This is a genomic window from Halomonas salinarum (genome assembly GCF_012062845.1).
Taxonomy (GTDB): domain Bacteria; phylum Pseudomonadota; class Gammaproteobacteria; order Pseudomonadales; family Halomonadaceae; genus Onishia; species Onishia salinarum.
Genome location: NZ_WWNB01000018.1, coordinates 1 through 57671 on the forward strand (window position 1 = coordinate 1; position 57671 = coordinate 57671).

Here is a 57671-nt window from a genome sequence, read left to right on the forward strand (position 1 = left end):
GCCGGCAACGACAGGCCGGGCTGAAACTGGATAGGATTGCGTGCCATGACGCCACCTCCTTTACTGGACATAACATCAGTATAGGAGAGGCTGGCGGGATTGTGGCTGATCAACATGAGTAATCAGGAAAACCTAAGACTGTTACATAGGAGATTAGCCGTTTAAATCAATATATCATGTTGTCCTAACATGGTGCGGATTGCGGTAATCAAGTGGGGGCAATAGCCAGGATCTGCTTTCCTTGCAAACAGCTTCAAGGCCATGGCGGGCCATGCCTGCATAGACCACTGCCTAGGTGCTGACTTTCCAGACAGAACATGGTGTCACTCTCGCGCAGCAACCGATGAGATCACGGTTCGCCCAGTACATCGGCCGACCAGACACGCTCGAATTTGGCGTCGGCCTCGCGCTGCACTGACTTCACGCTTGCGGCGTCTGGCGCTTCATATTCGCAGATCATCCGCCGCCTGTCGGCCGACCAGTAGCTGCGAATCCATCGGACTCGGTAAAGATCGAGACACGGCACCATGCGCGCCTCGGTCGCCTTCAAGTCCTCTTCGGTCAGGGGTGTGTCGAAGTTTCGTTCGACCATGATATGTGGCATGTGTTACCTCCCCGCTCAGCGTTACTGCTCCTTCGTGGGCAGCGCCGGCGCCATGGTGGGGGCGGCAGGGACGACGGCCGCCGCTTCGTCGATGGCCGCCTGCGCCCGTGCATTGAGCCGATCGCGGTTGGCGACTTGCTTGAATAGGCGCCTGACCGCCCTGTCCGAAGCGCCCACATGAGACCGCCCGCCAAGTCGCGCCAGCGTCGCCTCGGCGATGGCGACTTCGCCATGCCGTTGCATGGCAGTCGCCGCGAGCCGCGCTTCCTGGGCAAAAGCCTGTGCTACATCGGGTTGCTCTCGGTGAAGGCAGAGCGACGCGGCCGTATTCAGGGCATAGGCGAGATAACTTTTGTCATCCACGACCCGTAGCCGTGATAACGCCGCTTCCAGCCGGTCAAACGCTTGCACGCTGCTCTCGGCGAGTTCGGTGAGAGCCTCCAGCGTGTCGGCGACAGGGGCCTCGTTCTCGCCTAACGAAGCAGCAACCACCCGCAGCTGCTGGCATCGCTCCATTGTGTTGGCGTATCGACCGCGCTCGAATTCGATCACGGCGAGCCAGGTCAGGCATTGGTACTCCCGCCATCGATCCTGCGCATCACGGGCAAGGTCGAGCGCGCGCTCGATTCGCGCTGCTGCGTGTTCGGTGTTTCCCTCCCAGCGCTCGAGCAGGCCACAACCCCATTGTAGTTCGCAGACGGTAAGACCGGCGAGGCCAAGGAGGGCTTCGGCTTCTCCAAGCAGGTCTCGCGCCCGGGGAATCTCGGTCTCCAGTTCGATCAGGCAGCGAGCGGTGTTGGCAAGTTGGCGGGCGAACGTCTCCTGATGCGCCCCGCGTCCGACCTCGGTGGCGCGCTCTGTGCTTTGCTGGGCGCGGAGGGGGTCGCCGCGTTCCTAGTACAGAACCGAGAGCAGATAGTGACCGGTCGCCGCCGCCGAGTGCAAACCCGCCGCTTCGGCATCGCTGACCGCCTTCGCCAGTTCTTTCACCATCTCCGGAGGTGAGCGCATGGCAGGCCCTGCAGTAGCCAAAAGCTCGACCTTGAAGAGGTGAATCAGTCGCTCGCGACGAAGCGGTTCGTCCGGCAGTTGGTCGAGATGAGCCCGGCCGCGTCTGGCAAGTGCCGCCGCCTCGACATTGGCGAAGAGCCGCAGGCTCCGCTCGCCGGCGATCACGCAGGCGCGAGCCGCGAATGCATGATCGCCGGCCAGTTCTGCATGGCGAGCTAGGTCGGTCGCCACGTCATCCTCGCTCTCGACCTTCTCGCTGAGGGCCTGCGCGACCTGCCGATGCATCAGCTTGCGACGCGGCTGCGAGATCTGCTGATACGCGACTCGGCGCACGAGGTCATGGACGAAATCATACGTGTCTGGATTGACCGCCCGAACGATGCCACGCCGTTCCAGCCCCTCCAGGGCGGCGAGGAGCACCGGCATCTCAAGGCCGGCTAGCCGAACCAACAGGTCGAGGCCGAAGGTGCGCCCCATCGCCGCGGCCCAGGCGACCAGGCCACGGCCGGGGTCGTACAGCATGTCGAACTGTTGCGCGATCACCGCTTGCAGCGGGCGTCCCGGCCGATGCTGCCCTTCGTGGTATGTTCGGGCGAGTTCCAGGGCGAAGAGAGGATGGCCTTCGCTCTCGCCGAAGATGGCCACAGCGTCGATGGCCGGGTCGACTGCCCGCACCAGTTCGGCGGTGTCCGCCGCACTCAACACCTCCAGAGGGAGCCGAAGCACGCATTCGTCACGTTCGAGGGCTCCTAGCGCACGCGACACGGCGGGATTGTCGACGACTTCACCCGGCCGGACGGCACAGGCGAATAGCACGGCATCCGAGGGATGCAGGGTCCTAGCCACATAGTGGAAGAGCGCCGAGGAGGCTTCGTCGAGCCACTGCAGGTCATCCAGCACCACCACTAGGGGCGCCTGCCGGGACAGGTGTCTCAATAGCGAGAGAACCGCTTCGAAAAGCCGGGCACGGTCTGTCGGCACCGCCGGCGGTGGCCCCCAGTCGGGTCGGAGCAGCACCAGGCTCTGTCGTGCCTCCTCGGGAACTGCATCGGCAGGGACCGCGCGCAAGGCATCACTCCAGACGCCATAGGGACGCGTCGCTTCTGCCTCGAAGGCACGCCCTTCGAGGCAGCAACCACTGGTCATCGTCATGCGTTCGACGAGATGCTCGAGTAGCCGGCTCTTGCCGATACCGGGTTCGCCGGTGATGAGCAGGAGTGGCGTTGACCGGCCGTTGGTGGCTGCCAACACCAGTCGCTCGATCTGGGCACGCTCGGCAAGACGGCCGACGAAGGGAATGACGCGACGGGACCAGCGCCTGGTCGTGACTTCTCCTTCGATCTTCTCCACTTGCGGTTGCAGTGGTAGAGGAGCGAATGATTTCGGCAGGATGGCTCGCCGGGCCCGATCCAACGCACCGCACGGTGGCACCCCCAACTCTCGTTCGAGCAGCTTGTGAGCCTGCTCGTACTCCGCGAGGGCCTCGCGTCGGCGCCCCAGCCGACCAAGCAGCCGCACGACATGCGCATGACCGTCTTCCGATAAGGGATCTATCGTCACCAGAGCACGCGCCTGGACGAGCGCCTCTTCGGGACTGTCGCTCAGCCGGTCGACGAGGGCAGTGTGGGCAGTGAGCCGTAGCTCACTGAGTGCCGCTCGCTCGGCCAGGCACCATGCCTGGAAACGATAACAGGCCGGCAGGTCAAGCCCGTCCAGGAACTCACCGCGGAACAGCGCAATGGCGGCTTTGAGCGTCGTCAGGGGCGCATTGGGGATATCGTCGAGCAGCTCGCGAACCGTGTAGAGATCGACCTCCGCCTCAGGCACGAAAGCAACCCGCAACCGATTCGTCTCCAGGCGGGGTGTGCCGCCAGTGTTGAGCAAGGGCCGAATCTTGGCCAGGCTCCACCGCAGCTCTCCGCGCGGATCGTTTGGCCCCTCCCACAGCAGGTCACACAGCCACTGGCGCCCATGCGGCCCACCGGTGGCGACAAGGTAGGCGAGCAACGCGCGAGTCTTCTTCGAAGCCGGTAGGGCGACCTCCACGCCATCGGCGATGAGTTGCAATTCGCCCAGCAAACGAAATTCGAGAGGGCGATGGCCTCCCATAGGCGTCTCCTGTCCGGCCGGGCGCTATTCCCATGGTGATTCCCACGGACATTCCCACGCCTGCCTATCAGTCTAGCGATGTGGACACGCCGACGTCGCTCCGACACTACACTTGGGAGGTTGCCATGAAGACTCTGCTTATTCTTGCATCGCTGTTGCTGTTCTCCACCGACGCCCTGTCGACGGAGGATAGCGCAACGCCGGTCGGGCCCATGGGGGTCAAGATCACACCCATCCTTGAGGCGAGAGAGACGATCACCGGCCAGGCGATCCGCTTCCCTCAGGGCGACAACCAGCTCGTGGCCGTTCTGGCGGAAGTCGAGCCCGGCGGTCAAGTGGGGCGTCACCTGCATCCGGTGCCTCTCTTCGTCTACATGCTCGAAGGCACACTCTCCATCGAGATCGAGGGGCACGGAACGGAGACGTTCGGTGCGGGCCAAGGGTTCGCCGAAGTGGTCAATACCTGGCACAACGGCCGCAATCTTGGCGACGTGCCAGCGCGCTTCTTGATCGTGTTCTCAGGTCAGCAGGGTACGCCCAACCTGATTCGTCCCTGAGCAGGCGAGCCACATTCTTACCATTGCCACGAGCACGATCACGTGAAAGCACAGATACTCAAATGGAAGGCCCCCACCATGGTTAACGACAGCATTTATGACAGTACTCATGACCGCACTCACGAAAACACCTACACGGGCAGGTGCTTCTGTGGCGCCGTGGAGCTCGCCGTGACGGGCGAGCCGGTAGCAATGGGCTATTGCCATTGTGACGCCTGCCGCGCGTGGTCGGCCGGCCCGGTGAATGCCTTCACCCTGTGGAAGCCAGGGAGCGTGAAACTCACCAAGGGGGCCGATAATCTCGCCAGTTTCCAGAAGACCGAGCAAAGCATCCGCAAATGGTGTCAGTGCTGCGGCGGACATCTTCTCACCGAACATCCCCTCTGGGGGCTAGTTGACGTCTATGCAGCCGTGCTGCCCGGGCTGACATTCACGCCGTCCTTGCACGTCAACTATCAGGAGGCGGTCCTGCCTATGCGGGACGGTCTCCCGAAACAACAGGATATTCCCACCGACATGGGTGGGACCGGCATTCTGCTGGTGGAATGAGAAGCATGAAAAAGGAGAAATATCGCCATGAACACGAGAGTCGCAGTGATTCAAAACCCTCCGGTACTGCTCAAGCGGGACGAGACCATCGAGCAGATGCTGACATTGATCGACGAGGCGGTCGCCGCCGGGGCGACCCTGCTGGTCTTTCCCGAGGCCTACCTGCCCGGCTATCCCACCTGGATCTGGCGCCTCAGGCCGGGTGGTGACATGGGCCTTTCCGGCGAGATCCATGCTCGACTGCGCGAGAATGCCATCGACCTGGATCGGGATGACCTGCGCCCTCTTCAGAAGGCTGCGGCCCGCAATGCCGTGACACTGGTGGTGGGCCTGCATGAGCGCGACAGCCGCTACAGTGGCACCACCTTGTTCAATACCGTGGTGGTGATCGGTTCGGACGGTGCCTTGCTCAACCGCCACCGCAAGATGATGCCGACCAATCCGGAGCGCATGGTCTGGGGCCAGGGCGATGCCAGTGGCCTGAGGGTCGTGGATACCCCGGCGGGGCGCCTCGGCAGCCTGATCTGTTGGGAATGCTATATGCCGCTGGCACGTTTCGCGCTCTATGCTCAGGACCTGGAGATCCTCATCAACCCGACCTGGGATACCGGCGAGATACGCCTGGCCAGCCTGCGGCATATCGCCAGGGAGGGCGGCTGCTGGGTCATTGCCACCGCGACCGCCATGGAAGGGCGTGACGTCCCCGAAGACTTCCCCGAGCGCGACCGGCTGTTCAGCGCCGACGAATGGATCAATCCCGGGGACGCCACCGTGGTCGCCCCCAGCGGTGAGGTGGTCGCCGGTCCGCTGCACCAGCAGAAGGGTATTCTCTATGCCGACATCGATATCCAGGCGGCTCGGCGGGCGCGGCGCACCCTCGACGTGGGAGGCCACTACGGCCGGCCGGACATCTTCTCGCTGTCGGTGAATCGCGAGCCCCTGCCCCCCGTCGTGTTCTCGGATGACTACCCCCCTCAACGCCACCTGGACAGAGAGTTCTAGAAGTGGGCTGGCCACGGCAGCGAAGCGTGGCAGATCGGACATGGCAGGCCAAACGTCCTGAGTTGTTTATCAAACGGGTGGTCAATCCTCCGGAACCCGACAAATAACCACCCTGAAAGCAAAAGCCTATTCAGGGAAGGTCGGTCACTTCCCGAAAGCAGCGTCAGCGAGCCTTAACCTTACCGATCATTCCTGCCTCGGCATGACCCGGCACCTCGCAGCGGAAGGAGTAGACGCCGGCCTCGCCGACTGTGAAGCTCACCATGCTGGTTTCTTCACCGGTGATGATTGAGGTCGCCACGTCCAGCGCCGGGATGCTCAGGTCATGGCCCATGACGGCGGCGTTCTCCAGGGTTAGCTTCACCTCGGTGCCAACCGGCACCTCGATCTGGCTGGGCTCGAACTGGAACCCCGATTGGGCCGTCACACGTACTTCAACGGTATCCTGCTGGGCGGCAGCGGGGGAGGCGAGCCCGCCGAGCGTGACCGCCATGAGCAGCATCAGGGCTAGCGGGCGCCCGTGAGTAAACAAAGATGGGATCGTCATGCCAAGGTCCTCCTGCATTGGTTAGGGGGAGGTAGCCGCCCGCTCCCACGGCCTCGGCTGTCACGCGGGCATCCGAGGCCGTGGGAGAGTAACGCTCAGTCGCCGCCCAGCTCCCATTCCACGATGTGGTCCTCTTCGAACATCATGTGAATGAAGGGTTGGGTCTGGCCGTTGGGGAGTTCGAAGGCGGTCTTCACCGGCTCGAAGACCGGTCCCTGCGGCGTGGGCTTGATCGGCATCACGATCAGGTGCGTATGGTGCTCCTGGCTGGGGATGTGGCGTTCACCGGGTGACAGAGGCATCTCTTCATCCAGTGCCAGCGAGTAGTCTCGCTTGCGCACGACCTCGGTGGTCATCAGGTGAGCCACCTTGGTGTCCACCTGCTCACCGTTGATGTAGAGATGCACGATGCCCCACCAGGCGCCATGGGTATACTCTTTGGGCATCAGTGGGGAACCGGTACCGGTGGTGCCGTGCAGCCAGCCGTCGGTGAAAACCCCGCCCTGGGTGTCGTAGCCGGGGAACGGTGGCTGGACCACATGATCGAATTCCAGCCGGTAACGGTTGCCCGCAGGGTCGTGGAACCAGGTCTCCAGCTCGACTTCGTCAGGCGTGTTACCCGGTTTACCGGGTTGGTCCTCGGCCACGCGGTCGAGCAGGGTGGTGCGGAAGTAGCCGCTCTGGTCCGGGGGCAGGGGCCTGGCCTTGTCGCTGAAGGGCGTGGGCTGCTGGAAGGCCGTGTAGGCGGTGCCCGCCGCGTTGGTGCCGCGAGCCGCCTCCGGCGCCGCGACCAGGATCGGCAGTGTCTCGAGCAGGGAGCGGATCGGCGGCTTGTCGACCTCTTCCAAGACCTGGGCCAGAGTCCGCTTGGGATCATCCGGGGTGCCGAATACTGCCTCGCTCAGCCGGCGGGGGCCGGGCAGCACCCAGTAGACCGTCTTGCCGGCCTCCTGCTCGATCACCGCCTTGTTGATCAGGGGACCGCTCTTGTCGGCGCCGGCCGCTACCGTGCCACTGGCGTATAGTATGGCGGCGGCCAGTACCGTTATCTTGGGAATCTGGAACTGCATCGTCATCTTCCCGGCGGCAGACCTGGCTTCCGCTCTGCCTGCTGCCTATGGTGAAATGTCTGACTCAACATGCCACTCCCGCCTGGGCGGCACCGGAGAGGGTGCCTGTACCGAACGGCAGGGCATTCACTCCTTGTGTCGTGGAGTGGATGCATTCCTTACAGGCGAGAATGCATTTCTTACTACAGGTGAAGGCAGGCGGTTGATTGACTCCGTGAAGGCGTTGGTGATCGGGGTGTCGGTCTCGAATTAGGTCAGCACCTCCTCACGCCAGCCGTTGACAGCGCTGACGAGATCCTTCCTGAAGCCCTTGCGGACCTTGCCCGGGGCATGGCATGCGAACGACTTGGAATTTATCGACCACGAGGCGGGCGACCTGCTCGGGGCAGCAACTCGTCCTGGTCGGCGTGGCCGAAGTAGACGCGTACCTCGATGCTTTCGACCAGGTGCACGGCGCTGCTCGCGTCGTCGGCGTCCGCCAGCCGGGCCGAGTGAACCCCGGCCGCGTTGGACCACCACCCGCGGCGCCTCCCCGGATCCCGCGACCTGAGACTTCCTCGGGCCTGCCCCCTCGAACCCGTCCCGCTCGTACGGCCGCCTCGGTCGACGGGCGCGGCTAGTCACCTGCTGGGCTTCCTCGTCACTCCTGAGCCGTATTCGACAAAAGTCGTTTTGAGTAAACGTTTACTCTATCAGCGTAAACGTTTACTTTTCTCTCCATGTCGCGGCGAATGGCGGCGACTCCATGCCCGCCAGGGCACGATCACGAGGAGACAGCCATGACGATCAAGGTCACGGTCTGGGGCGAGAACGTCCATGAGCAGACCAACGAGGTGGTAGCGCGCATCTATCCGGAGGGCATGCACCAGTGCATCGCCGAGGGGCTCAACGAGGACCCGGAGATCGTGGCCCGTGCGGTCACCCTGCAGGATCCCGAGCACGGCCTGAGCGAGGAGGTGCTGGAGAACACCGACGTGCTGCTGTGGTGGGGGCATGCGGCCCACGGCGACGTGCGCGACGAGATCGTCGACCGCGTCCAGGCGCGGGTGCTGCAGGGCATGGGCTTGCTGGTGCTGCATTCCGCCCACTATGCCAAGATCTTCAAGCGCTTGATGGGCACCACCTGCTCGCTGAAGTGGCGCGAGGCGGGGGAGCGCGAGCGCCTCTGGGTGGTCAACCCTGGCCATCCCATCGTCCAGGGCGTCGGCGACTACATCGAACTGCCGCATACCGAGATGTATGGCGAGCCCTTCGCCGTGCCCAACCCGGATGAAGTGGTCTTCATCAGCGCCTTCGAGGGCGGCGAGGTGTTCCGCTCCGGCCTCACCTACAAGCGGGGCAACGGCCGGATCTTCTATTTCCGCCCGGGCCACGAGACCTACCCGATCTACTACGACGACCAGGTGCGTCGCGTGCTGAAGAACGGCGTGAAGTGGGCGCGTCCCGAGGGCTCGCGGTGGATCGACAGCTGCCCCAACGTGCCGCCCGAGCAGGCGCCCAATCCCGTGGAAGTCAAAGGCGAAGGGCTGCACAAGCCCGGTGAGGAGGGCTTCAAGTGATGCGACTGGCGATCATCGGTGCCGGCAGCATGGCCGGCGAACATGCCAAGCACTTCGGGCGGCTGCCCGGCGTCGAGGTGGTGGCCGTGTGCGACATGGACGGCGACAGGGCGCACGCCTTCGCCGAACGGCATGGCATCCCCGAGGCCTATGCCGACCTCGGCGCCATGCTGGCACGGGACGACATCCAGGCGGTGAGCAACGCCACTCCGGATGGGGTACACAAGGCCACCTCCCTGGCCGCCATCGCGGCAGGCAAGCACATCCTCTGCGAGAAGCCGCTGGCGACCAACGAGGCCGATGCCCGGGAGATGGCGGTGGCGGCGCAGCAGGCCGGGGTGATCAACATGATCAACTTAAGCTACCGCGATGCCCCGGCCATCCAGCACGCGCGCGAGCTGGTCGCCTCCGGCGCCCTCGGCCGGGTGATGCACGTGGATGCCAGCTACCGGCAGAGCTGGCTGGTCAGCCACGCCTGGGGACGCTGGGACCAGGACAGCCAGTGGTTATGGCGGCTCTCGGAAGGCCACGGCAGCAAGGGCGTGCTGGGGGATGTGGGCGTGCACATCCTCGATTTCGCCAGCTTCCCGGTGGGCGACATCACAAAGGTGAACTGTCGCCTCAAGTGCTTCGACAAGGCGCCGGGCAATCGCATCGACGATTACGTGCTGGACGCCAACGACAGCGCCCTGATGCAGGTGGAATTCGCCGGCGGCGCGCTGGGCACGGTGCAGGCCACCCGCTGGGCCACCGGCCATCACAACGCCCTGACCCTCAGCGTACACGGTGACCAGGGGGCGCTGCGCGTCGACCTGGATGCCGCCAGGGACAAGCTCCAGGTGTGCCTGGGCGAGGATGTCCACCCGGCGCGCTGGACCACGCTGGAGGCCCCGGCTACTCCGAGCATCTACCAACGCTTCGTCGACAGCATCGCCAGTGGCCACAACGACCAGCCGGATTTCGCCCGTGGCGCGGCGCTGCAGAAGGTGCTGGATGCGTGCTTCCTCTCGCATGCCGAGGACCGCAGCCAGGCCCTGGCCGGCGGCGAGGTGGCCGAGCCCGTGACGGCCTGACGCGGTCGCCGGCGGTGGGTCGGCCTCTCTGTCTCGTTGGGCCTGCCGCCCTCTGTCGCCTCGTTGCGCAATTTCCGGCACAATCTCTCGCCGGCAAGGGCGGCGAGAGGGACGGCTAGCCACACCGGCCACCACCCGGGCGACGAGGCAGGGACATGAGCAGAGATCCGTCGAAGACGGCGACCATACGGGAAATCGCGCGGCAGGCCGAGGTGTCCATCGCCTCGGTCAGCCGCGCGCTCAATGGCAAGCCGGGCCTCAGCGAGGCGCTGCGTGACCATATTCTGGCTATCAGCCGCGAGATCGAGTATCGCCCCAGTGCCGCCGCCCGTCAGCTGATCAGCGGCAAGGCGGCGGTGGTGGGAATCTCGCTGGGGCGTCGCGACTTCGAGCTGCGGCCCTACTACATCCTGCTCTACCAGCACCTGACCGTGGCGCTTCACCGCCAGGGCATGGTGCCCGTCTTCTTCGCCCATGATCAGACGGCGGCCCTGCCCGAGCAGGCCGGCGCCGCCATCCTGCTCGGCGAGTTCGCCGATGACCCGCGCCCGGCACTGATGGCGGCAAGGGGCGTGTCCGTGGTGCGCATCGGCCCGGCCGGCGAGGGGTTCTCGGTGGCGCCGGAGGATCGCCATGGCATCTATCTGGCCACCCGCCACCTGATCGAGGGGGGGCGGCGTCGCATCGCCTTCTTCGGCGACGAGCTGGAGAGCCCGCACAGCCAGCATCGCCTGGGCGGCTATCGCCAGGCGCTCGAGGAGGCCGGCCTCGCGCCACACCTCATCGACATCCCCCCCAACTATGAGCCGGCGCTGACCGGCTATCGCTGGCTGAGCCGGCGCCTCGCGCTGGACCCGCATGCCTATGATGGCCTGGTCTGCGAGAACGATGAACTCGCCAGGGGCTGCCTGACGGCCCTGGAGGATCATGGCGTCGGCGTGCCGGATGAGGTCGCGGTCACCGGTTTCGACGACCTGCCGACTTTGGCCGAGTCCCTGACCACGGTGCGCCAGGACATCGCCGGCATCGCCGCCACGAGCGTCGAACTGCTGGGCGAGGCCTTGGCCGCCAAGCCGCCGCGCCACGTCTCCCTGCCGGTGACGCTGGTGGTGCGCGAGACCGGCTAGCGGCGCCTCCGGGCCGGAAGCCCGGGCGTTGCATTTGCGGATCAGGGCCGGCAGAGGAAGTAGTCGTTCTGGATATCGTGCTCCAGTTGATGGACGTGAATATCGCGGAAGCCGGCGTCCTCCAGGTAGGCCAGGGCGCGCTCGCGGCCCCACATGGTGCCCAGGCCCTCGCCGCCCTGAGCCAGCGAGACGGTCATGCAGTGGCTCACCGATAAGGCGTAGAGCAGCGTGCCCAGCGGGTGCTCGCGGTCCAGGTGATGATGGCTCGAGGCGTGGATGTCCTGCACCAGATAGAGGCCGTCGTCGGTCAGGCTGCGATGGATCCCCGCGAGCAGGCGGCGCGGCGCGGCCTGGTCGTGGATGCCGTCGAAGGTGGTGACCAGCTCGAAGGCCCCGGGCTCGGCGGTGGTGTCGAAGTCGCTGAGATCGCGGACCTCGAAGGTGAGATTACTCAGCCCTGCTCGCTGGGCCTGGTCGCGGGCCCAGCCGATGGCCTCCTCGGAGAGGTCGTAGCCGACGAAGCGGCTGGCCGGGAAGCGCTCTGCCATGGCCAGCAGCGCCCGGCCGCGGCCACAGGCGCAATCCAGTACCCGGATGCCCGCTTCCAGGCGCTCGGTGAGCCCTGGGGCGAGCGGCAGGATGGCGTCGAACAGCGCCGGCAGCACCGTCTGGCCGCTGTCGCTGGCCATCACCTCCTGGAAACGCGGATAGCGGGAGTAGGGCACCCCGCCACCGTCATGGAAGCAGCGCACCACCTCGTCCTCGACGCTTCCCAACAAGGGGATAAACTGGGTATAGACGGCCAGGTTCGCCTCGCCCTGGTCGGTGAGCAGCGCGGCGCGCGCGTCCGGCAGCCAGTAGGTAGCGGCGGCCGGGTCGGTCTCGACCACCTCGGCCGCCACCATGCCGCCGAGCCACTCGCGCACGTAGCGCTCCTGGAGCCCGGCGCGCTCGGCCAGGGCTTGGCTGGTGAGCGGCGGCTGGCCGGCCAGGGCCTCCAGCAGCCCGGTCCGGTAGCCGATCGAGGTCAGCAGCAGCAGGCCGCCGTGGTTGAGGGCCTGGACCAGCCGTGACTCGAAGTCGTCGCCGTGGGGCGTCTGGCGTGTGGGGATGGCGATATCGCACATGATTCGGTCCTCTTGTCGTTGTCGTTGTCGTTGTCTTGTCGGCGATGGGGCCAGGATCACGATACTGCCGGCGGGTCGGCGACACTCAGGCGCATCGCGCCGCAAACGAGGGTTTTCTGCCATGGTGGAATCCGAGACACGAGGCAAGGCGACCATCGCGCTGCTGGCCGGTCCCGACGTGACCGCCTCGACCCTTTTTGGTATGTACGACATCTTCGGCTCGGCGGGCCGCGACTGGGAACTGCTGATACATGGCCACCCGGGCGAGCCGCTGCTCGACCCGGTGATCGTCTCGCGTGACGGCCGGGGCTTTCGCACCGCCAATGGCGCCTGGATCGCCCCGGATGCGGCCCTGGCCGACTGCCCCAGGCCGCTGGCGGTGTGCGTGCCGGACCTGATGATCGCCCCCGGCGCCAGCCTGGCGGGCTACGTGCCCGAGATGGCCTGGCTGCGCGCCTGCGAGGCGGGCGGGGCGCTGATGGCGGCGGCCTGCACCGGTGCTCTGCTGTTCGCCGAGGCGGGGCTGCTCGACGACCAGGACGCCACCACCCACTGGGCCTATTGCGAGACCCTGGCGCAACGTTTCCCCCGGGTGCGGGTGTATGCCCATCGCAGCCTGGTGGTGAGTGGCGAGGGGCAGCGGCTGATCATGGCCGGCGGCGGGACCACCTGGCAGGACCTGGCGCTGTTTCTGGTCGCGCGGCTGGTGGGGGTGGACGAGGCCATGCACCTGGCGCGACTCAACCTGATCGACTGGCACAGCGAGGGTCAGCAGCCCTATGCCACCCTGACCAGTTCGTGCCAGGTGGAGGACGCCTGCATCGCTCGCTGCCAGGTGTGGGTGGCCGAGCACTACGACACGCCCTCGCCGGTGGCCGGCATGGTGGCGGTCAGCGGCCTGACCGAGCGCTCCTTCAAGCGGCGCTTCAAGGCGGCCACCGGCATGACGCCGATGGATTATGCGCACACCCTGCGCCTCGAGGAGGCCAAGCAGTGCCTGGAGAGCAGCGATGCGCCCATCGACGAGGTGGCCGAGGAGGTGGGCTATGCCGACCCGAGCTTCTTCCGGCGGCTGTTCGGCCGCCGGGTGGGCCTGACGCCCAGCCAGTATCGTCGGCGCTTTCGCAGCCTGCGGCTGCGCCTGCAGTAGGATCGCGCGTCAGCTCAGTCGCCGTCCTCGGCCTCACGGCCGGACGCCGTGCGCCTCTGATGGCAAGGGCACCGTCATTCTCGAGTACTGCCCGCCCTTGGAGATGGCTTGCTTGGTTGCCGCATAGTTGGCCAGGCATTCATCACGCACTAGCCTTCAGCGGATCTGGCTTCGATGGGTATTGCGTGGGATACGCATCCATATAAGCCGTACACGCGCGCAGTATGCGTACGTCGTCAAACTTCCCGCCTGCTAGTTGGAAGCCTACTGGCAGACCCTCATCGGTAAACCCACAGGGTGCCGAAGCAGCCGATTGCTCACTGAGACTGAACGGGTAGCTGAACGGCGGCCCTCTTCGTCGCCGACGATGCGTCACCCTGCAAGGACGCTGCGCGGCGTCTTGACGGTGGCCGCCGGCACGACCCTGATCAAGTCCGCGCAGCAGGTCTTCTGGGACGGCTATTCGGGCTAGTCTGCCGACCCCGATGGCCACTTGTGAGAAGTGGCCTTTAACCCTTCTGCTAGATCGGTACGAGCGATATTTTGCCTATGACCGTCGCCAGAGTACCGTCCGCCGATGAAGTGGGGGCGTGTGAATCAACGTGCAACCACGTTAATTAGGTGCTAGTGAAGCATTTTTCCCCGGGGGGAAGGGGAGTAGGCCCTTGAGGCTTGCGACTGCCAGGAAGGTGGTGCCTGTTATGGCCTCACCCGGCGGTAGCGTGGGGAAGCGTGCGGTGTAAAAGGAAATGTGCAGAGAGGGGGGGCTTGAATCGACCCAAAGCGATCATCCTGGCAAAGGCAGCATGCGCGTTTATTCTATGAAATCAGGCTTTAACCGTGAGTTGAGTCGCTTTTCTGCTGATGGTATCTCCACAACCGTCAGCATTGGAGTAGCGACAATGGTGCCTGAAGACTGCTCGTATGAAGACACCTTAAAGCGCGCCGATGATGCGTTGTACGAAGCGAAACGCAGCGGTAAAAATCGGGTTGTTGTGGGATGATTCGTCATTCCATCTACTTCGCAAAACGTAACGCCTGACACATTGCCTCTTGTCCCACCAAGGACGAATTCCTAGCGAAGCCTATAGGAAGGAGTCGGCTGAAAAAAACGCAGGTTACTCTACACGGTTACGGCCTGATTCCTTAGCCACATAAAGCCGTTGATCGGCCTCTCGCACCAGCTCCTCCCCGCCGGCCGTATTGCTGTCCGGTATATGGCTTGCGACACCGATGCTTGCCGTCAGGCGAAGAGACATGTTGTCGACCATCTCCGTGGTGGATAGCTCTTCCAGAATATCTCTTCCGACCTGTCTGGCTCCTTCTCGATCGGTGCCTGGCAGTAGAACGATAAATTCCTCGCCGCCATAGCGGGCGGCGGTATTTTGGGGGCGGCGCAGGTTATGGCGAATAACTGACGCCGTCTTTTGCAGGCATTTATCTCCAAATGGATGACCATAGGTATCGTTAATTGACTTGAAATGATCCAAGTCAATCATCAGTATGGCAATCGGTGACTGCTCGCGGAAAGCGCGCTTATATTCATTCTTGAACACCTCGCCGAAGGCTCGGCGATTGAGCATTTCCGTCAGGCTGTCTGTGGCGCTGATCTTCATCAGTTGCGCATTGGCCATTTCAAGCTCTTCCGTCCGCTGGCGCACTGTTTTATCCAGGTCTTCATTGGCTCGGACCTGGTGTTCCAGTAGCTCCTGTTGTGCACGAACTGACTCCTGTTGGGCAGCTTCTCTCATCCGCCGCTCGATATTCATACGATGCGCTAGGGCAAGAGATAAAAGCACCACCTCCAGACTGGCGCCGATATAAACAATATTCTCTGTAAACCAGTCCCTTGGAATCAGTCCACTCTTATTGAGTGCCAGGATGACGCCTGATGTCATCATGGATATCCAGGCAATATTCAGATATTTTGCTGCTTCAAAACCATCCAGCCAGCGTCTTATGCCTGACCATAATCCGACGGAAATGGCTGCGCATGCCAATAGGATGGTGCTAATTATCATCAGACGATACGAAAGGTGAAATCCACCGATTGCGGTTAATACGGAGAGCATGGCGAGAACGAACAATATCTTCGAAAGTACTGAGCGGGTCTGCGGCAACTGCAGGAAACTACGGAAGAACATTGATGGGAAAAAGACCATGCCACTCAGTGCCAGTACTATCATGGAATCGTTCAGGCCAATCTGGTTTGGCCAAAGGAATTGAAATGTCAGCCCATGGATGCCTGAAAAAAGCAGGGTAATCGATACGACATACATTACATAGTAGAAGTAGCTTATGTCGCGAGTGCCAGCCAGTATTAATGTATTGAAGGCTGCCATGATTATCATCGCGCCAACAAACATGGCCAGCCACATAGCTTCAAGATATTTATGTTCCAGTAGAGTGTCACTCTGGTACAGGCTAACCGGAATCTGAAGTGAAGAAGTGCTTTTTACCTGTAGATATACCTCACTTTTCTCGCCGGGGTTGAGTTTCACAGGAAATACGAAATTGTGGTGGGCGATGGGGCGGTTGTTGAACGGAGTACGGTCGCCCATTGTGTATTTGGTAACTAGTTCGCCTTCTTGGAAAATAAAAGCGTTAACCTTATCCAGTACTGGATAAGCAATTTCAATCATGCTGCGTGTAAATGAGGTGTTTTTATTTTCAAGAGCAAAGCGTACCCAATAAGTCGATCCACTATAGCCAAAGTTTAGCGTATCCTCATTTGAGCGTTGCCATGCTTCGGATGTGATACCAGATCTGACAGTATCGATGGAATATTTACTTTCCAGATCTTCTAGATACTCCAGGTGGTTCCCCAGCTTGACAGGTAGTGTGTCTTCGGAAACTGAAAGAGTATCGGCATGCAGGGCACCTGAAACTGATACGAAAAGTAGTATCAGCCAGCACAGGGAGTGGCGAAGAACCATGGGGTTTTCCTGCATTTTACCGGCGGCCCAAGAAGCGCCCATTGAGATAACCAGCGGAAAAGGAAATGAGAGCATAAGCCTATGGTAGCGTCAAACTCTCCATAAAAAATAGTGGGGTTAGAGTAATTTGCAGCTGCTACTTTTAGCTTATTTACGTCCATCGCTCTGAAAGCTGGACTTAGGCTTTCCATCCTGTTCGCTGGCCAGATACTGAAGCCGCGCCGGAAAGAGCCGTCTATTCTTGGAGTAGTCACGACGACGGCGACTCGCTGTTATGACTACCGTGCCTGGATAGGCTGGGGAAGTGTTTGCACACCATGGCACTCGTCCTTTTCGTCGCTGCCGGGACGTGACGTCTTGTTTGGAGGCATGGCTGATGGCAACGCTAATCGTGTTCCACGAAGTCGAGGATGGCGAGCACTGGGCGAAGGCCTGGCAGGAAGGGGCGGGTAGTCGGCATGAGTTATTCGCTCAGATAGGTGTTAGCGCGCGTACTTTCAAGGATGCAGAGAACCCAGACTCGGTGGGGTTGATTCTGGAAGTGCCTGACATGGCAAGTTTCCAGACCTTTATGGCGACTGACGAGGTCAGGCAGGGGATGGAGGAAGACCGGCTCAAGTTGGATTCCATGCGCATGCTGGGTGAGTTTACGCCCTGATTCTGTCAGTTGAGGGCTTTGAGGGTGTGACACAAGGGAACGTCAGCCGGGGGTGTTTGAATAAACCTCGGCGTTTGTGCCCGGGGTTGAAGAATCCACCCTCGACCATCATTACTGGGTATAGCGCTTCTTATGCACATAGACGCCTGACTTCGTTTCCCACAACACCCACTCGTACAGGAGCTAGCTCCAATGCCCTTTGCACCGTCTAGCATGCAGCTCACCAGTTCCGCTTTCGCCGCCCACGAGCCGATTCCTTCCAAGCACACCGGCGAAGGGGAGAACGTGTCGCCGGCCCTTGCCTGGAAGGATGCTCCCGAGGGCACGAAGGGCTTCGCGGTGATCTGTCACGACCCGGATGCCCCGCTGGTCAAGGACGGCAGCTACGGTTTCGTGCACTGGTTGCTCTACAACCTGCCGGCCGATATCACCTCGCTTGACGAGGCGACGACCCAAGGTACCAGCGGCGTCAACGATACCGGCAGCATCGGCTACGGTGGGCCCATGCCGCCGGAAGGCCATGGCGTGCACCTGTATTATTTCTGGGTGCTGGCGCTGGATGCGGTTACCGAGCTGCCGGAGGGGCTGACGCAGCCTGAGCTTCTGAGCAAGCTCGAGCCGCATATTCTTGGTATGAACCGCCTGGTGGGGACCTATCGCCGCGACTGATTCTTGAGTTTTTACAGCTGCCTGCGTCTTGCGGGCAGTGCCTTGTATTTCGCCCTCGTCATGTGGTGATCGCCAGAGCCGCCCAGTGGTGGCTGGCCCTGGCCGTTCGGGCGTGGCCGCAGCGCTTTGCTCACCAGAACCCTCTGTTTCAGCCTGCCATCCATAGTGAGGCTGCAGGCTGAACATCACGCCCGTCCCGGTCTGCCGGGCGGGCGTTTTTGTTGTGGTGTCCTGCTGGTGTCTGGGCGGTGTCGGCTCAGTGTGCGATAAGCCGAGTCGCTGGCTGGTTTACAGCGTGCGCTGTTGTGCGGCCAGCGTGTCTCCTGTCACCACGTCTACCTCATCAATATGCTCGCTTAAGAAATCCAGCAGCGCCCGCACCGAGGGCAGCAGTCCGCGCCGCGAGGGAAAAACCGCATGCAGGATACCGCCGCGGGGCGCCCATCCGGGTAGCACATCGATCAGCCGGCCGGCCTGCAGGTCTCGGCCTCCCACCAGCAGGCCCAGCTTGACCACGCCCAGCCCCGCCAGGGCGGCCTCATGCAGGGTCTCCGCGCTGTCTGTCACCAGGCGTGGCTGGTGATGGATCTGGGCGCTCATTCCCTCCGGGCCGGCCAGGTCCCAGAAATGCTGCTTGTCGTATTGCGTGAAATCCAGGCTTGGCCATTCGGCGAGATCGGCAGGTGTTTTGGGCATGGGACGATCCCCGAACAGGGCGGGAGCGGCCATCAGTCGCTGCGGGCTGTGCGACAGCACCTTCATGGTCAGCTCGCTGTCTTCAAGCGGCGGAAAGCGGATGCGGATCGCCATGTCGAGGCCTTCCCTCACCACGTCAACCCGTCGGCTGGTGGCCTCGACATGGACGTTGACCTCGGGATAACGAGTCATGAAGCGTGCCAGCAAGGGGGTGATCAGGTAGTGAAGCACGCTGGGGGAGCAGCTCAGTCTCACCGTGCCGCGGGGCTCGGCGCGGTTGTGTTCGATCAGCTCCTCGGCCGCCTCTGCCTCCACCAGCATCGCTACGCAGTGCCGGTAGTAGGCCCGGCCGACCTCGGTCATCGAGACATGCCTGGTCGAGCGGTTGAGCAGCCGGGTCGCCAGGCAGTCCTCTAGCTGAACGATACGTCGGCTCAGTTTCGACTTGGGGATGCCCAGGGCTCGGCCGGCCGGAGCGAAGCCGCCATGGTCCACCACCTGGACGAAGTAGTAGAGGTCATTGAGATCCCGCATCAGCTGTCCTATTTATGGAACGGTCTGTGCAAATTCTAGCATCTACTGCTGGCGGCGTTCCTCTCCTAGGCTTGTTGTATAGGGGCAAAGGTGCCCTACCTGCCAACAGGAGCCTGATATGAAGAAGATCCAGGGGATTTACGGCGCACCGCATGGCCATTGGGTCGGCGACGGTTTTCCCGTGCGCTCCCTGTTCAGCTATGACCGCATGGGGGCCGAGCACATCAGCCCCTTCCTGCTGCTCGACCATGCCGGTCCCCATACCTTCAAGCCGGCCGAACGGCCTCGAGGTGTAGGGCAGCATCCCCACCGGGGCTTCGAGACGGTGACGCTGGTCTATGCAGGGGAGCTTGAGCACCGCGACTCCTCTGGCAGCGGCGGCAAGATCGGTGAGGGAGACGTGCAGTGGATGACGGCCGGGGCCGGCATCGTCCATGAGGAGTTCCACTCACGGGCTTTCACCGAGCGGGGCGGCAGCCTTGAAATGGTGCAGCTGTGGGTCAACCTGCCAGCTCGTGACAAGGACGTGCCGGCGGCCTACCAGACGCTGCTCGATGCCGAGATTCCCCGCGTGCCGCTGGACGACGAAGCCGGCCAGGTGCGCGTGGTAGCCGGGAGCTATCTTGGACAGGAGGGCCCGGCACGAACCTTCACGCCGATCAATATGTGGGACATTCACCTGAGGGCGGGTCGAGATGCTGTGCTGTCCGTTCCGGAGGGTCATACCACCTTAATGGTGGTGCTGGAGGGCACTGTCCAGGTCAATGGCGAGACCATCGTGCGTGACGAGTCCGTGGTGAGCTTCGAGCATCGCGGCGAAGAAGTGCGTCTCGAGGCCAACAATGAGGCCAAGCTGCTGCTGCTCACCGGCGAGCCCATCGATGAGCCGGTGATAGGCCAAGGGCCCTTCGTGATGAACAGCGTGGAGGAGATCCACCAAGCGTTTGCCGACTTTCAGGGCGGGAAGTACGGCGCCCTTCACGACTAGCGGGAGCACCCGCTGGCGTGCACGCCCGACAGCTTGGCTGCCGGGTCTTTTCAACCTGACGAAAGGAGTACCACCATGTCCTTTACTTACAACCGCTTGGACAAGGATGACGTGGCCCTGCTGATGGTCGACCACCAGGCCGGCCTTCTGTCGCTGGTGCGTGACTTTAGCCCCGATGACTTCAAGAACAACGTGCTGGCGCTGGCGGATATCGCCAAGTTCTTCGATATCCCTACCATCCTCACCACCAGCTTCGAGACCGGCCCCAATGGGCCGATGGTGCCTGAGCTCAAGGAAACCTTCCCCGATGCGCCCTATGTCGCGCGACCGGGACAGATCAATGCCTGGGACAACGAAGAGTTCGTCGCCGCCATCAAGGCCACCGGCAAGAAGCAGCTGCTGATCGCCGGCGTGGTCACCGAGGTCTGCGTGGCCTTTCCGGCACTCTCTGCCCTGGAAGAGGGCTATGAGGTCTTCGTGGTCACCGATGCTTCGGGCACCTTCAATCAGACCACCCGGGACGCCGCCTGGGATCGCATGTCTCAGGCCGGCGCCCAGTTGATGACCTGGTTCGGTGCTGGCTGCGAACTGCATCGTGATTGGCGCAATGACATCGAGGGCTTCGGCGGCTTGCTGGCCGGCCATCTGCCTGCTTACGCTAATCTGATGCAGAGCTACACTCAGCAGAGCCAAGGGTGATCGCAACGGGCTCGGCCCCTCGGCCCCGGGAGCCTTCATTGCCCTATCTATTAACGCCCCGCGGGGTCGAGCCCAATCCATAATATTCAGAGGATATCGCCATGAGCACGCTCGTTGAAGATCGCGACCTGGCCTCGTCCCGCGACTGTCCGGTCGTCGAGGGCAAGCATCTGGTCCAGCGCGTCGTGCCCCGAACCGCCGATGTTGGGGGAATTCCCGTCAACCGTGTGCTGCCTTCGCGGCAGCGCCGCCTGGTGGGGGCCTGGTGCTTCCTCGACCATGCCGGGCCGGCCGTCTTCAAGGGCGACTCCCAAGGCCTGCGCGTCGGTCCCCACCCGCATATCGGCCTGCAGACCTTCACCTGGATGATCGAAGGCGAGGTGCTGCACCGTGACAGCCTGGGCAACGAGCAGGTGATCCGCCCCAGTCAGGTCAACCTGATGACCGCTGGGCGTGGCATCAGCCACACCGAGGAGTCGGTCTCCGGCGAGACGCATCTGCATGCCGCCCAGTTGTGGATCGCCCTGCCGGAGGTCGACCGCCGCACCGATCCGCGCTTCGATCATTATCCCGACTTGCCGTCCTGGGAAGAGCAGGGCGTCGCCTTCACCCTGCTGACCGGCGAGTTCGCCGGCCGGCGAGCGCCGACTCTGGCCTTCTCGCCGCTGGTGGGCTTGGACCTCGTCAGCCGAGAGGCCAGCACCCTGCGGCTTTCGCTGCAGGCAGACTTCGAGTACGGCGTGTTGCCTCTCGAAGGGGAACTTCACATCGAGGGCGATACCTTCCCACCCAACGAGCTGGCCTACCTGGGGCGCGGGCGCGAGGCCGTCACCCTGTCCCTCCCGGCGGGTGGCCGGGCCATCCTGGTCGGCGGCGAGCCGCTGGACGAGGAGATCCTCATCTGGTGGAACTTCGTCGGCCACAGCAAGGCCGAGATCGCCGAGGCGCAGCGGGACTGGGAAGCCGGCAGCGAGCGCTTCGGCAGCATTCCCGATTACGACGGCGAGCCCCTGACACCGCCGCCGTTGCCCTGGCAGGCATAGCGAACGCGCAAGGGTCCCTCACCGCGAAGGACAGCGCATGATCGCGCTTCACTCCGCACCGCCATCGTCGGGCGGCGAGGGCAAGGGCGACCTGTTCTTGAGTGAGACCCGGCGAGCATGTCAGTGGCCGATTGTTAGATAAATGCTGTTACACCTTACCCAGAGAGTTACCCAGAGAGCGCCATGACCGAACCGCCGTTCCTCAAGGTCTACTACGATGCCGTCTGCCCCATCTGTCGCCGCGAACGGAAGCGCTACGAGCGGCTGGCCGGCGGTGCGACGTCGGTGGAATGGGTCGATGTCACCAGCAACGCGGACAGGCTGCGCGAGCGGGGTATCGACCCGCAGGCGGCGCTGCTCTCGCTGCACGTGGAGGATCCCCAGGGCGGGCTCCACGACGGTATCGTTGCCTATATCCTGCTGATGCAGCGCGTGCCGCTGCTCAAACCCCTGGCTTGGTTGCTCGGCCTGCCCGGGCTCAAGGGCGTGCTGGCCTGGGGCTACCGCCATTGGGTCAGGCGGCGCCTGGCCCGGGAGGGGCGCGAGATATAGTCAGATATTGCCTATCGATGCAGACCGCTATCGGGGACATCGAGATCAAAGTGCCCCGGGTCCGAGACTGCAGGCCCCTCCCTCCCATCACCAGGCCAGCCCTTCGGTTTGCCCCCGGAGATCCAGTCGCATGGCGTTGGAAGCGGGCCTACGGGGCAGACCGGGCATCCGCATGACATTGCCGCAGATCACGACGACGAAGCCGGCGCCGGCAGCCAGCTCGGCCTCCCGGATCGGCAAGACATGGCCCGTGGCGAGGCCGGTCAGGCTAGGGTCGGCACCAAAGCTGTATTGGGTCTTGGCGATACACACCGGTAGATGGCCATAGCCAAGCGCCTCGAAATCGTCCAGCTGCCTGCGTGCCTTGGCCTCCAGGCTGATATCCAGGGCCCCGTACAGTTGAGTCGCGACGGCCCTGACCTTGTCTTCCAGGCGGTCATCATCGGCGTAACTCAGAGACAATTCCGCTGGGGCTTGATTGAACATGGCGACTACCTTCTCCGCCAGCGCTTGACTGCCCGCCGAGCCATCACGCCAATGGCTGCTGACGGCCATGTCGACCCCCAGGTGCTCACAGACGTCCCGCAGGACACGGTGCTCCTCGTCCGAATCCTGGTCGAAATGATTGACCGCGACCATCAAGGGCACCCCGAAGCTACGCATATTGTTGACGTGCCGACACAGGTTCTCCGCACCGCGATAGACGGCATCGGGATCCGGCTGGGTCAGCTTGTCCTGCTGGACACCGCCATGCATCTTCAGGGCCCGTATCGTCACCACCATGACCACCGCATCCGGCTTGAGGCCGGTCTGACGACATTTGATATTGAAGAACTTCTCGGCCCCCAGGTCGGCACCGAAGCCGGCCTCTGTCACCACGATATCGGCCAGGGACAAGGCGGTCTTCGTCGCCATCAGCGAGTTGCAGCCGTGGGCGATGTTGGCGAAGGGCCCCCCGTGAATGAAGGCCGGGTTATGTTCCAGCGTCTGTACCAGGTTGGGGGCCAGGGCCTGTTTCAGCAGGACCGCCATGGCCCCGTCGGCCTTCAGGTCCCGAGCCCGCACCGGGCTGCCGTCCCGGCGGCGGGCCACGATGATCTCCCCCAGCCGCCGCTGCAGGTCCGTAAGGTCTGCCGACAGACAGAGAATCGCCATGATCTCCGAGGCGGCGGTGATATCGAAGCCTTCCTCCCGCGGCATGCCTTGCCCCGACCCACTCAAGCCGATGGTCAGGTGCCGCAGGGCGCGGTCACCCATGTCCATGGCCCGTTTCCAGGTCACATGGCGCGGGTCGATTTCCAGCTCGTTGTCCCAATGCAGATGGTTATCCAGTAGCGCGGACAGCAGATTATGGGCGCTGGTGATGGCGTGGAAGTCACCGGTGAAGTGCAGGTTGATGTCTTCCATGGGAATCACCTGCGCTCGACCGCCGCCCGCGGCGCCTCCTTTCATGCCGAAACAGGGCCCTAGGGAGGGTTCACGCAAACAGATCGCGGTCTTGTGGCCGATCCGGTTCAAGCCGTCGCCCAGCCCCACGCTGGTGGTCGTCTTGCCCTCGCCGGCGGGCGTGGGGGTGATGGCGGTCACCAGGACCAGCTTCCCCTGGGGGCGCCCGACCAGGGCGTCGGTGAAGTCGTGAGGCAACTTGGCCTTGTCGTGCCCATAAGGCAGCAGGTGTTCCGGCTCGATGCCCAGCCGAGCGGCCACCTCGGTAATCGGCGAGGGCGTGATCGCACGCGCAATGTCGATATCCGGTGCGCCGGGTGGTGGCAACTTGGCCTCCCGCAGTGGGTCTTGTTGGGGCGCCAACCGCAGTCCTTCACCCCTCAAGGGCTCATCGTCACGCAACGGGATATAGTCGGTCATTTCGCGCCCTCGCTATTAACCACCACCGCCTCAATGATCCACCAACGGTTCCATTGGCCCCTTTGGTTCACTAGACCTTTCCCTCTCCCCCTTGATGCACCGTCAGCCGCTGCGCCTCGACGGAGAATCGTCCCGCTTGCAGGGCCCGGAACCAGGCCGCCGTTTGGAGAGTGCCGCCGAACGGGTAGACGTGCACCCCCAGCCAGGGCCCGGAATGGCGCGCCAGGGCCAGCAGTTGGGCGACCGGTGGCTGGGGGCGCGTCATTTTCCATAGCTTGCCTGGCTGGTTGTGTAACGCCGCAATGGAAGCGCCGACTCCACAGGAGACGGCATACTTCAGGAGCGTGGCCAGCGATGCCGGCCCCGGCAGGCCGACCCGCACCGGGACGCGAATCCCCTGGCGCTGGAGACGGGCCGACCAGTCGATCAGCGGCTGGGCATCGAAGGTAAACTGGGTGACCATCCAGAGGTCGGTGCCGGTCGCCTCGGCGTACGCCACCTTGCTGGCAAGGGCCTGGTCCAAGGCCTCGCGATCGGCATGGGAGTGGCCCTCCGGGTGCCCGGCGATGCCCAGGCGGGTCAGGCCATGGGCCGCGGGGGGGCAATCGTCCAACAACATCAAGGTGTCCCGATAGGGCCCCGCGACCGTCGTGGTGCCGCCGGCGATCAACAGTGCCGCCTCCACACCGGCTGCGGCCAGCCGGCCATACCAGCGTTCCAGGGTGGCGCGGTCGGGCACGCTGCGGGCCACGATATGCGGGACCGGTACCATGCCCTCCGCCCGCAACCGTTCGGCCGTCGCGATCACCGGCTCATAGGGGTGCTCCGGCAAGTGCGTCACGTAGACCTGGGTCCCCGGCCTCAGCAGCTCAGAGAAATCTGCGATCTGCGCCGCGCCCTTCGGTGTCACCTCGAGGGACCAGTCGGCACACAGGCGTTGCACCAAGCGCGCGAGGTCGCACGCAGGCACCTCTCCGCCGATGGCCTCACTGTCGCTTGTCGCCCCGGCGATGTCGCTCCCGGTGCTCTCTCGAGCGGGAGCGTCATCGGCCGCCGCCGGGGAGGCTTTGCCGGAACACGGCGGGATATCATGCTGGGTCATGCGCTCACCCTCCCCGTTAGGCGGCCCCGTTAGGCGGCCGGTACCCCTGGGCACGTCTCTGTGGCGCAGACGTGCCCCGACGTCGCCATGGCTAGGACAGGCACCTAGCTGGAGGCATCGTCTCCCCGCGCCAGGGCCCTCTCACGGGCATTGAGATTGACCGACTGCCGGAACGGCATCGGGACGATCTCGGCATCGACGGGCACCCCGATCTGGTCGGCATACTGATCCGGTAGCCAGACCTTGAGCCGCGTGCCGACGGCCTGCATCTCGACCGGGACATAGCCCATGGCGATGTTGGTGCCCAGCTCGGGGGAGTACCAGGGCGAGGTCACATAGCCGACCGGAGCCCCCGCATCCTCGGCGGATATCAGCCAGAAGTCCGGTGCATAGTCGTCGATTGGTCGCCCGCCGAGCACCATCCCGACCAGGATGTTCTTGAAGGGATAGCGCCCCTGATCGAGCTCGGCCCGCACCTTTTCCAGGGCGGTGCGGCCAATGTAGTCGGACGCCTTCTGACGAGGGACCTGGTAGCCCAGGTTGCACTGGAAGGGCAGGACCTCCTGGTCGACGTCCTGCCCCCAGGAGAGGATGCCGGCGGCAATCCGCCGGTGATGGGCGGGCGCGATGACTTTCAGGTTGTATTTTTCCCCGGCCGCCAAGACGGCATTCCACATCTCATCGGGGTAGAGGGTGGCGTTCTTGAGGTAGATCTCATAGCCCTTCTCGCCGGTAAAGCCGGTCTGGGAAATGATGACGTCCCGACCGGCGACCTGGGCTTCCATCAGCCCGTAGTAAGGGATCTCACGTACCGACTCGCCGACGAGGTCCGCCATCAGGTCCTCTGACTTGGGTCCCTGGATCTGCACCGGTGCCACGTCGATCTCACCGATGCTGACGTTGAACCCCAGGCCGACATTGACGCCGCGCAGCCACAGCTCGAGATCGCTGTCGGAGAGGGAGAACCAGAATTCATCTTCCGCGGGACGCAACAGCACCGGGTCGTTCAGCACCCCCCCGTCCTCGTTGCAAAGGACCACATACTTGCCGCGCATCGGCTGGATCTGCGAGGCATTGCGGGTGATGACGTAGTCGACGAACTTCTCCGCATCCGGCCCCTTGACCTGGATCTGGCGTTCGACCGCGACATTCCAGAGGGTGACATGATTGATCAGGGCATCGTATTCCACCATGGCGCCGCCATCTTCCGGACGCACATAGCCGCGGGGGTGGTACATGCGGTTATAGACCGTCGCCCGCCAGCAACCGGCCTCACAGGATAGATGCCAATAGGGTGACTTGCGGACGCGGGTGGAGATCAGCATCTCCACCGGCGTGGGCCCCGACTGGCGGAGATTGATCGGCACCCGGCGGTCATGCTGATCGACGGTAAGGCATTGATCGGTGCGGAAGTCGGCAATGCCCGCCTGAGAGGTGAAGGTGTCGGTAGAAGTGGATGCCATGATTAAGCCCCCCATAATGCCTGAAGAATACAGGCTCGAATTCAGCGTGGAACGCGAATCGCACCCGCGACATCCTGATTACGACATCTGTGTATTCAGCAAAGACGCCTTGTTCTAAGGATGTGTGGAATCGCAATGAAAGGAAGGCGCCACGGTCCGCCGAGTCGCACCGTTACGTCTCCCTCGCCTTGGAGGATCCAGGGACACTGACCGGGGGCGTGCAGTCGACAGGCCAGGGCCTAGGTCGCAGCATTGGGTAGCTGGCCTGACCCTTCTGGAAGTGCCATGAGCGCCGGCTCAGACCGCTTGAGCGCCAACTGGCCTACTTCCACTTGATGTTGCAGCCAACCGACGGCATCTGATCCGGACCTGGAGTCTCGCCCGAGAGCACTGCATCGGCGGCCGCTCGCAGGTCCTTGCCGGTTGCAGGCAGATCCTTGCTGGGGCGGCTGGCATCGAACTGGCCACGGTAGGCCAGCCGATGATGCTGGTCGAACAGGAAAAAGTCCGGTGTGCAGGAGGCGCCGAAGGCGCGGGCAGTCTTTTGGGTCTCGTCGACCAGGTAAGGGAAGGTATAATCGCGCCGGCGCGCCTCTTCGATCATCCGCTCGGGGCTGTCCTCGGGATAGGCCGTGAAGTCGTTGCTGTTGATAGCGACAATGGCCAGGCCATGGTCGCGGTATTCCTTGGCGAAGTCGGAGAATGCATAGGCGATGTGCTTCACAAAGGGGCAGTGATTGCAGATGAAGGCCACCAGCAATGGCGTTTCCAGATACTGCTCGCTGCTGAATGGTTGACCGTGGGCATCCTTGAGATGAAAAGCTGGCATGGGGCTGCCCACTGCGACCATTTTCGATGGAGTCAGTGACATGGCCGTTCACCCTCCTGATTCGTGCATGAATGCAATGATGCGCCATGTCTCGCAGCCTAGCAGACCCATATCTGGTGAAGATATCGAGAGATTTTCGTCAACGGCGCGTGATCAGTCGACGACTAGGCAGCCAGGTAGGCTCTCGCGAAGTGAGTGGGGGATGATGCCCAGGTCTGTGAACGTGCCGACCTGGGGATTGACGATGTTGTCCTGTGCCATCAGCACCAGTTGGTCGTGGGTCAGCGGCGGGCTGGGCAGGGGCGAGAGTAGCGTGGTCAGCACGCGCCACACTGGCCAGGGCACCGGCACCAGCGGGTGCTCGCGGCGCAGGTGCGCCATCACTAGCGAGAGGATGTCGCGATAGCGCATCACGTTCTCGCCGCCCAGCTCGAAGAGCCGCCAGGCCGGTGGTCGCGGCCCCATCACCTTCTCCACGGCGCGGGCCACATCCTTCACATGCACCGGCTGCAGGCGTGTCTCGCCGTGGCCGAACAGCGGGATCGCCGGCAGACGGGTGAGTTTTTCTAGCGTCGACAGGAAGGCATCGCCGGGGCCAAACAGTACGCTGGGCCGCAGTAGGGTGGCCTTGGGGAAAGCACTGAGTACCGCCGCCTCGCCACGGGCGCGGGCGCTGACGTAACGAGAGGACGACTGCTCATCCACGCCGATGCCGGAGATATGCACCAGCCGGGTGATGCTGGCCTCGCGAGCGAGCCGGGCCACGCGCTCGGCGCCCTCGACATGGATCGTATCGAAGGTCAGCCGCCGTGACTCGACGTACAGGCTCACCGCATTCACCGCGCCGCTGGCACCTACCAGCGCCTGAGTGACGCTTGCCTCGTCGCGGATATCGGCGCTGACCAGGCTCAGCGGGTCTCCATCGGCCACGTTATCGGGCCAACGGGGTGTTCGGGCCGCGATGCGAACGCCGTGGCCGGCCTCCAGAAGCTCCCGCACGATGGCTCGGCCGAGAAAGCCGGTGCCGCCGAATACTGTGATCAGGCCGTCGGTCATGGTACCCCTTTCATTCGGCGCTGGGTCAGTCCATTAAGTCGAGTAGCCGCTCAACAGCCAGCAGCAGTTGGCGACGCGGCTGGGCACCTTCGAGGATACCGGCATGCTCATCGTTCAACGAAAAGCGCAGGCCGGGTACGCCCTGGATGCCCAGTGCCTGTGCGGCTTGTTGGTCAGCCAGTACCTGCTCGCGATAGCGCCTTTCGGCAAGCGCCTGCTCGAGCGAGGTGCCATCGAGCGTTAGCCCCTCGGCTACGTTGACCAGCGCCACCGGGTCCGCCAGGTCCAGGCTGTCCTCGAAGAAGCCGCGAAACAGCGCCGAGCGCAGGGTGTCGGCCATTGCAGGGTCGCTATGCTGTGCCCAGGCCATTGCCTCATGGGCAAGACGCGAGCGAGGTTGGATACGCGGCAGGCGCAGCGTCATGCCGCGCTCTTCGGCCATGGGGTATACGGCGCGGTTCCAGATGTCATGCAGGTAGTCGCCGTCCGGCTCCAGCGTCGGTGCAGGTTCCGGGCGCAGCTCGAAGGCTCGCCAGCGAATCCCGACCGCCTCGCCGAAGCGCGCCTTCAGCGCCGCCAGCTCGGGCTCTTCCAGATAGCAGAAGGGGCAGACGAAGTCGCTGAACACGTCAATGGTGATGCGCGCTGTGCTCATGGAATGCCTCATCGGAAAATATTGAACACCATAGCTCGCTAGTTTCTCCCAGCCAAATGAATGACGGCCGTCGCTCTGGGTACTTTGCTGCGGAGTGCCAGTGGCAAGGTGGCAGTGGACCCCGGGTTTTACTCGTCATATGCCGCGTTGACCGCCTTATGCGGCTGAAATAAGATCGTCATCTTTTTTCGCCGCTCGCCGCCTCGCACCCAGCCATTCGATGTGGTTGGCCTCCTAGGACAAGGACAAGCCGGGAATGACGATTGGCTTCAAGATACCGGTGTCCCATTGGTGACAAGGACAGGTTGTGACGTATTGTATTCCAGAGGTTTCTGAGCAAGCGAGCCTGGAGCTCGATGACTCTCTGCGCATCGGGCGGGGCAACAAGCGTGACTGTTATATTCATCCCGATGATGACGGCCAGTGCATCAAGGTGGCCCGTCACCTGGATCGCTGGGAAGAGTGCCAGGAACAGAGCATCGTCGAGTGGTACTACATCAACCACCTCAAGGCGCGCTGCGTGCCACTGACCCATTTGATCGATTGCTATGGCTGGGTGAATACACAGTACGGCCCGGGATTGGCCATGGAGCGCATCCAGGAAGACAGCGGTGTGTCGGCGTTGACGCTGCGTCAGGCTCTACAGCAAGGTCGCTTGAATCGCTTTCAAGTCCAGGGAATGTTGGATGAGCTAAAGACATGGGTGACGAAGTACGCCATTGTTATCGCGGACCTGAATACCGATAACCTGATGGTTCGAAACAATGAAGATGGCGCCATTTTCGTGATGGTGGATGGGTTTGGCAGTCGCAAGGCGGATTGGAAATTCACCCTTTATCAGCGTTGTCTGCCTTTTTCACGCTTGAAAACCAAGCGCCAATGGGAGCGCCAGGAAGTTACCCTATTCCAGACAGTCGATGAAATACTGGCGTGAACCTCGACTGAATCACCGCTGATATTGTCAAGTCTGCCTAGCTCAATCAGTGCGTGAATGATCCCTTCCATCTGGCGAAAGCCGCGTAGGCCCCGAGGCTTGCTTGCCTCTCTTGCCGGTACTATCTGATGACGAGTCCGGGCGTTCGCTGGCCTATAGTGGAGTCATGCGGTTTCCACTAACGTTCACAACCGCCTTGGCTGTCGTGAGACCCGGCCGAGTAACGGCGGTGATGTTGCCGCCGAGATTACGCCGCCAGTGATCGCGTCAGAGGTGAGCGTTCACCTCAGTTAAGCCTGAAACAGCCATAACATGACGTCGAACCCATCTCGTTTGTTTGCCCGGCCCTGATGGAGGGAATCGATGATGCGCCCCCCAAGTAAAGACGCCGTATCTGGCAGCACCGAAAACACCCAGGACATTGGCGATACGCTTGCGCCGTTGCTGGTGCGCCGGGTCGGCATCGATACCTACCGCGAGAATGTGGCCTATCTGCATCGGGACTGCGCGCATTATCGTGCAGAGGGCTTCCAGGCGCTGTCGAAGGTCGAGGTGCGCGCCAACGGTCATCGCATCCTGGCAAGCCTCAACGTCGTCGATGACCCTGGCATCGTCGCCTGTCACCAGCTCGGCCTCTCCGAGGATGCCTTCCAGGCGCTTGGCGAAGAGGAGGGGCGTCCGGTCAGCATCTCCCAGGCCGAGCCACCGGCCTCGATTCCGGCCTTGCATCGCAAGATCGCGGGTGAGCGCCTGTCACGCCAGGATTACCACCACATCATTCGCGACATCGCCGAGCTGCGCTATTCGAAGATCGAGTTAACCGCCTTTCTGGTAGCCTGCAGCCAGGGCGAGCTCGACCGCGAGGAAGTCTTCTATCTGAGCGATGCCATGAGCCGGGTCGGGCGGCGACTTGACTGGCGAGAGCAGCCGGTGGTCGACAAGCACTGCATCGGCGGCATTCCCGGTAACCGCACTTCGATGCTGGTGGTGCCGATCGTGGCGGCGCATGGTCTCTTGTGCCCCAAGACCTCCTCGCGTGCCATTACCTCACCCTCGGGCACCGCCGATACCATGGAAGTGCTGGCAAGGGTAGATCTGCCCTTTGACGAGCTCGGCGAAATCGTGCGTATTCATCGCGGCTGCCTGGCCTGGGGCGGTACCAGCGAGCTGTCACCGGCCGATGACGTACTGATCGCTGTCGAACGACCGCTGTACCTGGACTCCCCAGGGCAGATGGTGGCCTCGATCCTGTCCAAGAAGGTGGCGGCCGGATCGACGCACCTGCTGCTTGATATTCCGGTGGGGCCACACGCCAAGGTGCGCACCATGGCCGAGGCCCGGCGCCTGCGTAAGCTGTTCGAGTTCGTGGCCGGGCGCATGGGGCTGGTGCTGGACGTGGTGGTCACCGATGGCAGTCAGCCGATCGGGCGGGGTATCGGCCCGGTGCTCGAGGCCCGCGATGTGATGCGCGTGCTCACGCATCATCCCGAGGCGCCCAATGACCTTAGACAGAAGGCACTGCGCCTGGCGGGGCGGATGCTGGAGTTCAATCCCGATGTGCGTGGCGGCGATGGCTTCGGCATCGCCCGGGATATCCTCGATTCCGGTCGGGCGCTGGAGAAGATGCAAGCAATCATGCGTGCCCAGGGCGAGCGGCCGTTCGATCCGGAGCATCCGCCTCTGGCAGCTCATAGTTTTGAGGTAACTGCCCCGGAGAGCGGCGTGGTGACGGCTATCGATAACCTCAAGCTGGCCCGCATCGCGCGACTGGCCGGGGCCCCGCGGCCCGCCGGGGCAGGGGTCGACCTGCTTAAGCGCATCGGCGATTCGGTAGAGGCTGGCGAAACGCTTTATCGCGTCTATGCGGCCTACCAGGCCGAGCTTGCCTTCGCCCACCAGTCCTGCGAGCGGGACAACGGCTTCAGCATCGGCCGTGCGGATGAGATCACCAGGCTAAACGTGGAGTTCTGATGGATACCCAGCTGGTTTATTTCAAGGATGAAGCGACGCCGGCGTTGCGCCTGGCCGAGACGGCCGGGCTCGCTGCGAGCGTCATCCAGCGCCACGACTTTCCCGATCAGGAGCTGATGCTGACCCTGGTGGCGTCGCTGCAGGATGCCGTGCCGCGTACGCTGGTGGTGTATCGTAGCCTCGATCGGCCCAACGACAAGCTGGTGGAGCTGATGCTGGTCGCCGGTCATGCCCGTTGCCTTGGCGTGACGCGGCTGGTGCTGGTGGCGCCTTACCTCGCTTATATGCGCCAGGATATCGCCTTCCACCCCGGCGAGATCGTCAGTCAACCGTTGATCGGCGCCTTTCTCGGCGAGCTGTTCGATGCGGTGATCACCGTCGACCCCCACCTGCATCGCATCTCACGCCTCGAGGACGTGATGCCGAGAGTGCAGACGCTGACGCTCTCCGGGGCGCCACGGCTCGCAGAGCTGATCGAGGAGAAGCGCCGCAACCCCATCCTGATGGGGCCGGATGCCGAATCGGTCCAATGGGTCGAGGTGGCGGCCGCCGCCACCGGCTTCGATCATGGGGTGTGCCACAAGGTGCGCCACGGCGATACCCGGGTCGATATCGCGCTGCCGGCTATCGACCTGCGCGGTCGCGAGGTGGTGCTGATGGACGATATCGCCAGTTCAGGACACACCCTGGCCCGTGCAGCCGAGGCGGTGTTAATGGCGGGGGCCGACTCGGTGGATGTGGCGGTGACCCATGCGCTGTTTGCCGGTGACGCCCTCGAGGTGATGCGCCGAGCCGGCATCAACGAAGTGTGGAGCACCGATTGCATCGCTCATCCCAGCAACGCCGTGGCCATGGCGCCGACCCTTGGTCAGGCGCTGGAACAGATGCTGGGTGGGTCTGAAGAGGGCGCCTGACGAGGGCGCGGCGCGATAAGCGAGAAAGCCGCCCGGGGCCTAAGCATGGGGTGAGGAGAGCCCCTTACTCCCCGTTGAGGGTGGCGAGAATCCGCCGTGAGCCGCCCTGGTCGCGATGCTCACCGAGCCACACGCCCTGCCAGGTGCCCAGCGCCAGACGCCCATTGCGGATCGCGAGCGTCATCTGGGTGCCGAACAGGCTGGCGCCGATATGGCCGGGCATGTCACGCATACGGCTGAGATGGACGCCGTATGGACGCCTGTACTTCCCATGGTTACTGGAAGAAGGGCTTTCCTGGCTGTCCATGTTGACTCCTTGGCGTATGGACACCTCACTCACGATTTTGTCCATATCTCTGTCACTCACCATGCGCAGTAATGACGATGCGCCGGCTGCCGCCATGATTGCGATGCTCGCATAGATAGATACCTTGCCAGGTGCCCATATTCATTCGCCCATTAGAGATAGGAATCTGAACACTGGGACCCAGAATGCTGCTTTTTAAGTGTGCTGGAAGGTCGTCACTCCCTTCAAATACGTGTTGGTAATAAGGTTCATCTTCAGGCACTGCACGATTAAAGAAGCTTTCGAAGTCGTTTCGTACAGTCGGGTCTGCATTTTCGTTAATCGTCAATGAAGCTGAAGTATGCTTTATAAAAACACTCAGTAAGCCAGTTTTTATATTCTTTATGTCGTCGATAGCCTGTGCAACCTCATCGGTGATCAGGTGAAAGCCACGAGAACGCGGCTTCAAAGTAATTTCTTTCTGTATCCACATAACTCATCTCCTATTTTCGAAGTGGAACAACTGTCTTTAGGCTTTCAATCTCTTTCTCAAGCTGAGCAAGTCTTTCCATAAGCATCAGCTCACGATTGAGAGCTTGATGGTAGAGTTCACGGTAGTTGTTCTTTGCACTTTTCTCAGCTTTCAGTCGGTTGTCAATCGATTGATATGGGTGATTTATGTTAGTAGCCGCATCGTCAATAGCTTCGATCAGCTCAGAAAAAGAAGCACGAGACTTCTTGATAGACCCTCGCTTTCGACCAGCCTCAAGTGCAACAGTATCTTTGTTAATGGGGCTGCTCTTGGGAACCTTGACCGGCGTATTGGAACGCAGTCTACTTAACGCTTCCCAATAATCGCTCAATGCACTCATTGCTCACCTGCCTTGCTCATGACGCGCTCTTTGTATTCGAGGAGATGGCGAAGTTCCTCCTTTTCTGTGCGAAACTCCACGCTATCAGGAGCGGTGTCTTCCAGCTCGACAACAAACAATTTCTGCCTGGCTATGACACGATCAAGCTTGCTCTTTTTGATTACTGACCTAGAGCACGTTAGGCAGGAGGTCATCGAACGAAGCAGCTTCTGGTCACAGGGAGCAACCGTAGTGCAGGCACCCAATGGTGTTTGAGTATACGCGATTTCACCCTTTTTGAACTGTTTTATTAGCTCCTCCCTGCTATCCGAAAAGACCAGTTTTTTGTTACTGCTAGGTTTGTTTCGATCGATAAAGGTGCCATGAGCCCCATACAGAGGCTCACTGGAACTCAGAACGTCACTAATGTAGGCAATGGCGTCTGCTTCTGGTTTTTCCCGTTTGATAAGCTGAGCAATGTGCTCTTGGCCAGTGGCGTTATAGTTTTGGTTGCTGGATTGAGAGTAGTAGATAGTCATTTCTCTACTAACGTGCTTTAGCTGCCTTTTGAGCGAGGGGAGAGAAACTAGAGCCGATTGCGCGACATAGAATGAAAGCGAACGTCTGAACTGGTGGATCGTAAATCGCCATATGCTGTCCACTGCAAAGGCTTTCTCACTTTCCCAGGCACGAAAAGGATTTATTTTATCAAGCTCATTGAGGTCGTCTTCAGTAACTCTGAATGCATCTTGATCAAGAAGGTTGTAGATTTCATGAGATTTGCTTGAAGCATCACCCATGATTATGTTGATAGCATCATAGTCAACCCGAGTGAAAAGCGAAAGATACCCAGTTGATATGAATAATGGAGTTTCTTGATAAGGTAGCTTTATCTTTTGCGAAACGAGCCTGGCGAGCATGTCGGCTATCTCGTAAGCTCTTTCTGCTTCTTGGCTGGTGATCCAGCTAACAGCCTTTTTTTGACCCACAAATTTACTGGTTGTCCCTAAAAGCTTGTAAGTGCCATTGGATACTGTCAGCGAATTAGTTGGAAGGCTCAGTGATTCGGAGCTTCGCATTCCTGTGTAGATATGTAGAACAATGCGAGCGCCATGCTGAATTCGCGTAAGAAAAGTTGACAGAGAAGGCATGTTTTTAACTTTGTACTTGACTAGGTACTCCCAGATGCCGTGTTCTTGCGCAGCTTCCTTGAAAAAAGGTTTGAAATCTTTTTTGCCATAGCCAATCTTTGTTTGTAAAGCTGGAGAGCGTGCATAACGGTCACAGTCAAGGATTGACTCAATGAACCTTTGCAGCTGGTCTTTGATCTCATGGAGATCTTCAAAGAAATCATCCAGCTGCCGTATCAGTTCTGAGTAAATTCTGTTGGGGATCACCGGATGCTGGTTGTCTTCGCCCAAGCTGTGTAGTCTTCTCTTTACCGTCTCGAACTTGAAATTGGATAATATTTTATACTCTGATGCTGCGCTTGGTAGCGTGATTAGGTGAGATAACATGGAAGATAGACCAGCAAGAAGGCTTCTCGTTGTAATCTTGCCCACAAATTTGGTTAGTTCGTCTTCCGCCTGAAGCACTTCTTTGATAGTTAGCCCATGGTTCTCACAGTATTTGGCCAGACTTCTGACTGCTTTGAAATATGTCATCGTGGTGCTGATGCTGATACCCGATGCTCGCCCAGAATCTACCATAAATAATAAGAGGAACATCAGCCATTTGACTTCTTCTTTTGTGCTGTTGCTGAAGATTTTGAAATTGAATCTTGCATTGCCAGTGTTGCCACTCAGGCGATAGGGTCTAAAATCCCATACGTCATCTGAATAGATAGATAGTGTTTTGCCCTCAAGAGTCTTTGATACAACAAAATCAGGAAGAGGGCGTTGGCCCACTTCATTTGGAGTAAATGGGGCAGGCGCACTGGCGATGTCCTGGGCCAGTGATGAAAAGTTTGGGTAGTAGGCCTGTGCTTTCATCATATTAACTCCAGGTCATCCATAAGTTTAAGCTTCTTGGCCCAGTATTTAGACAACAACTCTTCGTCTTTTATTGAGCTTTGTATTTCTTGTGCATCAACTTTGGAGAGCTTGCCCGATGCCTCTATCTGTGAAGCTATGCTGTTGATGGCATCTACGACCGGTTGAAGCATTTCCTCGAAGTGATGGTCATTGAAAGCTAAATGCTTTGATTGCTCAAGTATGTATTTGAGGCTTAAGATTTTTCTGTAATCTATAGTGTCTGCGTGAACACGGAAGTTTTTGCAAAATAAACACCCTTCCGGTGTTTTACAGTCTGGCTGGATATGTGAGCTTGAAGAGGGGGTGGGTGAGTGAAGCTCGACACACTGCCCTGTGGCGATAGAGTTGGTAGGCTTTTCATTGGAGATTATGGTATCGTTTTTAAACTTGGTGAAAAAGTCCGTCAGCTCTTTGCTGGCTTGCTGGTCAGAGCCTTCAGAATAATGCTTTATCACCGTCTCCGGTGTGTTCTGTAATAGCGTAGCGGTGGTGCTTAAGTCAGCTTTTTCAAGTAGCCAGTTACTCTTGTGGGCTCGCCACATGCGAGTTGTTATTTTGGTTTTGAAGTCGAAGCATATTTCAAGCCTTCGATGGAAGTCCGTTGATAGGTTCATGGATAGAGGGTAGATATCTTTCCCGTTGAAGGAGAAGAAAAGATAGTTAAAGCTTTCCCTTCCGGTTCCTTTGATCAAGTGATCTCGCAACCTTAATGCTTTCTTGAAAAGGTTGAGAAACCTAGCCTCAATGTAGAATTCAACCGGTCTTGCGCCTGCCCTATACTTGATTGATCGAAACCCCTGTCGATCGATGCCGACCTGGTAGTCGTCTGACCACTCTAAGGAGGCGAACTGTCCGAGGCTCATACCCGTGCTGGAAGAAAATAGCATCATGAAAGCCTGAAAGGCCATTGATGCGGCCCTCATCCTATGGATGCTGTATCCATCATTATTGGCTTTATCGATTCTTTTTAATGCTCTATTTCTAGCAACCTTTGCATTTTGTGCTTGGGAGCGGTGCTGTGTCATTTTTCGTGCTATTTCTTCAGCGCCGAATATCGTTCCATTGATATAGTCGTAAGCTTTATAGTTTTTCCCATTCTGAGTTTTTTTCTCGATATTTGAGGGGCCCGCAAATGGCATCTGAGTAGGAAAAAACCAATAGTAGCCATGTTCAAATTCTAGTCTCTTAGGGAAGCGCTCAAAGTCAATGACAAAGTCACACAGTTGGTGGAATAATGATGTGTAGAACTTTAGTGCCGATCGTGCTTGTTTTTGCTCAGGTGTTTCAGTTATGTTAACCGCTCTAAATGAGCGACTAATTTTTCTAACACCTCTGAAAAGATCACCATAACGATCAGAGTAGATATTTCTACCAGCAGTGAAGAGCACTAGCTGAAGAGTGGCGGCGGTATTGATGTTCATCTGACTCTTTCGTACAAGGTCAATTAAATAATCTGTGAATACCCCAACTGCATCGATATAATGCTTTTGGGAGTCCAGGCCTTGCACGTAGCTATCGTCACACCAGTTAACAAAGCGTTGAAATTGACCGACTGATGTTTTGAGGCTGGCTGGTGATTTGCCTAGTCGTATATGCTGACTGAGATAGTCAAGGTAGTTTGTGATAAAAGTCCTTCGACCCGTACGGTAACTGTCCGTATCCACTAGGTTGATAACACTTTCCTCCCTTGTATTATCTCCACTTTTGCGTCTGCGGACTGAATAACACCAGGAGCCAACGTCCATCGGGAATTTGTAACCGGGAATGTAGACACGAACCAAGTGCGGGGCAATCAGGGTAAGCTTGCCTTGCGTATCGAAGGGGAGGTCCGAAAGTTTATATACTGTAGTGTTGCGCTCCATCCAGGCCATAGACTCACTCTTCCTTAATAATTCGTTCCAAGAAGGATTCAAACTCGCTTTGCAGGTGGCTAGCGACCTTGAATTTCTTCCGGTAATTCAAGTAGCCCTCAGTTGTGCTGAGTTGGCTATGACCCATTCGCTCACGCACGTACATCAATGCCTGAAAGAACTCGGGCCGCTGTTCATCGGTAGCGTGTCTTTCGCTATGTTGATCAAACAGGCTCTCCACAAGATTCATGCCGAAACTGGCGCGGAGGTCGTGGAATCGAAAGGTGAAATCATGGCCATGCTGATTCAGGTTTGGCATCAGTTGTTGATGCATGAACTGAGTCACAGCATTACCGCGTGGCGGAGAGCGATATAGAAACGCAAAAGGGTCATTTGTGGCCATGTAGTAAGGCTGACCTGCTCGGGTCAGAAAAAGGTACTGCTCATCAACCTCCGGATAGGTGTGCTGACTTTTCGCCACCCGTTGCAATCTGCGCAGTGACTGGCTGTATATCTGGAGCCTGGTGTAGAGCCAGACTGGCACAAGCAGCGTCATTTGCTTGCCATACTTGGTGTTGACCAATGTGCCATGCCCGACCTTGATTCGCTTCGATACGGTGCCGTCACGTGGTGGTGAGGCCACATGCTTCGAGCGAAGCGTGAAGACGGTTTGCAGTCGGGCGCCTGTCGTCAAGGCGAGCAGGAACGTCAGTGTCATCTCGGTATTGCCAATGCGCTTGAGTGCTTCGACTAAGGCTATCTGCTCGTCTTTCGGCAGCGGCCGCAGTTTGCCGCCGTCTTCCAGGTATTCGCTGAAATCGTTACTTTGTCGCGCTATGCGGAACGATCGGGTCAAGTCAGTGCTCTTGACCTGCTTCTGGTGCTGGAGGCCTTTCGCATCCTTGAAGCTTAGGTGCGTGTCACTCTCGACCCATAGGGGGTGGGGGAAACGAACACCATCATGCTCCAGCCAGCGATAAAAATTCTGCACTGTACTCATGCGGCGTTTGGCCGTGCTGGCTTTGATGTTTTGAAAGCCCACGAGATCATGCAGGTAAGCGCAGTAGCGATAGGTCGGGCGCGCACGAGGGCGTCCGGGGACGTTGAGGAAATCAATATCGTCATCGAGCTGCCACTGGCGAAAATGAGCGAGGTCGCCAGCGATAGACTCCAAGGTGCGATGGCTGATCGGCGAGATGTCAGCTAGCCGGCTCAAGAGGTAGCGGTTGGCCTCTTGCCAGGGGCTACCGTCCGGATCTAGCACCACTGGGTAGTGATAGCAGTTGTCCCGGAAATGGCTTGGAAGGCGCTCCGCCCAGAAGGGCCGCCCATCACGGGGGGAACACTGCCATGCCTCTGGGCAGGGTCTCTGGGAGACGGACGGCTGGTAACAGTCCAGCTTGCGCAGTACCTCAACGCGCACCTGTGTCGGTGAAGCCTTCACTACCATGTACCTTTTTATTGCATCAATGGCGATGAGACGAAAATAGCTTGACAGGAGTGAGAAGGCAAACCAGTATTCTGCATCATTGACGATGAAACGAGATCAATATGCAGCTGGGCGACCTAGCAAGTATCCAGGCGGGCTACCCGTTCCGGGGCAAGATTGCCGATGTCCCGAAAGGGGGGGCTCTAGTGGTGCAAATGCGAGACATCGCGGATGGCAGCATCGACTGGGCTTCTTGTACCCGCACTGTACTCGCCGGCAAGCGAGCGCCGAATTGGCTCAAGCCGGGCGACCTGCTTGTGGCTGCCCGAGGCAGTCACTACTACGCAATCGAGGTGGATTCTCAGGCCGAGGATTACTGCGTGGCGGCGCCGCATTTCTACGTGGTGAAAGCCCAGTTGGAGCAGATCCTCCCCCGATACCTTTGTTGGCTGATCAACCAGCGTCCTTGCCAGCGCTTCCTGGAGCAGAACGCCGAAGGTAGCCTGACCAAGAGCATCCGGCGTCGTGTACTGGAATCGCTGCCCATTACCGTTCCCCCGCTCAAGCGGCAGCATCAGTGGGTCGGGCTGATCGATACGCTGTCGCAGGAGCGCAGGCTGCTGCATGAACAACTGGCCGCTAATTCGGCGCTGCAGTCGGCACTGGCCGCCGATCTGCTGGGCCATCAGGATGAATGCAACCCATGACAGGACATGACTCAATGAACGAGAAAATCAACCAGGACAGTATCAACAAGGCCCTGTGGGCGGCCTGTGATACGTTTCGCGGCACCATCAGCGCGGACACCTACAAAGATTTCATCCTCACGATGCTGTTTCTGAAGTACATCTCGGATGTATGGCAGGACCACTACGAGAGCTACCGAGCCGACTACGGCGACGAGCCGGAGCTGATCGAAGAGCTGATGAAGAACGAGCGCTTCGTCCTGCCACGTGATGCCAGCTTCTACACGCTTTGGGAGCACCGTCACGAGCCGGGTAATGGCGAGCGGATCGACCAGGCCCTGCACGCCATCGAGGAAGCCAACGGCACTAAGCTCAAGGACGCGGGCAAAAGTGTATTCCAGGACATCTCCTTCAATACCGACAAGCTCGGGGAAGAGAAACAGAAGAACACCATTCTGCGCCACTTGCTGGAGGACTTCGCTAAGCCGGAGCTTAACCTCAAGCCCAGCCGAGTCGGCTCACTGGACGTGATCGGCAATGCCTATGAGTACCTGATCAAGAACTTCGCTGCCTATGGTGGCCAGAAGGCCGGTGAATTCTATACGCCACCGGAAGTATCAGACCTGATCGCAGAGCTTCTGAATCCGCAGCCGGGCGACACCATCAGTGACCCTGCTTGTGGCTCAGGTTCGCTGCTCATGAAGTGTGGGCGTAAGGTGGTGGCTAACTACGGCAGCCGCGAGTATGCCCTTTATGGTCAGGAGGCTATCGGCTCCACCTGGTCACTTGCCAAGATGAACATGTTTCTTCATGGCGAGGACAACCACAAGATTGAGTGGGGCGACACCATTCGCAACCCGAAGCTGCTGGACCGAAACGGCGAACTCATGCTGTTCGACATCGTCACGGCGAATCCCCCTTTCAGTCTCGATAAGTGGGGCCATGACGATGCGAGCCATGATAAGTTCGGTCGCTTTCGTCGGGGCATCCCGCCCAAGACAAAGGGAGACTACGCCTTTATCCAGCACATGATTGAGACGCTGAAGCCGTCTTCTGGCCGCATGGGCGTAGTGGTGCCTCACGGTGTGCTGTTCCGTGGCTCCAGCGAAGGCAAGATCCGCAAGCAGCTGATTGATGAAAACCTGCTTTACGCTGTTATCGGTCTGCCCGAAAAGCTTTTCTATGGCACTGGTATTCCGGCAGCCATTTTGATCTTCAAGAAGCAGAAATCTGATGATTCGGTGCTCTTCGTTGATGCAAGTCGTGAATTCAAGGCCGGTAAGAACCAAAACCTACTGACTGCAGAGAATATCCAGAAGATAGTCGCGACCTACCGTGAACGCGTCAGCGTCGATAAGTATGCCTATCTGGCCGCTCGGGATGAAATTCAGGAAAACGACTACAACCTCAACATACCCCGCTACGTTGATACCTTTGAAGAGGAAGAAGAAATCGACCTGCTGGCTGTGCGTGCCGAGCGTGAACAGCTGAAAGCCAAATTAGCTGAGTTGGAAGGTGAAATGGCCAAGTATCTGGAGGAGCTTGGCTATGGTGCCTAATGAGTGGGATGTGAAGCCTCTTTCTGACATCGCAATCGTCACATCTGGTGGAACACCCAGTAAGGCGAAGCCGGGGTATTGGGATAATGGAAAAGTGCCTTGGGTGCGTACAACTGAGGTGCAAAACTGTGTGTTGCATTATGAAGATGTTCAAGAGTATATCACCGAGGAAGGACTAAAAAAATCATCAGCTAAGTTGGTTCCATCAGGCACTGTACTGCTTGCGATGATCGGGCAAGGGAAAACTAGAGGGCAAGTTGCACTCTTGAGTTTTGAAGCAGCGGTCAACCAAAATTGTTCTGCAATTATATTTAATAGTACTCAAGATCCTAGGTTTCATTTTAACTTTCTTCTGAGCCAGTATGAGAGTATCCGAGGGATGAGTAATTCTGCTGGCCAAAGCAACTTAAGCGGGGCGCTAGTAAAGGCGATTCGTGTACCGGTACCTCCGCTCTCAGAGCAAAAGAAAATCGCCCAAATTCTTTCCGCTTGGGATAAGGCTATCTCCGCGACTGAGCAGCTACTCGCCAATAGTTATAAGAAGAAAAAATCCTTGATGCAGCAACTTCTTGCCGGAAAAAAACGCTTGCTGGATAAAAATGGGGTTAGGTTTAGTGGTGAGTGGAAGTGGCTTAAAGCGAGCGAGCTCTTTCAGACGGTTTCCAGGAGAAATAACTCTGATAGTGAAGAATTGCTTGCGGTAACCCAAAATCAAGGTGTGTTGCCACGCTCTTTGCTAGAACGCCGAGTAGTGATGCCTGATGGCTCTACCAAAGGTTACAAACTGGTTGTTCCTGGGAATTTTATCATTAGCTTGCGGTCGTTCCAGGGCGGACTGGAGTGCTCTAAATATAGGGGGTTGGTAAGCCCTGCATATACAGTGTTGGAGCCAATCAAAAAGATAGATGAAGATTTTTATAAGCAATATTACAAGTCCTACGACTTTATCGGTCATCTTGCTGTTACGGTGATTGGAATCAGGGATGGGAAGCAAGTTAGCTACGACGACTTCTCATTTTTGAAACTTCCATATCCAAGCTTAGAGGAACAGCAGAAAATTGCAGTTGTGTTATCTTTTGCTGATCAAGAAGTCAATGCCCTGCAACAGAAAATCGATGCCTTAAAGAAAGAGAAGAAAGCCCTGATGCAACAGTTGTTGACTGGTAAGCGCAGGGTGGATATTGAGGATTTCACATGCTTAAGCAAATAAATATTAATAATTTCAAAAGCTACAAAGCTCAGGTCCTGCACCTCTCTCCGCTGACGTTGATGATCGGAGCGAACGCGTCTGGTAAGAGTAATGCACTGGAAGCTTTCCGCTTTTTATGCTGGTTAAGCCAAGGGCAGAAATTATCGGTATTGAAGCATCGGGTTGATGATTCCGAGCAGATTTTACGCGGTCAAGTTAAGGACTTAGGATATCTAGGTGCGGAGAGTTTTCAACTAGGGTGCAGGACAGATGATTCTGTCTGGAATCAGTTTGATGTCGAGGTGACACTGCGAGATTCTGAGTTACATATTACTAATGAAAGCATTGTGTCTCCCAGTGAAGGATTCCCTCTTTACAGGGTTGAACAGCCCTCTTTAGGCCTGAGCACGGATGTGAGGGTGGCGTATAACAATTTTGCTAAAGGCGGAAAAAAGCCACAGGTAACTTGTACAGATCAGATTTTGATCATGAGTCAGTTGGCGAGCTCGGCTATGTTCCAGTCCGGACATAAAAAGGCTCAAGTTGAAATTCCCAAGGTTACCGGGAGGCTCCAGAAGCTGCTAGAAAACACTCTGTTTTTAGATCCGGTGCCCTCGTTGATGAGAGGTGAGAGTTACCCAGAAAAACAGTTGCGTGGTGACTGTGCTAACTTGTCTGGGGTCCTATATAGCTTATGGCAAGACAGTAATGCTCGTCCTATTATCATTGAGTTTATTAAAAGCCTTCCTGAGCAGGATGTTCAAGATATTGAGTTTTTTGAAGATCGCCGTGGTCAAGTGGCACTTGAACTTATAGAGAGCTTTGGTGGGCAGGCACGAAAGTATCCCGTTGAGCTGCTATCTGATGGAACTCTGCGTGTGTTGGCAATTGCTGCCTCCATCCTGTCTGCACCAGAAGGCTCTACTGTAGTCATTGAAGAGGTCGACAATGGTGTGCATCCCTCTAGGGCTCGCCAGCTGTTGGCTACAATGCGCGAGCAAGCTGAGAGTCGCAATGTGCACCTTCTGCTTTCTACACATAACCCGGCGCTAATGGATGCTTTGCCAGATAGATCATTAGGTGATGTGGTCTTCTGTTATCGTAATCCAGAGGTTGGTGATAGTTGTTTGGTTAGATTGTCTGACCTTGATGATTATGTCGGGCTTGTATCACAAGGCCCGCTGGGTGAGCTGGTAACTAACGGTGTGGTTGATCGTTTTATCAAGATTCCTGTGACGCCAGACGATAAAAAACAAAATGCGATGGATTGGTTGGCCAAAATGCAGGGGGACGACCAATGAGCTCTGTCTGTCTTATTGATACCTGCGTGTTCTTGAATCTTTTGAATGTCCCTGGAAAGAATGCTGATAAAGATCAAGTTGTTGAGTCTTATTCTGAGTACGCCCAGCTTGGGATGACCTTTATTTTGCCAATGGCTACTATTGTCGAAACAGGCAATCATATTGCACAAAATGGTGATGGTAACCAAAGGCGAAGTGTCGCTGGTCGGTTCTGTGAGGTTGTGGAAGGTGCTTTTTCTGGAGCTGCACCTTATCGTCCGAGTGATTTTCCTGCTGCTACCGAAGTCCTCAGATGGCTTCATGAATTTCCTAATCATGCTGGCCGTAACAAAAGTCAAGAAAAAACAGGTGAAGGGACTAGCTTTGGCGATTTAAGTATTATTAAAGAATTTGAGAAATGTGTTGAACGTTTCTCAATGTCTGAAATTTTTATCTGGTCGCTGGATAGTGATCTCCGTTGTTATCACTATGTCCCATAGTTAGCCTTAGATCGTTTTTGGAAAGTTAATGAGATGGAAATGACTCAGAACGCTCCTAAGTTTCAGGAAGAATGCAGTGCCAAGCTTCCTGCTCTCTCGTTATTGGCTCAATTAGGCTGGTCGTTCATCACACCTGCTCAGGCATTGGATGCACGTGGTCATCAGCCTGATAAGGTTGTGCTCCGAAATATCCTGCGTAAGGAGCTTGAAAAACGACGCTTTGTCTTTGGAGGTGAATCTCACTCTCTATCCAAAATCGCAGTTGACAACCTGGTTGAGGAGGTATCTGCGCCCGCTCTAAATGAAGGCCTACTGACAGCCAACGAGCAGCTCTACAATCACTTACTCTACGGTATCTCAGTAACCGAGTTCATAGATGGCCGTAAGGCCAATCCGACAGTAGCGCTAATTGACTGGGCTAACCCAGAGAATAACAGCTTCCACTTCACAGAAGAGTTCAGCGTTGCTCGCGCGGGAGGCGTCGATACGCGCCGGCCAGATATCGTCTGCTTCGTAAATGGTATCCCCCTGGCGGTGATTGAGGCCAAACGCCCCGATGGTCAGTCCCACAAGGGGCCAACTCTGCAGGAAGGCATATCTCAGTGCTTACGTAACCAGCGCTATGACGAGATTCCGCAGCTCTTCGCATACAGCCAGCTCCTGTTCTCTATCAATGGTCACGAGGGGCGCTATGGCACCTGCCATACACCAGAGAAATTCTGGACGACCTGGAGCGAGGAAGATATTCCGGAAGCCGACATGCATGCGCTCAAGAATGCGCCGCTCTCGGCGCAGCAACTTGATGCGCTCTTCAGTCATCGCCCACCAGCAGACCGCGAATGGTACGAACAGCGCCTGCGGGGCGGCGAACTGGCCGTGACCGGCCAGGACAGGCTCCTGATCAGTCTGCTTTCACCGAGGCGTCTGCTGGAGATGACGCGCTTCTTCACCCTGTTCGACAAGAAGGCCGGGAAGATCGTTGCACGATATCAGCAGGTGTTCGGTATCAAGCGGCTGATCGAGCGGATCAACACCAAGCGTCCGGATGGGGGAAGAGAAGGTGGTGTCATCTGGCATACCACAGGCTCCGGCAAGTCCTTCACCATGGTGTTTCTGAGCAAGGTACTGATCCTGCACGAATCGCTCAAGCAGTGCCGCCTGGTCATCGTCACCGACCGGATCGATCTTGAGAGCCAGCTGAGTGCCACCTTTACGTCCGGTGGCGAGCTGGCTACCAAGAAGGACAAGGCTGCGGCCATGGCCACCTCTGGCACGCGCCTGGCTGAGCAGATTGGTAAGGGAAACGAGCGTATCGTCTTCTCGCTGATTCAGAAGTTCAACTCCGCGACCAAGCTACCGGAGTGCCATAACGACAGCTCTGACATCATCGTGCTGATCGATGAGGGGCACCGCAGCCAAGGTGGCGAGAATCATATCCGCATGAAGCAGGCGTTGCCCAATGCCGCTTTTGTGGCCTTTACGGGCACCCCCCTGCTGAAGGAGGACCGAACCACTAACAAGTTCGGCCCCATCGTTCATGCCTACACCATGCAGCGTGCCGTAGAGGATAAGACAGTTTCCCCGTTGCTCTATGAAGAGCGTATTCCTGATCTGGATGTGAACGAGCGGGCCATCGATGCCTGGTTCGAGCGGATCACCGAAGGGCTGGAAGACGCTCAGAAGACCGACCTCAAACGCAAGCTGGCCAGGAAGGGGCAGATCTACAGTGCCGATGATCGTATTCGTCTGATCGCACTCGATATCGCCAACCACTTCGTCAAGCACGTGCCGGAGGGCCTTAAGGGCCAACTGGCATGCGACAGCAAGAGCTCAGCCATCAAGTACAAGAAGTACCTGGACGAGGCCGGACTGTTCGAGTCGGCGGTGGTGATGAGCCCACCGGACACCCGTGAAGGTAACACCGAGGTGGATGAAACCACCTTGCCGGAGGTGCAGCAGTGGTGGAAAGACAATGTCGGCAACCAGGAAGAACAGGTTTACACCCGCAGTGTGATAGAGCGCTTCAACAAGGATGATGACCTCAAGCTGCTGATCGTGGTCGACAAGCTGCTGACCGGGTTCGATGAGCCTAAGAATGCGGTGCTCTACATCGATAAGCCGCTTAAGTCCCATAACCTGATCCAGGCTATTGCTCGCGTGAACCGCCTGCACGACAAGAAGCGTTTTGGCTTCCTGATCGACTATCGCGGCATTCTGGCTGAGTTGGATACCACCATCGCCCAGTATCAGGACCTGGCTTCACGCACCCAGGGGGGCTTCGATATCAACGATATCGAGGGGCTCTATCACTCCATGGGTACGGAGTACAAGCGGCTGCCCCAGCTCTACACCCAGCTGTGGTCCATCTTCGAAGGGGTGACGAATAAGCAGGATATCGAGCAGTTACGCCAAGTGCTGGTCCCGCGTATGGAAACTCTAGATTCCGCCTCGCCGGGAGGAAATCCCGAGCTGGTTGATGTGCATCAGAAGGTCAGAGAGGACTTCTACGAAGCATTGACAGCCTTTGCCAGCTGCCTAAAGGTCGCTCTGCAATCATCCACTTTCTTCGAGGACTCGAGTTTCACCGACGACGATCGTCGTCATTACAAGGAGACTCTCAAGCAGTTCTCCAGCCTTCGCCAGCTGGTCCAGCAAGACGCTGGCGAGTCCGTGGATTACGACGACTACGTGGAGCAGGTCAAGAAGCTGCTGGATCGCCATGTGGTTGGTGTCGATATTCAGGAAGCGGACGGGGCCTACGAAGTTAGCCGTATGGGAGCACAGCAGGCGCCAGAAGACTGGAGCGAGGACAAGACCCGCAACGAGACGGATATCATCAAGACTCGGGTCACCAAGATGATTGAGCAGGACCTCAAGGATGACCCTTACGCCCGGGAAGCCTTCTCGGCTCTTCTGCGCCAGGCCATCGAGGAGGCTGAGAAGCTGTTCGACCACCCCTTGAAACAATATCTTCTGTTCAAGGAGTTCGAGCAGCAGGTCAGCGAGCGCCGACTAGATGAACTGCCCGATGCTTTTCAGGACAATCGGCATGCTCAGGCGGTGTATGGTGTCTTCAAGCAGGCGTTGCCTAAGGTGCTGTCCAGTGACGACCCCCAGGTTCAACAACTCTGGATCAATCTGGCATTCGAGGCCTGTGAGGTGGTCGACGACGCGGTAGCCGTCCACTCCATCAATCCGCAGAACATCGAAGCCGCAATACGCAAGCAACTGTTGCCGGTGGTCTTCAGGCAGTGCAAGTCCGTGGGCGCGGGCATGGATCAGGCTAAACAGATTGTGGAGAGCATTGTTCAGATCACCCGAGTAGGATTGGCAACATAATGAGCGTCATGATCGCTGATGCCGCTCTCTATGGTCGCGAGCTGGTGTTTCGTTATGGCGACGAATGTATCACCATCCGGCGCCTGGACCGGTCCCAAGGCATCAATCGGGTGCTGATCAAGGTCCATCCGGATACCCGGGTCGAAGCCCTGGCTCCACGGGAAGCCAGTGACGATGAGGTGCTCGATGCTGTTCGGCAGCGGGCGCGGTGGATCTATCAACAGCTACGCCAGTTTCGCGCTCAGAATGAATACGTGATCCCACGCCGCTATGTGAGTGGCGAAAGCCATTACTACCTGGGCAGGCAGCACCTTCTGAAAGTGATCGAGACGCTGACGGAGCGACAAGGTGTCAAGCTGCTACGCGGTCGGCTTGAGGTGCGCGTTCGCCATAAGCGGCCCGACAAGGTCAGACAGCTACTGGCACGCTGGTATCGGGAGCGTGCGGGTGAGGTGTTTGGGCGGCGGCTCGACGCCATGCTGGAACAGGCCCTCTGGGTCTCTGAGCGCCCACCGATGCGGGTGCAGGCCATGCAAACGCGCTGGGGAAGCTGCTCGCCTCAGGGGCGTCTGACGCTGAATCCGCACCTGGTGAAGGCGCCACGGGAATGCGTAGATTACGTCATCCTGCATGAGCTGTGTCACATCGCGGAGCATAACCATAGCGAACGTTTCTATCGCCTGATGGGGCAGGTGATGCCACAGTGGGAGGGCATCAAGGCCAGGCTAGATGACATGGCAGGCCGGCTGATCGACTGAGGGAGGCAGGTATGGCGCACGGATCAGGTGAGCCGGAGGCCGGGAAACACGGTCAGTTTCGGCGTCTCAGCGCGCAGGAGCTTCAGGATCTCCGTGATGAGATGCGTGAGGCGGGCCACTGGATGAAAGCGCAACTCATGAAGAAGCGACGAGGGCTCGTCAATCCGAAGAAGTCACGCTAGGGGTTGCGGTGCGGGGGAAGAGGTCGGCGACCTCGATGCTGAGGGCTTCGCTGATCTGGTAGATCTTGGTCAGGGTGATGTTCTTCTCACCGCGCTCGATGTGGCCCATATAACTACGGTCCACCCCGGCCAGTGCAGCCATGGCCTCTTGAGATAACCCTTTGTTTTTTCGAAGCTCTCTGACTCTCTGGCCGAATGCCACCAGCTTCTCGTCCCGCATCGATTTCGCTCCATCCAAAGGATGGAACTATCACGGCCCACTGCATACAATTCCACGGACTATGATTCCCATTTGGAGTAGCCTGGATGCAGTTGGAGATTCTCACTGATGACGAGCAGAACGCTCGGATCTGCGCGGACTACTGGCGACAGACTGAGGAAGGCGAGTTTGCGTTCAAGATACGCGAGATTGCGTCCACTCATGGGATGAAGCCCCATGTGGTCAGCAAGTACGTCGAGCAGTACGCCTTCGTATGGCGGGAAGACATCTGCTGTGGGCTTTGCAAACAGCCGTACCGCTTTGGCACGCGCAGTCAATACCAGGAGCGTCGCTGGCTTCAGAATCGGGTCTGCAAAGCATGTATGGACGCTGAGCGCCAAGCCATCGCCGACAAGAAGAGGGACTTGATCCTGAAAATGCGGCAGTCGGCGGAAAACAACATGCCAGATCTAAAAACGCTGGGCCTAACCAGCAAAATCTATCTGTTAGCTGCGATTCAGGCGCTAGGCGATGAAAACTTCAGTATCATTGAGCCGCTAGATGATTATCCTGCTTGTACCCTGTCGCCAGATTTTGTCTATGACCACAAAGTCCTTCGGCAGTTGATTGACGACCACCTACTGTTAATCTGCCTGGATACGCGTCTTGAAGCGGTCGAACTTCAGGAAGATGATCGGTTCAGTATCGATCTTGGTGAGTGTGCGTTTAACCTTGCTTTAGGCGCTGATCAGATCACGGCGCTGATCAATGAGTTTTTCGATGAGGAAACCGTACAAAGCTTCCGACAGGCGCCGGAATTCATAACGCTATGCAAGGAGGTCCAACTGAATGAATGCCTCGGTTTTTTGAAGGTTATTCTTGAGGATCATCAGCTGTACCTGTCGCCGGGGGAGAAAACTCGGCAGGTTCTAAGCCAGTGCTTAGAGAAGTTCAGTGTGGCCCAGGTCTACAACTTCATTTGGCGAGCCGCTAAGGACGCAGCCGCCTATTATATGAGAAGTTCTATCAGCAAAAGGCAGGCAGCTAACTCTGTCGTAGGAAACATCTCACGGAACATGGAGCGGGCTTTGGCCAATGGCTGGGATGTGAAGCCGTTCCATAGGAACTATAATCTTCCTCAGTCCTCGCTGAGTCGCATCGTCTTTAACATGGTGCTGGGGACTGATGATGGTGGATTTGAATGCCCATTACATGAGCTGATTAAGCAGGAGAAGCCTTTATCTGTGTAGTAGGTCGGAGAAACCTTCATCAACCAAATAGAAGAACGTTGGAAACTATGAGTGATGACAGTACAGATACGGAAAGGGATTGGGTAGATCCTGACGATGCGCCGGAGCTCGATGAGCAGTGGTTGGAGGGAGCATATCACTACCATGGCAGCCGGCTGCTGAAGCGTGGTCATGGTAGGGATCCCCTGGAGAACCAGAAAGTGGAGATACAGAAAGGGCAGGATAGTTAGAATATCAGTCTCAGCTGATATGGGGATATCAGCTGAGGCTAAGTTTGATTATATTTGCATAACTTTAAATGTTTTTTAATCTTTATGAAATATTGGTATCTATGTTGCTTCCTGTCGCAAAGCATCTCACTAGAGAAGATTTGACTTGTTGGCGTTGAAGTTAGAAAGCTATCGCTTTCGATTAATAATGTTCTGAATGGGTGGGTTTTCAATCCCCTCAGGAATAATTGGGTCGTCGTCCTCTTGGATGGCTACGACCTCTAAATCATTTTGGCCAATCCTCCACTCTTCGATAATATTCAGCTTGTTTTTGCTAATTGTTATCCTATTACTCGCACTTGGTGTTACTATTTCTCCATTTTTGATGCTTGCATAGCTAATCTTGTAGAATCCCTTTTTGTTATATGCCTTTATAAAGGTCTCTAAGTTAGAGTTGTTTGTAGGAGTCATTGTCTTCATCTTGCATGCCAGTTGTACCAGACCATTTCCGGTATGCGATACATTTTCAGAGATGCAAACTCTATAATGTGCGGGCGATCGTTTATTTATCCCCTGAATGATTGAAATCCTCAGCCGGTCTTTTTTATCGCTGTCTCCTAGTTCTAATTTTAAGTCTCTAAAAATTTTTCTGGCAGCGGCCTCGTTTTCGAATGCAAGTATAATCTCTGGAGTGCCATCTGGATAAATAGCAAACCCTGTTGCTTGCCAAACAGTCTTATTCCAGAGCCTCACCTTTATGAGACCTTGAACTTTTATAGAGCTATGTGAATGACTTTCATAGCGGGTTAGGGGCTCAGGGGGTTCTCCTTCACCCGGCTCCAGTTCCGTTAACTTTCTTTCATCTTCCGATGGTTTAGGGAACTCTTGGTCCCAAGGACAAGATCTAAGTAACGTATATTCATTAACACGCTCATCTTCAAGTAGCGACTTTACGTTTTTTACAGCATCATCGCCTAAAATATTCTGTAAAATCACAAAGCAAGAGCCGAATGATACTGAGCGCTCTAAAGCTCTATCTTTACCAAGCATTGACTCTAATGTTGACTCAATTTCTTTGGGGTGAGCTAAATTAGCAAAAGTCTCAATCAAGAAATTTTTCAACCACTCTTGAATCAAGGATTGACCTGAAATGCCTAGCTTTCTTGGTGTGAATGAAGAGCATAAGACTTCCATTTTAAGAATGCTGCCGGAATCATCAAGCTCATGCGAAATAGAGACTTCATCGTCATCATCGGCTGTTATTTCAATATCAAATCGAGACTCAAAAATGACCACTCTATCAACCATACCTGTTGAGAAGAAGGCTTCAATGGAAGAAAGGAGTGTTTCTGCAAGCTCTAATAGTGGGCTTCTGAAAGGAAAATATACTCTTATCTCACACCCCATAACTGTGCTTTTAATAAATGTGTACCTATCTTTAATAAAATGCACTTCTGGTATTGGGGCGCCTAAATCCGTATCCCTTACAAGTTTCAGAAAATCAATGTGTTCTTGATTAATTTCTACTTTGTACTCACTTTCTACTATGTCTTCGTGACCTAAGGCGTACAGGAGGGAAGAGCTGCTAAAAAATAGTTGGTTATTATCTAATAGTTCGGGAAGTCGAGTCGCAGAGCTTAACTCATCAAGTCTTGTATTTAGTATGCACTGCGATAAGTATGCATCAAATGTTTGGATTTCATTCTCGGATAAAACCTCTTCTTCAATTTGGGTGGAGACTATGCAGGCTAAATTCCACCATGTCAGTGCAAATTCAATTCGGCCTATCTGGAGATCAATTTTTGCTAGCCGCATATAGGAATGAGCTTGCGCTGAGATGAAGTCGCCGGTTTTCCAAAATTCATCTGTAACCATGGATGCAGAAAATAATAGGTTTGCTCGTGATGCCCAAAGCAAGCCCGCTTGCATATATGCAGATGATAGAATATTTAAGGCAGCATAGAGATCCTTCTTAGTCTCTTGTTTGTAAAGAGGAGCAAGTGATTTTCCTATTAATTTGATGGCTTGGTAAGGTTCATTTGACTCAAGGCGTTTCGCTCCTCGCCGTAACCAGATCAACGCTCCACTAACCTCTCCATAACGATACGTTGCATGCTCTGTAAAATAATCAAGTAGTTTTTCGTAGCTATCTATATCTCCAAAGACAAAGTCTAACTCTGTCACAATGTTGTAAATTTCTTCAAAAGAAAACCCTATTAGCTCTTCGCCATCTTTTGCAATAGATAATAAAGAGGAGAATATGTCAGATGCTTGCTCAATATTGTGCAATGATTGTAGATTTAGCAGCTCGATATATGCTTTTGACATGAGAGAGTTACTAGGCCTTTCTTCTTCCTTGGCAAGTGCGCTAAGTTCATCCTTCGCCTCTGATATGATTGACTCCACATCTGAAGGTTTTTCTATTTCAACATTGCGATAGTAGCTAGAGTAGAGCCCTATGAGGGTGACAGCATCACCCCACTTGCTTGATTGCCCAATTTCTTTTGCTAAACAAAAGCAAATTTGAAGCTGCTCTCTGAATAGATTAATGTCTTCAAACCACCAATAAGCAGCCCAGGCATACTGATAATGCGCATCAAACTTATGGTATGAATTCCCAAATCTCTCGGAGGCTGAAATGGCTCTAGTGAAGAGACCATGTGTTTCAATTGAAGCTTTCTCAATCTCTTTTGACAATACTGCTACTTCCAGAAGCCAATCCAGCTGATGAGGAAGTATATTGCTAGTGTCAATTTCATGTTTTATTTTTTCATCTAGCTCTTTAATTCTAATATTTTTAGAGTAGTCGTTAGCCCCAGTCTCTACCTCTCTGCGCCAATCTACGTCAATTGACAATGTGTCAATTGCTAATTGTTCATATCCATGCTTAAAGGTCTGATCCATTATCCATGAAACATCTAAGATTCTAACGTCAATCCCTGTTTCTTTGGTTAGCGAATCTTCTAACTCGCTTCGCTGATTGGATTTTGTATACGTACTGGTTATGAAAAATGCTTTCTTATATCCTCTCTGGGTTCCAGCAATTTTTCTGACATCCTTTCTGCACTTTTTCTTCCAGTCTTCCTGAGTGCTTACTGCAAAAGCCCATCTTTCCTCATGAGAGTTTTCATTAACTCCCACATACCAGAGAGCTTTGGATTGTTCTGAGACAGGGAATGTTTGAGAATCAACTTTTCCATCGCCACCGGCAACTGGCCCAGTTTGTTCTAGAAGGTTCGGACAGATAATTTTTTCACAGAGCTGTTTAGCGAAGTCCTCAAACGCAAGCTCCATGTTTCTTCTGTTAAGTGTAGATAGCTGATGCTCCAAAACAGCCCGATCAAGCTTCCCTACCTCCTTTACGATAGAGTCAGAAAATCGTTCAGGTCTTCTTTTTCTCAAAAAATCCCTTGGGGAGAAAGGGGGCGAGTTACTCTTCTGTTGTTCCATTCTTTACCCTTATATGAAAAGTTTGTATGAGGGTTTTCGATGGCCTTGTGTTTTTTCTTAATCGCCTGAGGTGCTTGATATTCTGTCAGTTTACTAGGGGAGGGTGTCCATATCGAGCGATATGTCTATATCTGGATTAAGCTTTCTATATAACCCGTACGTCCGGGCCTTCCAGGGTATGGCGCAGGAAGGGCAGGTCGCCGGGGGCGATATGGCGCAGGTAGGCGTCCATGTCGTGGCGCACGTCGGGGTCGGCATTCTCGTTCAGGGTCAGCGAGGCCGAGGTGTGCAGCAGTTGCAGGTGCAGCAGGCCGACACTCAGCTTGGACAGGCCGTCGAGGTCGTCCTCGATCTCGCGGGTGATCAGATGAAAGCCCCGCGAGCGCGGGGCGAGGCGAATCTCGTGCTGCTGCCACATGGTCAGGGAGTCTCCTCTGAGAAAAGTGTATCGAGCTTGTCCTGGGCTGTTTCCTGCCACTTGCCTGGCAGGTCGGCTGCCTGCTCAAGGGCCTTGCGGGCTTCCTGCGCCTGATCGAGGCCATGCAGCGTCAGCCCCAGGTTGAGCCAGGCCGCGGCAAGCGTCGGGTCATGCAGGGTGGCAAAGCGAAAGGCGTCGGCGGCACCGGCTCGGTCGCCGCTTGAGTAACGGGCATTACCGAGCCCGAACCAGCCCATGGCGAGCCCCGGCCAGCGCTGAACGAGTGCCTCCCAACTTTTCAGCAGTGCCTCGGCGCCTTGCACCCGTTCGGCGTCGCTAATGGCGTTCAGCGCCCCCTGGGCAGAAATGCCGGGCGGAATCTCGCCGGGGGGCAGGGCGACCATCGCCCAGCGATCGCTGCGCGCCCAGGTGGCATCGAAGGTGGAAAGCTGCATGTCCTCGTTGGGGGTGAAGCCGGTATGCAGCCGCATGGTGTTGGCATCCAGGTCGTAACCAATCGCCACGGCGTAATGCCATAGCGGGGCGATTGGCAGCGACAGGTTCTGCATCACCACCACCGGCTGGCCGGCGTCCAGCGTCTCGATCAGCGACTCGATGTCATTGTCGAGAACGAAGGGAGTGCGCCCCTGACGGCGTGTCGTGGCGAGCATTTCCGGTTGTACACTACCCTGGCGGTTGGGCAGGAACAGCTGCGGGATCAGGGCATCGACGCCGACTTCCACACCGCTGTCATTGAGCACCATGGCCAGGGCCGCGGGGCCACATTGGTAATCGCGTTGGCCGAAGAAGGGCACATCGTCGAGGCTTGTCTGCCGAGCAACGCCAAGCCTTTCGGGGTTTGAGATGTGGGGTGTGCCGGCACAGCCGGCCAGCACCATCAGAATGAGGGCACAAAGCAGAACGCCCGCGGCGCGGGCGTTCAACATGTGCAATAGAGATGCACGCATCATGCGATCAACGTGTAAATGGATAGACGTTGGTCAGGCCCAGAATATCGGTAACTAGCAGGATCACGAATACCGCGAACAGGGCACCTACCACGCTGGCACCGGCCGGCATCTCGTCGAGCTGGTCGGCCATCTGGGACACTTCCTGATCGGACAGCGCCGCGACACGGGCCTTCACTTCTTCCGGCTGGACGCCTTGCAGCAGCAACTGCTGCTGTACATCTTCACGGGTCAGCAGGTCGTTGATGCGCTCCCGGTCGGCAGCTACTTGCGAGGCGCTGAGCGCGTCCTGAGTGGTGACCAGGTCACTGGCTGAAGTGGCCGGAACCGATGCCACGGCCGGTAGGCTTCCCAATACCAGAAATGCGATCAATAGCGGGCTAATGACGCGAGCGATTTTATTCATCATGGAATGATCCTTCTAGCAGAAATGGCTTTTGGCTTCTTCTGATAACCCAAGACGTCCTAGTCATGGGGACGATCGTGCGACACGCGATGCATTCCCAGTATAAGAGTAGATAGCGATGATTTTCATGCCTTTTCTGTATTCGTCAGGAAAGGTCGACGCGGACGGCAAGGCATATCCACAGAGGATATAGCCATAGTGCCAGGGCGAACTTCACTTTTCCGCTGTGCTTTGCGAGACTCCTGCACACTTTTAGTGCAGGGCGTCTGATCGAGTGAAATCCTATCTCATAAAAATGCGCGGCGAACCCATTCAGCGCCCCCGGGCTTGCTGGCGTGATGCGCTGTGGTCCTGGGTCGGGGCCTTTGCGGGCATGCTGGCCATCTGTGTGGTGGCAGCACAATGGCTAAGTGATCAACTACTGATCGTGGGCTCTTTCGGTGCCACCTCGGTGCTGATCTATGCGGTTCCGGCGAGCCCTCTGGCTCAGCCCCGCAATGTTCTGATCGGCAGCATGCTCTCGGCGCTGGTGGGTGTAGCCTGCTTTCAGTTGCTGGGCGCTACCTCGGTGGCCGTGGCGCTATCGGTGTCACTGGCCATTCTGGTCATGCAACTGACCCACACGGTGCATCCCCCGGGGGCTGCCGCGGCGTTGATCGCCGTCATCGGCGGCCCGGACGTTCATGCGCTGGGTTGGTGGTATCCGCTGTTGCCGATTGGCATCGGCTGTGCCCTGATGCTCGGTGTGGCGATCCTGGTCAACAATCTGGCTCGCCACCGTCGCTATCCTGTCCACTGGCGCTGAGCGGTGACAGGGCCTCAGCGGTAGCCGGCCATCAAGTCCTGTACCAGTGGGGTATCGACATCGCGATGGGGCGGCAGCTCGAAGCGAGCTCGAGCAAGCGGGGTGGGCGTCAAGCTTTTGGTGTCTCAAGGCTGGCCGGTGCTTTGTCGTGTATTATCGCGATGGATGACGATGCAAGATGTCCACGATACTGAATCAGCAACCACAGCGGGCGTGAAGGGGCGGCGTTGTTTGCTTTAAAACGCTACCTATCGCTCTCTCGCGTTTCACTGCATGCTGCATGGTTGAAGGGATTGGCAACATCGTCGCAATGGAAGGTACCCCGGTGTCATGAATACAGAATATCCCGATAGCGATGCTCACTCGGCGGTTGCGCATTTCGACGTAACGCTTGAGGACTTCAGACAAGCCCGTGCGACTGACCCAAAAGCCTCAAGCGATGACGTGCTGGAATCAGCGAGGGTCGTCATGACAAGGCAGGGTGGGCTCGATGCGCTTTATGCGCGCGTCGCTCACGTAGAAGAGGCGGGAGTCTTTACTGGCCGCGATTGGGCACAACCTTCCATTCTGCAGCCGGTGTTGGCGGTGCGCTCCTTGCGGCAAAGCAACGCCGATATCACGGTCATCGAGGCACTAAGTGAGCTTCGCCTGCTGGCGGTGGCGTCAGGTGACTACTTTCATCCGGGGATCTCCACCGAGCAGGCCAGAAACTTCCTGACTCAGGTGATGGCACTGAATCTGGACCTTCTGTCCGGGCAGATGAGTGAGGCCGACCGTGAGCGCCCGCAATTGCTGGGTACTATCGTGCAGTCGCTCTATCAGTATCTGCTTGAGCGCTTGGGCTACGAGAGCATCCTTGCCAGCCTGGTGGCAGAGGTCAAACGTCTGTTGTCGCAACGCCCGATCCAGACCGACAGCATCAAGGAAATGATCAGCCAGATTGCCAAGTGCCTGTTCGACCCTGACATCGAAAC

General features: G+C 57.8%; 51 protein-coding genes and 1 pseudogene (1 of these 52 running past the window's edge). 27 read left to right on the forward strand and 25 right to left on the reverse strand.

Annotated features, from left to right (window positions below; translation table 11 throughout):
- Positions 1-349 precede the first annotated feature (349 nt).
- From HF027_RS12260 to HF027_RS12270, 3 genes are all read right to left on the reverse strand, one after another.
- Positions 350-604, reverse strand: coding sequence for a DUF4242 domain-containing protein (locus tag HF027_RS12260; protein WP_168016082.1), 255 nt, complete (start codon positions 602-604; stop codon positions 350-352).
- Positions 605-625: 21 nt separating this feature from the next.
- Positions 626-1156 (reverse strand): hypothetical protein, encoded by a 531-nt coding sequence (locus tag HF027_RS12265; protein WP_168016083.1) that lies wholly within the window; start codon positions 1154-1156, stop codon positions 626-628.
- A 342-nt stretch (positions 1157-1498) separates the two neighbouring features.
- A complete protein-coding gene (locus HF027_RS12270; RefSeq protein WP_168016084.1) occupies positions 1499-3724 on the reverse strand; it encodes an ATP-binding protein in 2226 nt (741 codons plus the stop codon).
- A gap of 125 nt (positions 3725-3849) precedes the next feature.
- Here HF027_RS12270 and HF027_RS12275 point away from each other — a divergent pair, with 125 nt between their 5' ends.
- Genes HF027_RS12275 through HF027_RS12285 form a run of 3 tightly spaced genes read left to right on the forward strand, consistent with a single transcriptional unit; the run spans position 3850 to position 5832 of the window.
- Positions 3850-4281 carry a cupin domain-containing protein gene (locus tag HF027_RS12275; RefSeq protein WP_168016085.1) on the forward strand — a complete coding sequence of 144 codons (432 nt, stop codon included), beginning with the start codon at positions 3850-3852 and terminating at the stop codon, positions 4279-4281.
- Positions 4282-4323: 42 nt separating this feature from the next.
- Entirely contained in the window at positions 4324-4830 is a 507-nt protein-coding gene (locus HF027_RS12280; protein ID WP_245184786.1) for a GFA family protein, read from the forward strand.
- A 27-nt stretch (positions 4831-4857) separates the two neighbouring features.
- Positions 4858-5832, forward strand: a complete 975-nt coding sequence (locus tag HF027_RS12285; RefSeq protein ID WP_168016086.1) for a carbon-nitrogen hydrolase family protein — start codon at positions 4858-4860, stop codon at positions 5830-5832.
- A 163-nt stretch (positions 5833-5995) separates the two neighbouring features.
- Here HF027_RS12285 and HF027_RS12290 read toward each other — a convergent pair whose 3' ends face one another.
- On the reverse strand, positions 5996-6379 hold the full coding sequence (locus HF027_RS12290; RefSeq protein WP_168016087.1) for a cupredoxin domain-containing protein: 384 nt from the start codon (positions 6377-6379) through the stop codon (positions 5996-5998).
- A gap of 95 nt (positions 6380-6474) precedes the next feature.
- Positions 6475-7449, reverse strand: coding sequence for a hypothetical protein (locus tag HF027_RS12295; protein ID WP_168016088.1), 975 nt, complete (start codon positions 7447-7449; stop codon positions 6475-6477).
- Positions 7450-8228: 779 nt separating this feature from the next.
- Between HF027_RS12295 and HF027_RS12300 the strand changes: the two genes are divergently transcribed.
- The 3 genes from HF027_RS12300 (at position 8229) to HF027_RS12310 (ending at position 11208) form a co-directional block, all read left to right on the forward strand.
- Positions 8229-9008 carry a ThuA domain-containing protein gene (locus HF027_RS12300; RefSeq protein ID WP_168016090.1) on the forward strand — a complete coding sequence of 260 codons (780 nt, stop codon included), beginning with the start codon at positions 8229-8231 and terminating at the stop codon, positions 9006-9008.
- A complete protein-coding gene (locus tag HF027_RS12305; protein ID WP_245184787.1) occupies positions 9008-10081 on the forward strand; it encodes a Gfo/Idh/MocA family protein in 1074 nt (357 codons plus the stop codon). Before HF027_RS12300 ends, HF027_RS12305 begins: the two co-directional genes overlap by 1 nt.
- 155 nt (positions 10082-10236) lie before the next feature.
- Positions 10237-11208 (forward strand): LacI family DNA-binding transcriptional regulator, encoded by a 972-nt coding sequence (locus tag HF027_RS12310; protein WP_168016093.1) that lies wholly within the window; start codon positions 10237-10239, stop codon positions 11206-11208.
- Between the two features lie 41 nt (positions 11209-11249).
- On the opposite strand, the gene HF027_RS12315 is transcribed toward HF027_RS12310, so the two are convergent.
- Entirely contained in the window at positions 11250-12458 is a 1209-nt protein-coding gene (locus HF027_RS12315) for a methyltransferase domain-containing protein (RefSeq protein ID WP_245184788.1), read from the reverse strand.
- Here HF027_RS12315 and HF027_RS12320 point away from each other — a divergent pair.
- Both HF027_RS12320 and HF027_RS15635 read left to right on the forward strand, forming a co-directional pair.
- Entirely contained in the window at positions 12457-13485 is a 1029-nt protein-coding gene (locus HF027_RS12320) for a GlxA family transcriptional regulator (protein WP_209316443.1), read from the forward strand. The genes HF027_RS12315 and HF027_RS12320 overlap by 2 nt on opposite strands.
- A gap of 806 nt (positions 13486-14291) precedes the next feature.
- The gene (locus tag HF027_RS15635; protein ID WP_280730184.1) at positions 14292-14489 is read left to right on the forward strand and encodes a diguanylate cyclase; all 198 of its coding nucleotides are present in this window, start codon (positions 14292-14294) and stop codon (positions 14487-14489) included.
- A 114-nt stretch (positions 14490-14603) separates the two neighbouring features.
- Here the strand turns inward: HF027_RS15635 and HF027_RS12335 are convergent, their stop codons facing one another.
- Positions 14604-16421: a diguanylate cyclase gene (locus HF027_RS12335; protein WP_168016100.1), complete on the reverse strand. Its 1818-nt coding sequence runs from the start codon at positions 16419-16421 to the stop codon at positions 14604-14606.
- A gap of 376 nt (positions 16422-16797) precedes the next feature.
- Between HF027_RS12335 and HF027_RS12340 the strand changes: the two genes are divergently transcribed.
- Both HF027_RS12340 and HF027_RS12345 read left to right on the forward strand, forming a co-directional pair.
- Entirely contained in the window at positions 16798-17079 is a 282-nt protein-coding gene (locus tag HF027_RS12340; protein WP_168016102.1) for a hypothetical protein, read from the forward strand.
- A gap of 192 nt (positions 17080-17271) precedes the next feature.
- Complete coding sequence (locus tag HF027_RS12345) at positions 17272-17748, forward strand: YbhB/YbcL family Raf kinase inhibitor-like protein (protein ID WP_168016104.1); 477 nt, start codon at positions 17272-17274, stop codon at positions 17746-17748.
- A gap of 288 nt (positions 17749-18036) precedes the next feature.
- Here HF027_RS12345 and HF027_RS12350 read toward each other — a convergent pair whose 3' ends face one another.
- A complete protein-coding gene (locus HF027_RS12350; RefSeq protein WP_168016106.1) occupies positions 18037-18978 on the reverse strand; it encodes a LysR substrate-binding domain-containing protein in 942 nt (313 codons plus the stop codon).
- Between the two features lie 118 nt (positions 18979-19096).
- On the opposite strand from HF027_RS12350, the gene HF027_RS12355 reads away from it, so the two are divergent.
- The 4 genes from HF027_RS12355 to HF027_RS12370 all read left to right on the forward strand — a co-directional run bounded on the left by HF027_RS12355 (position 19097) and on the right by HF027_RS12370 (position 22260).
- On the forward strand, positions 19097-19966 hold the full coding sequence (locus HF027_RS12355; RefSeq protein WP_168016108.1) for a pirin family protein: 870 nt from the start codon (positions 19097-19099) through the stop codon (positions 19964-19966).
- A 75-nt stretch (positions 19967-20041) separates the two neighbouring features.
- Positions 20042-20665 (forward strand): isochorismate family cysteine hydrolase YcaC, encoded by a 624-nt coding sequence (ycaC, locus tag HF027_RS12360; RefSeq protein WP_168016110.1) that lies wholly within the window; start codon positions 20042-20044, stop codon positions 20663-20665.
- A gap of 101 nt (positions 20666-20766) precedes the next feature.
- Positions 20767-21708 (forward strand): pirin family protein, encoded by a 942-nt coding sequence (locus HF027_RS12365; RefSeq protein ID WP_168016112.1) that lies wholly within the window; start codon positions 20767-20769, stop codon positions 21706-21708.
- A gap of 183 nt (positions 21709-21891) precedes the next feature.
- Positions 21892-22260 carry a thiol-disulfide oxidoreductase DCC family protein gene (locus HF027_RS12370; RefSeq protein ID WP_168016114.1) on the forward strand — a complete coding sequence of 123 codons (369 nt, stop codon included), beginning with the start codon at positions 21892-21894 and terminating at the stop codon, positions 22258-22260.
- Positions 22261-22347: 87 nt separating this feature from the next.
- Here HF027_RS12370 and HF027_RS12375 read toward each other — a convergent pair whose 3' ends face one another.
- The 6 genes from HF027_RS12375 to HF027_RS12400 form a co-directional block, all read right to left on the reverse strand.
- A complete protein-coding gene (locus HF027_RS12375; protein ID WP_168016116.1) occupies positions 22348-24126 on the reverse strand; it encodes a formate--tetrahydrofolate ligase in 1779 nt (592 codons plus the stop codon).
- A 70-nt stretch (positions 24127-24196) separates the two neighbouring features.
- Positions 24197-25228 carry a methylenetetrahydrofolate reductase gene (locus tag HF027_RS12380; protein WP_168016118.1) on the reverse strand — a complete coding sequence of 344 codons (1032 nt, stop codon included), beginning with the start codon at positions 25226-25228 and terminating at the stop codon, positions 24197-24199.
- Between the two features lie 104 nt (positions 25229-25332).
- Positions 25333-26691, reverse strand: coding sequence for a glycine cleavage T C-terminal barrel domain-containing protein (locus HF027_RS12385; protein WP_168016120.1), 1359 nt, complete (start codon positions 26689-26691; stop codon positions 25333-25335).
- Positions 26692-27013: 322 nt separating this feature from the next.
- Entirely contained in the window at positions 27014-27562 is a 549-nt protein-coding gene (locus HF027_RS12390) for a thioredoxin family protein (protein WP_168016122.1), read from the reverse strand.
- A 111-nt stretch (positions 27563-27673) separates the two neighbouring features.
- Positions 27674-28576 carry a complex I NDUFA9 subunit family protein gene (locus HF027_RS12395; protein ID WP_168016124.1) on the reverse strand — a complete coding sequence of 301 codons (903 nt, stop codon included), beginning with the start codon at positions 28574-28576 and terminating at the stop codon, positions 27674-27676.
- Between the two features lie 25 nt (positions 28577-28601).
- On the reverse strand, positions 28602-29231 hold the full coding sequence (locus tag HF027_RS12400) for a DsbA family oxidoreductase (protein ID WP_168016126.1): 630 nt from the start codon (positions 29229-29231) through the stop codon (positions 28602-28604).
- A 307-nt stretch (positions 29232-29538) separates the two neighbouring features.
- On the opposite strand from HF027_RS12400, the gene HF027_RS12405 reads away from it, so the two are divergent.
- From HF027_RS12405 to HF027_RS12415, 3 genes are all read left to right on the forward strand, one after another.
- Entirely contained in the window at positions 29539-30165 is a 627-nt protein-coding gene (locus tag HF027_RS12405) for a YrbL family protein (protein ID WP_168016128.1), read from the forward strand.
- Positions 30166-30528: 363 nt separating this feature from the next.
- Positions 30529-32136, forward strand: a complete 1608-nt coding sequence (locus tag HF027_RS12410; protein WP_245184790.1) for a thymidine phosphorylase family protein — start codon at positions 30529-30531, stop codon at positions 32134-32136.
- The gene (locus tag HF027_RS12415) at positions 32136-33050 is read left to right on the forward strand and encodes a ribose-phosphate diphosphokinase (RefSeq protein ID WP_168016130.1); all 915 of its coding nucleotides are present in this window, start codon (positions 32136-32138) and stop codon (positions 33048-33050) included. The genes HF027_RS12410 and HF027_RS12415 overlap by 1 nt, the downstream gene beginning before the upstream one ends.
- A gap of 64 nt (positions 33051-33114) precedes the next feature.
- Here the strand turns inward: HF027_RS12415 and HF027_RS15875 are convergent.
- The 6 genes and pseudogenes from HF027_RS15875 to HF027_RS12445 all read right to left on the reverse strand — a co-directional run.
- A pseudogene (locus tag HF027_RS15875) lies at positions 33115-33306 on the reverse strand (YjbQ family protein); the annotation flags it as partial.
- 103 nt (positions 33307-33409) lie between these two features.
- Positions 33410-33829, reverse strand: coding sequence for a secondary thiamine-phosphate synthase enzyme YjbQ (locus HF027_RS12425; RefSeq protein ID WP_168016132.1), 420 nt, complete (start codon positions 33827-33829; stop codon positions 33410-33412).
- Positions 33830-33839: 10 nt separating this feature from the next.
- Positions 33840-34208, reverse strand: a complete 369-nt coding sequence (locus tag HF027_RS12430) for a hypothetical protein (protein WP_168016134.1) — start codon at positions 34206-34208, stop codon at positions 33840-33842.
- The gene (locus tag HF027_RS12435; protein WP_168016136.1) at positions 34205-36181 is read right to left on the reverse strand and encodes a hypothetical protein; all 1977 of its coding nucleotides are present in this window, start codon (positions 36179-36181) and stop codon (positions 34205-34207) included. Before HF027_RS12435 ends, HF027_RS12430 begins: the two co-directional genes overlap by 4 nt.
- Positions 36178-38091: a hypothetical protein gene (locus tag HF027_RS12440; protein WP_168016138.1), complete on the reverse strand. Its 1914-nt coding sequence runs from the start codon at positions 38089-38091 to the stop codon at positions 36178-36180. The genes HF027_RS12435 and HF027_RS12440 overlap by 4 nt, the downstream gene beginning before the upstream one ends.
- A 4-nt stretch (positions 38092-38095) precedes the next feature.
- Positions 38096-39514 (reverse strand): site-specific integrase, encoded by a 1419-nt coding sequence (locus HF027_RS12445; protein ID WP_168016140.1) that lies wholly within the window; start codon positions 39512-39514, stop codon positions 38096-38098.
- A 107-nt stretch (positions 39515-39621) separates the two neighbouring features.
- On the opposite strand from HF027_RS12445, the gene HF027_RS12450 reads away from it, so the two are divergent.
- The 7 genes from HF027_RS12450 to HF027_RS12480 are packed head-to-tail and all read left to right on the forward strand — an operon-like array spanning position 39622 to position 48810.
- Positions 39622-40206: a restriction endonuclease subunit S gene (locus HF027_RS12450; protein ID WP_168016142.1), complete on the forward strand. Its 585-nt coding sequence runs from the start codon at positions 39622-39624 to the stop codon at positions 40204-40206.
- Between the two features lie 14 nt (positions 40207-40220).
- Complete coding sequence (locus tag HF027_RS12455; RefSeq protein ID WP_168016144.1) at positions 40221-41744, forward strand: type I restriction-modification system subunit M; 1524 nt, start codon at positions 40221-40223, stop codon at positions 41742-41744.
- Positions 41734-42954 (forward strand): restriction endonuclease subunit S, encoded by a 1221-nt coding sequence (locus HF027_RS12460; RefSeq protein ID WP_168016146.1) that lies wholly within the window; start codon positions 41734-41736, stop codon positions 42952-42954. Before HF027_RS12455 ends, HF027_RS12460 begins: the two co-directional genes overlap by 11 nt.
- Complete coding sequence (locus HF027_RS12465) at positions 42939-44234, forward strand: AAA family ATPase (protein WP_168016148.1); 1296 nt, start codon at positions 42939-42941, stop codon at positions 44232-44234. Before HF027_RS12460 ends, HF027_RS12465 begins: the two co-directional genes overlap by 16 nt.
- On the forward strand, positions 44231-44713 hold the full coding sequence (locus tag HF027_RS12470; protein ID WP_168016150.1) for a hypothetical protein: 483 nt from the start codon (positions 44231-44233) through the stop codon (positions 44711-44713). The genes HF027_RS12465 and HF027_RS12470 overlap by 4 nt, the downstream gene beginning before the upstream one ends.
- A gap of 39 nt (positions 44714-44752) precedes the next feature.
- Positions 44753-48052, forward strand: coding sequence for a type I restriction endonuclease subunit R (locus tag HF027_RS12475; RefSeq protein ID WP_168016152.1), 3300 nt, complete (start codon positions 44753-44755; stop codon positions 48050-48052).
- Positions 48052-48810 (forward strand): M48 family metallopeptidase, encoded by a 759-nt coding sequence (locus HF027_RS12480; protein ID WP_168016154.1) that lies wholly within the window; start codon positions 48052-48054, stop codon positions 48808-48810. The genes HF027_RS12475 and HF027_RS12480 overlap by 1 nt, the downstream gene beginning before the upstream one ends.
- Before the next feature lie 159 nt (positions 48811-48969).
- Here HF027_RS12480 and HF027_RS12485 read toward each other — a convergent pair whose 3' ends face one another.
- The gene (locus tag HF027_RS12485; protein WP_168016156.1) at positions 48970-49212 is read right to left on the reverse strand and encodes a helix-turn-helix domain-containing protein; all 243 of its coding nucleotides are present in this window, start codon (positions 49210-49212) and stop codon (positions 48970-48972) included.
- An 86-nt stretch (positions 49213-49298) separates the two neighbouring features.
- Here HF027_RS12485 and HF027_RS12490 point away from each other — a divergent pair, with 86 nt between their 5' ends.
- Positions 49299-50441, forward strand: a complete 1143-nt coding sequence (locus HF027_RS12490) for a hypothetical protein (RefSeq protein WP_168016158.1) — start codon at positions 49299-49301, stop codon at positions 50439-50441.
- 398 nt (positions 50442-50839) lie between these two features.
- On the opposite strand, the gene HF027_RS12495 is transcribed toward HF027_RS12490, so the two are convergent.
- The 4 genes from HF027_RS12495 to HF027_RS12510 form a co-directional block, all read right to left on the reverse strand.
- Positions 50840-54100: a hypothetical protein gene (locus HF027_RS12495; protein ID WP_168016160.1), complete on the reverse strand. Its 3261-nt coding sequence runs from the start codon at positions 54098-54100 to the stop codon at positions 50840-50842.
- 145 nt (positions 54101-54245) lie between these two features.
- Positions 54246-54518, reverse strand: a complete 273-nt coding sequence (locus HF027_RS12500) for a YjbQ family protein (RefSeq protein WP_168016162.1) — start codon at positions 54516-54518, stop codon at positions 54246-54248.
- A 2-nt stretch (positions 54519-54520) separates the two neighbouring features.
- Positions 54521-55489: a PA2778 family cysteine peptidase gene (locus HF027_RS12505; RefSeq protein WP_245184791.1), complete on the reverse strand. Its 969-nt coding sequence runs from the start codon at positions 55487-55489 to the stop codon at positions 54521-54523.
- 4 nt (positions 55490-55493) lie between these two features.
- Entirely contained in the window at positions 55494-55892 is a 399-nt protein-coding gene (locus HF027_RS12510; RefSeq protein ID WP_168016194.1) for a PA2779 family protein, read from the reverse strand.
- Between the two features lie 274 nt (positions 55893-56166).
- Between HF027_RS12510 and HF027_RS12515 the strand changes: the two genes are divergently transcribed.
- Together HF027_RS12515 and HF027_RS12525 are read left to right on the forward strand one after the other, a co-directional pair.
- A complete protein-coding gene (locus tag HF027_RS12515) occupies positions 56167-56697 on the forward strand; it encodes an HPP family protein (protein WP_136254967.1) in 531 nt (176 codons plus the stop codon).
- 330 nt (positions 56698-57027) lie between these two features.
- Positions 57028-57671 carry the beginning of a hypothetical protein gene (locus HF027_RS12525; protein ID WP_168016164.1) on the forward strand. Its footprint extends 1324 nt past the window's final position, so only the first 644 of its 1968 coding nucleotides appear in the window; it begins with the start codon at positions 57028-57030; the stop codon falls past the right edge of the window.

Excerpts from the sequence above, each read along its gene's own strand:
- HF027_RS12380 (WP_168016118.1), bottom strand. The coding sequence starts at position 25,228 with ATGACCCAGCATGATATCCCGCCGTGTTCCGGCAAAGCCTCCCCGGCG.
- HF027_RS12305 (WP_245184787.1), top strand. The coding sequence starts at position 9,008 with ATGCGACTGGCGATCATCGGTGCCGGCAGCATGGCCGGCGAACATGCC.
- HF027_RS12505 (WP_245184791.1), bottom strand. The coding sequence starts at position 55,489 with ATGATGCGTGCATCTCTATTGCACATGTTGAACGCCCGCGCCGCGGGC.
- HF027_RS12315 (WP_245184788.1), bottom strand. The coding sequence starts at position 12,458 with ATGGCAGAAAACCCTCGTTTGCGGCGCGATGCGCCTGAGTGTCGCCGA.
- HF027_RS12275 (WP_168016085.1), top strand. The coding sequence starts at position 3,850 with ATGAAGACTCTGCTTATTCTTGCATCGCTGTTGCTGTTCTCCACCGAC.
- HF027_RS12260 (WP_168016082.1), bottom strand. The coding sequence starts at position 604 with ATGCCACATATCATGGTCGAACGAAACTTCGACACACCCCTGACCGAA.
- HF027_RS12485 (WP_168016156.1), bottom strand. The coding sequence starts at position 49,212 with ATGCGGGACGAGAAGCTGGTGGCATTCGGCCAGAGAGTCAGAGAGCTT.
- HF027_RS12480 (WP_168016154.1), top strand. The coding sequence starts at position 48,052 with ATGAGCGTCATGATCGCTGATGCCGCTCTCTATGGTCGCGAGCTGGTG.
- HF027_RS12340 (WP_168016102.1), top strand. The coding sequence starts at position 16,798 with ATGGCAACGCTAATCGTGTTCCACGAAGTCGAGGATGGCGAGCACTGG.
- HF027_RS12450 (WP_168016142.1), top strand. The coding sequence starts at position 39,622 with ATGCAGCTGGGCGACCTAGCAAGTATCCAGGCGGGCTACCCGTTCCGG.
- HF027_RS12350 (WP_168016106.1), bottom strand. The coding sequence starts at position 18,978 with ATGCGGGATCTCAATGACCTCTACTACTTCGTCCAGGTGGTGGACCAT.
- HF027_RS12365 (WP_168016112.1), top strand. The coding sequence starts at position 20,767 with ATGAGCACGCTCGTTGAAGATCGCGACCTGGCCTCGTCCCGCGACTGT.
- HF027_RS12345 (WP_168016104.1), top strand. The coding sequence starts at position 17,272 with ATGCCCTTTGCACCGTCTAGCATGCAGCTCACCAGTTCCGCTTTCGCC.
- HF027_RS12510 (WP_168016194.1), bottom strand. The coding sequence starts at position 55,892 with ATGAATAAAATCGCTCGCGTCATTAGCCCGCTATTGATCGCATTTCTG.
- HF027_RS12465 (WP_168016148.1), top strand. The coding sequence starts at position 42,939 with ATGCTTAAGCAAATAAATATTAATAATTTCAAAAGCTACAAAGCTCAG.
- HF027_RS12415 (WP_168016130.1), top strand. The coding sequence starts at position 32,136 with ATGGATACCCAGCTGGTTTATTTCAAGGATGAAGCGACGCCGGCGTTG.
- HF027_RS12470 (WP_168016150.1), top strand. The coding sequence starts at position 44,231 with ATGAGCTCTGTCTGTCTTATTGATACCTGCGTGTTCTTGAATCTTTTG.
- HF027_RS12475 (WP_168016152.1), top strand. The coding sequence starts at position 44,753 with ATGACTCAGAACGCTCCTAAGTTTCAGGAAGAATGCAGTGCCAAGCTT.
- HF027_RS12425 (WP_168016132.1), bottom strand. The coding sequence starts at position 33,829 with ATGTGGATACAGAAAGAAATTACTTTGAAGCCGCGTTCTCGTGGCTTT.
- HF027_RS12430 (WP_168016134.1), bottom strand. The coding sequence starts at position 34,208 with ATGAGTGCATTGAGCGATTATTGGGAAGCGTTAAGTAGACTGCGTTCC.
- HF027_RS12385 (WP_168016120.1), bottom strand. The coding sequence starts at position 26,691 with ATGGCATCCACTTCTACCGACACCTTCACCTCTCAGGCGGGCATTGCC.
- HF027_RS12290 (WP_168016087.1), bottom strand. The coding sequence starts at position 6,379 with ATGACGATCCCATCTTTGTTTACTCACGGGCGCCCGCTAGCCCTGATG.
- HF027_RS12295 (WP_168016088.1), bottom strand. The coding sequence starts at position 7,449 with ATGCAGTTCCAGATTCCCAAGATAACGGTACTGGCCGCCGCCATACTA.
- HF027_RS12355 (WP_168016108.1), top strand. The coding sequence starts at position 19,097 with ATGAAGAAGATCCAGGGGATTTACGGCGCACCGCATGGCCATTGGGTC.
- HF027_RS12400 (WP_168016126.1), bottom strand. The coding sequence starts at position 29,231 with ATGAGCACAGCGCGCATCACCATTGACGTGTTCAGCGACTTCGTCTGC.
- HF027_RS12455 (WP_168016144.1), top strand. The coding sequence starts at position 40,221 with ATGAACGAGAAAATCAACCAGGACAGTATCAACAAGGCCCTGTGGGCG.
- HF027_RS12410 (WP_245184790.1), top strand. The coding sequence starts at position 30,529 with ATGATGCGCCCCCCAAGTAAAGACGCCGTATCTGGCAGCACCGAAAAC.
- HF027_RS12500 (WP_168016162.1), bottom strand. The coding sequence starts at position 54,518 with ATGTGGCAGCAGCACGAGATTCGCCTCGCCCCGCGCTCGCGGGGCTTT.
- HF027_RS15635 (WP_280730184.1), top strand. The coding sequence starts at position 14,292 with ATGCGCGTTTATTCTATGAAATCAGGCTTTAACCGTGAGTTGAGTCGC.
- HF027_RS12390 (WP_168016122.1), bottom strand. The coding sequence starts at position 27,562 with ATGTCACTGACTCCATCGAAAATGGTCGCAGTGGGCAGCCCCATGCCA.
- HF027_RS12440 (WP_168016138.1), bottom strand. The coding sequence starts at position 38,091 with ATGGCCTGGATGGAGCGCAACACTACAGTATATAAACTTTCGGACCTC.
- HF027_RS12300 (WP_168016090.1), top strand. The coding sequence starts at position 8,229 with ATGACGATCAAGGTCACGGTCTGGGGCGAGAACGTCCATGAGCAGACC.
- HF027_RS12285 (WP_168016086.1), top strand. The coding sequence starts at position 4,858 with ATGAACACGAGAGTCGCAGTGATTCAAAACCCTCCGGTACTGCTCAAG.
- HF027_RS12320 (WP_209316443.1), top strand. The coding sequence starts at position 12,457 with ATGGTGGAATCCGAGACACGAGGCAAGGCGACCATCGCGCTGCTGGCC.
- HF027_RS12335 (WP_168016100.1), bottom strand. The coding sequence starts at position 16,421 with ATGGTTCTTCGCCACTCCCTGTGCTGGCTGATACTACTTTTCGTATCA.
- HF027_RS12270 (WP_168016084.1), bottom strand. The coding sequence starts at position 3,724 with ATGGGAGGCCATCGCCCTCTCGAATTTCGTTTGCTGGGCGAATTGCAA.
- HF027_RS12495 (WP_168016160.1), bottom strand. The coding sequence starts at position 54,100 with ATGGAACAACAGAAGAGTAACTCGCCCCCTTTCTCCCCAAGGGATTTT.
- HF027_RS12395 (WP_168016124.1), bottom strand. The coding sequence starts at position 28,576 with ATGACCGACGGCCTGATCACAGTATTCGGCGGCACCGGCTTTCTCGGC.
- HF027_RS12490 (WP_168016158.1), top strand. The coding sequence starts at position 49,299 with ATGCAGTTGGAGATTCTCACTGATGACGAGCAGAACGCTCGGATCTGC.
- HF027_RS12375 (WP_168016116.1), bottom strand. The coding sequence starts at position 24,126 with ATGACCGACTATATCCCGTTGCGTGACGATGAGCCCTTGAGGGGTGAA.
- ycaC (WP_168016110.1), top strand. The coding sequence starts at position 20,042 with ATGTCCTTTACTTACAACCGCTTGGACAAGGATGACGTGGCCCTGCTG.
- HF027_RS12460 (WP_168016146.1), top strand. The coding sequence starts at position 41,734 with ATGGTGCCTAATGAGTGGGATGTGAAGCCTCTTTCTGACATCGCAATC.
- HF027_RS12310 (WP_168016093.1), top strand. The coding sequence starts at position 10,237 with ATGAGCAGAGATCCGTCGAAGACGGCGACCATACGGGAAATCGCGCGG.
- HF027_RS12435 (WP_168016136.1), bottom strand. The coding sequence starts at position 36,181 with ATGATGAAAGCACAGGCCTACTACCCAAACTTTTCATCACTGGCCCAG.
- HF027_RS12370 (WP_168016114.1), top strand. The coding sequence starts at position 21,892 with ATGACCGAACCGCCGTTCCTCAAGGTCTACTACGATGCCGTCTGCCCC.